Genomic DNA, 45,318 nt, shown 5'->3' with positions numbered 1-45,318 from the left:
TCCGAAGCGCTGAGCCATTTGGCATCAACTACTTAGGCACACTGTTGAGTTCTCAAAGAACAGACGCGCATCCCTCATCAACCCTGGCGGGCTTCCGACCGGAGGCTTTCCGTTTCTCAAGCGTATCAGATGTTTTCGGTCAGTTTGTCCGGATCGTTTCCGATCTGGGCGCTTTTCCGATCTGATGCGTTTTCAAGCTTACCAGACGATTTCGGCTTGTTTGACCGGCCATTCCTGGCCTGTTCACTCACCGGATCTGGTCCCCGCACAACCGTGCAGGCACCGAAGTGCTTGACGATCATACAGGGGTTTGGCCGCCTGTGGGACCAGCCACCGGAGTGATCCTCGGTGTCCGTTCCTCCCTGCCGGGCGACTCGGAGAACATTACGCACAGCGGTCCCTAGCGTCAAATCCGGGACGCGGAGCGGCCAGAAACCCGTGCTGACCTGCACCGATGCGTGGTTCGAGTCTGCTGAGCCCGCCCGAAGCGCTCGCGCGGCGCTCGGTCCTGGCCCACTGTGCACGACGTACCGCTCCGATGCCACCGGAACGACGAGGGGGCAACCACCGACAGACGGCGGTCGCCCCCTCCCCTCGGGTCGGCGTGACGTCAGGCGACGACGCGTCCGGCGGCCAGGGTGCGCTTGCCGCGTCGGACCAGCACCCACTGACCGTGCAGGACGTCCTCAGCAGAGAGCGTCTCGGACTCGTCCGTCACCTTGCGGTTGTTGACGTACCCACCACCCTCGCTGATGGCCCGCCGCGCGGCACCCTTCGAGGGGACGACGCCGGTGGCGGCGAGCACGTCGACGATCGGGTCGCCGATCCGCACCTCGGCGGTCGGCAACTCAGCGGTGGCCGCGGCCAGGGTCGGCGCGTCAAGAACGCTGAGGTCTCCCCCGCCGAAGAGTGCGCGGGAGGCGGTGATGACCTTGTCGGTGGCGTCGGTGCCGTGCACCAGACTCGTGACGTCGTAGGCCAGCGCTCGTTGGGCTTCACGGGCGGCGGGCCGCTCCGCGGTGAGGCGTTCCAGCTCCGCGATCTCTTCGCGGGTCCGGAAGGTGAAGACCTTGAGGTAGCCGATCACCTCGGCGTCATCGACGTTGAGCCAGAACTGGTAGAAGGCGTACGGGCTCATCATCTCCGGGTCGAGCCAGATCGCTCCGCCCTCGGACTTGCCGAACTTGGTGCCGTCCGCCTTGGTGATCAGCGGAGTGGTCATCGCGTGCACTGTGACTCGCTCAGCCTTGCGGATCAGCTCGACCCCGGACAGCAAGTTGCCCCACTGGTCGTTGCCACCGGTCTGGATGGTGCAGCCGTAACGGCGGTGCAGCTCCAGGTAGTCCATCCCCTGCAGGATCTGGTAGCTGAACTCGGTGAAGGAGATGCCCTCCTCACTCGCCAGGCGTCGTGCCACTGTGTCCTTGGCGAGCATGGTGCCCAGGCGGTAGTGCTTGCCGACCTCGCGCAGGAAGTCGATGGCGGACAGCTGCCCCGTCCAGTCGAGGTTGTTGACCATCCGGGCGGGGTTGTCCCCGTCGAAGTCGAGGAAGCGTGCGATCTGCGCCTGGAGTCGCTGGACCCACTCGGCCACGGTGTCCTTGGTGTTGAGAACGCGCTCGCCGGACATGCGCGGGTCACCGATGAGACCGGTGGCACCGCCGACCAACGCCAGCGGGTGGTGTCCGGCCAGTTGCAGGTGACGCATCACGATCAGCTGTACCAGGTGGCCGTGGTGCAGGCTCGGCGCGGTCGGATCGAAGCCGATGTAGAACGTCTGTGGACCGGAGTCGAGGGCCTCGCGCAGGGCCTGCGCGTCGGTGGTCTGGGCGACGAGCCCGCGCCAGGCGAGTTCGTCCAGGATGTGCGTCACGTGGTGCTCCTTGAAGAATGTGCCGTGCGGGCCTGCCACACAGTCTGCCGGGATGCGGGGCCTCGGGCGGAGTCGACGCGCCCGGGCCGTGGACTCATGCCGACGTCGTCCCGCGCCGCGGGCTGTTCCTCGACGTCGGCCGTCGATACGCAGGTCGATAGGCGGAGACGGTGGGCTCACCGGTGAGCCAGAGCCGCCACGGAAAGCGTTCGGCGTCGCCACCATCGCCGCTCACTCCGACCCGGGGGCCGGTGGCGTGCACGGGGCGGGGCGCACCCGGGAGTCGACGCAGCACCCGTGTCCCGTCGGGTTCGGTCAGGTCGACGCCGTTGTCCGTGAGATCGACGCCCACGGCCACGGTCAGGCGGGCGGGGCCGCGAGCGATCTGACGGTCCGAGTCGACCACCCCGGCTGCGGCACGGCGGGCGCGCGCCAGATCGATGCCGTGGACGACCTCCCCCGCGCGCAGGAGCACCGCGGATGCTTGCCCGGCAGGGCCGGTGACGATGTTCATGCAGTGGTGCAGACCGAGGTGGCGGTAGACATACAGGCGGCCGGGCTCGCCGAACATCACGGCATTGCGTGCGGTGCGGCCGCGGAAGGCGTGGGAGCCGGGATCGTCCTCACCGTCGTAGGCCTCAAGCTCGGTGATCCGGAGGGTGACCTCGCCTTCGGCCGAGCGCGTAGTGAGCAGGGCACCGAGGAGGTCGGCGGCGACCTCGAGGGAAGGACGCTCGTACCAGCTGCGGACGGGGACGGGAAGGGCGGCGAGCTGCTCCGGGAGGAGAGAGCCTGCGGAAGCGGCGGCCAGCCCGTGCCCGGTGGGGGCGGCGGGATCGGGTGCCTGACTCACGAGTGCCATCCTGCCGCATGGGAGCGTGCGGGTCGTGGGGCGTCCACGGGTGGGGTCGCGATCGCGGAACCTGGCGCTCAGAGGCGCAGCTGACCGTGACCGTCCAGGTGGACGTCGGCGCGGGCGGCGGTGTCCTGCGCCGCGTAGAGGGCACGTTCCTCGGCCATCCACCGCAGCCAGTGTGAGCGGGCGTCGGCCCCATCGCGGGCCAGACCTCGGGCCAGCCGTTCGTCGTCGGTGGTCTCGACCCAGATCAACAGGGTGGACCAGCGGGCGGGGCGACGGGACCCAGAGCCGCACCCCTCGACGATGAGGACGTCGGCGACCGGGACCGGGTGCGGTTCGGCGAGTGACGCGGTGTGCCAGTCATAACGGCGGTACTCGGCGGGGTGACCGTCAGCGAGTGGGAGCAGGATCTCGTCGTGCAGGCGGGTGACGCCGGCGGAGAGGCCGGACCATCCGGGGTACAGGTCATCCATGTGCACGACCTGGGCGTGCAGCTCGGTGGCGAGGGCCGCGGCGAGAGTGGTCTTGCCGGAGCCGGCCGGGCCGTCGATCAGCACGAGGCGGGTGCGGCCGAGGGTGGGGCCGACGGCGCGGACCCGGGCGGCGATGTCAGCCACCACGGTGCGGGACGAGGCGGTGGGTTCCGTGGCGTCGGACGGCGTGCCGACGGGGATGGGCACCGGGCCAGGTGGGGCGTCGGTGTCAGGTGGGGACACGACCACGCCCGGGTCGTCCGGGTCCACGGGGGACGCCGGACGGCCCGGGCGTGGGGTTGTCATCCCGGTCAGCGGGTCCAGGTCCGGAGCTCGGCGGAGCGGCTCCGGGCGCGGGTGAGCTGTTCGGCAACGCGGGCGGGGGCAGTGCCGCCGCGGGCGTCGCGGGAGGCGACCGAACCTTCGACGGTCAGCACCTCGCGCACCTCGGGGGTGAGATGCTCGGAGATGGCGGCCAGCTCGTCGTCGGTCAGCTCCCACAGTTCGATGGCCGGGGTGTGCTGTTCGCAGGCCCGGACGCAGGAACCGGCGACCTCGTGGGCGACCCGGAAGGGCACGCCCTGCCGGACCAGCCACTCGGCGATGTCGGTGGCCAGGGAGAAGCCCTGCGGTGCCAGCGATGCCATCCGCTCGGTCTCGAAGGTGAGGGTGGCGACCATCCCGGCGAAGGCGGGCAGCAGCACGGACAGGGTGTCGACCTGGTCGAAGACCGGCTCCTTGTCCTCCTGGAGGTCCCGGTTGTACGCCAGCGGCAGGCCCTTGAGGGTGGTGAGCAGCCCGGCGAGATCGCCGACCATCCGACCGGCCTTGCCCCGCGCCAGCTCCGCCACGTCAGGGTTCTTCTTCTGCGGCATGATGCTCGACCCGGTGGAGTAGGCGTCGTCCAGACGGGCGAATCCGAACTCGTGGGTGGACCAGAGCACGACCTCCTCGGCGAACCGGGACAGGTCGATGCCGAGCATGGCGCTGACGAAGGCGAACTCCGCGACCACATCCCGGGCGGCGGTGCCGTCGATGGAGTTCTCCACCGAGGAGTCGAAGCCCAGGTCGGCGGCGACCGCCTCCGGGTCGAGCCCCAGAGAGGAACCGGCTAGAGCACCGGAGCCGTAGGGCGACACCGCGGCACGCCGGTCCCAGTCGGTGAAGCGCTCGACGTCGCGCAGCAGCGGCCAGGCGTGCGCCAGCAGGTGGTGGGCCAACAGCACGGGCTGGGCGTGCTGGAGGTGAGTGCGACCGGGCAGGATCGCCTCCCCCGCCGTCTCGGCCTGTGCGATGAGCGCGTCCACCACGTCCAGGGTCAGACCGGCCAGGTGCCGAGCCTCCTGGCGCAGGTACATCCGAACCAGGGTGGCGATCTGATCGTTGCGGGAGCGACCGGCGCGCAGTCGACCACCCAGATCCGCCCCGGCACGCTCGATCAGACCTCGCTCGAGGGCGGTGTGCACGTCCTCGTCGTCCGGGGCCGGGGTGAACGCACCGGAGCGCACGTCGGCGAGCAGCTGGTCCAGGGCGTCGAGCATGCCGGAGAGCTGGTCGTCGGAGAGCAGACCGGCGGCGTGCAGCACCCGAGCGTGCGCCTGGGAGCCCGCGATGTCCTGCGGGGCCAGTCGCCAGTCGAAGTGCGTCGACCGGGACAGCTCCGCGAGGGCATCAGCGGGGCCGCCGGCGAACCGGCCGCCCCACAGCGCGACGTGCTCAGACATCGATCCCGCCCTGCTCGCCCAGGTCCTCGCCGTTGCCGAACTTCACGTCGCGGGCCGCGGCCAGCTTGGAGGACAGGCCGTAGATCTCGATGAAGCCACGGGCGGCGGACTGGTCGAAGGAGTCGCCGGTGTCGTAGGTGGCCAGGTTGAAGTCGTACAGACCGGAGTCGGAGCGGCGACCGGTGACCGTGGCCCGCCCGCCGTGCAGCTCCATCCGGATCTCGCCGTTGACGTAGCGCTGGGTGTCGTCGATGAAGGTGTCCAGCGACTTTTTCAGCGGGGAGAACCACTGGCCGTCGTAGACCAGCTCGGTCCAGCGCTGCTCGACCTGGCGCTTGAACCGGGCCTGCTCGCGCTCGACGGTGACGTTCTCCAGCTCCTGGTGTGCGGCGATCAGCGCGATGGCACCGGGGGCCTCGTAGACCTCGCGGGACTTGATGCCGACCAGGCGGTCCTCGACGATGTCGATCCGCCCGATGCCCTGGGCCCCGGCACGGCGGTTCATCTCCTGGATGGCCTGCAGCGGGGTGACCGGCACCCCGTCCAGTGCGACCGGCACACCCTGCTCGAAGGTGATGACGACCTCATCGGCAACCGGCGGGAAGGTGGGATCGTCGGTGTAGGTGTAGACGTCCTTGGTCGGACCGTTCCAGATGTCCTCCAGGAAGCCGGTCTCGACCGCGCGGCCCCAGACGTTCTGGTCGATGGAGAACGGGTTGTGCTTGGTGGTGGCGATCGGCAGCTGCTTGCGCTCGGCGAACTCGATGGCCTTGTCACGGGTGAGCGCCAGGTCGCGGACCGGGGCCAGGCACTTCAGGTCGGGCGCGATGGAGGTGATGCCGACCTCGAACCGGACCTGGTCGTTGCCCTTGCCGGTGCAGCCGTGGGCGACGGTGGTGGCACCGAACTGCCGGGCGGCGCGGACCAGGTGCTTGACGATCACCGGGCGGGACAGCGCGGAGACCAGCGGGTAGCGGTCGAGGTACATGCCGTTGGCACGCAGCGCGGGCATGCAGTACTCGGCGGCGAACTCGTCCCGGGCGTCGGCGACATAGGCCTCGACGGCACCGCAGTCCAGCGCGCGACGGCGAATGGTCTCCAGGTCCTCGCCACCCTGGCCGACGTCGACCGCCACGGCGATCACCTCGGCACCGGTGGCCTCGGCGATCCAGCCGATGCCCACGGAGGTGTCCAGTCCGCCGGAGTAGGCGAGGACGACGCGCTCAGTCATGGTGTGTTCCTTCGATCTCGAGGTCAGGGTTCAAGCAAGGGGTGAAGCGGGCGAGGCCAGCTCCAGGAATCGCGCGGCCAGGGTGCTGCCCTCGGTGCCCTCGCGGGCGATCACCAGGATGGTGTCGTCCCCGGCGATCGAGCCGAGGACACCGGGCAGGACTGAGTGGTCGATGGCCGAGGCCAGGAACTGCGCTCCGCCGGGCGGGGTGCGCAGCACGACCAGGTTCTGATTGGCCTCGGCAGTGACCAGCAGTTCGCTGCACAGTCGGGCCAGTCGGGCGGCCAGCGCCTCGGCGTCGGCCACCGGGGCGGGGGTGCGGTCGCCGCCCTCGGCCGGGATGGCGTAGGCCAGGGCACCGAGCGGGGTGCGGATCTTGACCGCGCGCAGCTCGACCAGATCCCGGGACAGGGTGGCCTGGGTGACGGTGACGCCCTCGGCGGCCAGCAGGTCGGCGAGTTCGGACTGCGAGTGCACCGGCTGACGGGACAGCAGGCCGGTGATCAGTGCATGCCGGGCCGCCTTGGTGCTGGGCACCCGGCCAGTAGTGGTGGCGGGCTCGGTCATGCCCGCTCCAACAGCCAGACCAGCAGCGCCTTCTGCGCGTGCAGCCGGTTCTCCGCCTCGTCCCAGACCACGGACTGCGGGCCGTCGATCACGTCGGCGGCGATCTCCTTGCCACGGTAGGCGGGCAGGCAGTGCAGGATCAGCGCGTCCGAAGCGGCGTGCGCGATCAACTCGGAGGTCACGGCGAACGTGTCGAACTGATCCACCCGGGCCAGCGACTCGTTCTCCTGCCCCATCGAAACCCAGGTGTCGGTAGCGATGGCATCGGCCCCGGTGACCGCGGTGATCGGGTCGGTGTCGACCTGGACCGAGCCACCAGTGGTCGCCGCGATCTGCTCGGCGCGGGCGACGACGGTCGGGTCGGGCAGGTAGCCCTCCGGGCCGGCGATCCGGACGTGCATCCCAGCGGTGGCACCACCGAGCAGATACGAGTGCGCCATGTTGTTCGCAGCGTCGCCGACGTACGTCAGAGTCTGGCCGGGCAGGGCGGCCACTCCCCCGCGGTGTTGGGCGACCGTCATCAGGTCGGCCAGGATCTGGCAGGGGTGGAACAGGTCGGTCAGGGCGTTGACCACGGGCACCGAGGCCGCGGCAGCCATCCGCTCGACATTCTCCTGGGCGAAGGTACGCCAGACGATGGCGGCCGCCTGCCGGTCCAGCACCCGGGCGGTGTCCTCGATGGGCTCGCCGCGGCCCAGCTGCGAGGACCCGGAGTCCATCACCAGGGGGTAGCCGCCGAGTTCGGCGATGCCGACCGAGAACGAGACCCGGGTCCGGGTGGACGGCTTGTCGAAGAGCACGGCGACGGCCCGGGGACCGGCCAACGGGGTGCGGGCGAAGCGATCGGCGCGCAGATCGAGGCCGAGCTGCAGCACCTCGGCCTGCTCGGTCTGGCTCAGGTCGTCGTCCCGCAGGAAGTGCCGGGTCATGCGTGGGCCCCCAGGTTCTCGGGCAGAGCCGCCAGGAAGGCGGTGAAGGTGGCGGCCTGCTCGGAGGTGAGCAGGTAGGGCGGGGCCAGCCGGATGGCGGTCGGGGTGCACGGGTTCACGATGAAGCCCGCCGACAGCGCACGGGTGGCCACCTCGGCGGCCACCGGGGCGGTGAACTCGACCGCAATCAACAGCCCGGCACCGCGGACCTCACCGATCATCGGGTGGGCAGCGGCCAACTCCGGACGCCACGCCGCACCCAGACCCTCGACATGGGCAAGCAGGCCGTCCCGCTCGATGACGCCAATGGTGGCCAGCGCCGCCGCAGAGGCGACCGGGTTGCCGCCGAAGGTGGTGCCGTGTTGCCCGCGTCCGAGCAGGGTCGCGGCCCGCTCGCCGTAGGCCACAGCAGCGCCGATCGGGATACCGCCGCCGAGTGCCTTGGCCAGGGTCACGACGTCGGGGGTGATCCCCCCGCCGATCTCCGGGCGGTGGTGGGCCAGCCAGGCACCGGTGCGGCCCATGCCGGACTGCACCTCGTCCAGGATCAGCAGCGCACCGGCGTCGGCGGTCAGCTCCCGGGCCTTGGCCAGGTAGCCGGGGGGCATCGCGCGGACCCCGACCTCGCCCTGGATCGGCTCGATCACCAGGGCGGCGACGGTCTCCGGATCGGCGAAGGCGGCCTCCAATGCGGCGGTGTCCCCGAAGGGCAGGAACTCCACCCCACCGGGCAGCGGCTCGAAGGGCTCCCGGTAGGCGGCCTTGGAGGTGAGCGCCAACGCACCCATCGTCCGGCCGTGGAAGGAGCCCTCCAGCGCCAGGATCCGGGTGCGTCGACCGGAGTCGTTGTTGCGCCGGGCCATCTTGAAGGCGGCCTCGTTCGCCTCGGCGCCGGAGTTGGCCAGGAACACCCGCGACCCCTCCGGGGCGCCGGTGACCTCGATCAACCGCTCAGCCAGGGCGATCTGCGTCGGGCTGCCGAAGAAGTTGGAGATGTGACCGATGGTGCCCAACTGCGCGGAGACCGCGGCGGTCAGGGTGGGATGCGCGTGACCAAGGGCGTTGACCGCGATCCCGCCGAGCAGGTCCAGGTAGCGCTGACCGTCGGCGTCCCAGACGTAGCAACCCTCACCGCGCACCAGGACGCGCTGCGGGGGGCCGAAGGTGTCCATCACCGCGTGCCCGTAGCGCTCGGTCCACTGGGCGACCGAGCCGGTGCCGGTCAGGTCGAGCTCGGACATCAGTGCACCTCCGGGTGGACCAGCGGGATCGGGGCGGTGAAGGGCGAGGGCACCGGCTCGTCGTCGGGCAGGACCATGGTGCCGATCCCCTCGCTGGTGAAGACCTCGACCAGCACCGAGTGCGCGGCACGGCCGTCGATGACATGCGCCCGACCGACACCGCCGGTCACCGCGCGCCAGCAGGCCTCCATCTTGGGGCGCATGCCAGAGGCGAGGCTGGGCAGCAGTTCGGCCAGGGCGGAGGCGCGGATCCGGCGGACCAGCGACCCCTGATCCGGCCAGTTGGTGTAGAGCCCCTCGACGTCGGTGAGCACGATCAGCTTGCGCGCCTGCAGGGCGACCGCGAGGGCCGCGGCGGCGGTGTCGGCGTTGACGTTGAGCACCTGAGTCGGGTCGTCCAGATCCGGAGCCACCGTGGAGACCACCGGGATGCGTCCGGCATCCAGCAGGTCCAGAACGGCACCCGGGTTGACCTGCACCACGTCGCCGACCATGCCGACATCGACGGGCTCACCATCAACCACTGCGGTCCGGCGACGGGCCTGCAACAGTCCGCCGTCCTCGCCGGACAGGCCGACCGCGTAGGGGCCGTGCGCGTTCAGCAGACCGACCAGCTCACGGGAGACCTGACCGGTGAGCACCATCCGGACGACGTCCATCGCCTCGGGGGTGGTCACGCGCAGGCCGCCGCGGAACTCGCTGACGATGCCCAACTTGTCCAGCATGGCGTTGATCTGCGGTCCACCGCCGTGCACCACCACCGGGCGCAACCCGACCTGGCGCAGGAAGACCATGTCCTCGGCGAAGGCACGCTTGAGCCGGTCGTCGACCATCGCGTTGCCGCCGTACTTGACCACCACCAGCGAGCCGGCAAAGCGTTGCAGCCAGGGCAGTGCCTCCAGCAGCACCTCCGCCTTCTGGTCCGGGCGCAGGTCGGTGTGGATGTCGAAGTCGTCGCTCATGTGGAGTACGCGCTGTTCTCGTGGACGTAATCGTGGGTGAGATCGTTGGTCCAGATCGTGGCGGTGGCGTCACCGGCATGCAGCTGGACGTCGACGCGGACCTCCCGGGCGGCGGCCAGGTCGACGCCCTCGCGCGGGTCGCCCACTCCCCCGGCCCGGCACACCTGGACGCCGTTGATGGCGACATCGATCAGCGCCGGGTCGTACGGGGCGACCTCCTCCGGGACGGTGCCCGCGGCGGCGAGCACCCGGCCCCAGTTCGGGTCGTTGCCGAAGACCGCGGCCTTGAACAGATTGGAGCGGCTGATCGCCCGGGCCACCGCGACGGCGGCATCCTCAGTGGTGGCACCGGAGACCGTGACCGCGATGTCGTGGCTGGCACCCTCGGCATCGGCGACCAACTGACGCGCCAGGTCGGCGGTGACGATGTGCAGTGCCTCGGCGAAGGCATCGAGGTCCGGGGTGACGCCGGAGGCACCGGAGACCAGCAGCAACACCGTGTCATTGGTGGACATGCAGCCGTCGGAGTCGACCCGGTCGAAGGTGGTGCGGGTGGCACCGCGCAGCAGGACGTCGGCCTGCTCGGCGGTCAGCACTGCGTCGGTGGTCAGCACCACCAGCATGGTGGCCAGCCCCGGGGCGAGCATGCCCGCGCCCTTGGCCATGCCACCCACCGACCAGCCATCGCCGTGGGCGACCGACTCTTTGGACACGGTGTCCGTGGTCATGATCGCGGTGGCGGCGTCAGGGCCGCCGTCTGCGGAGAGCGCCTCGGCGGCGGCGGAGACACCGGGCAGCAGCGTGTCCATCGGGAGGCGCTCACCGATCAGGCCGGTGGAAGCAACCAGCACATCCCCGGGCGAGGTGCCCAGCACCGCGCCGACGTGCTCGGCGGTGGCGTGGGTGTCACCAAAGCCCTCCGGACCGGTGCAGGCGTTCGCACCCCCGGAATTGAGAACCACGGCGTGAGCGACGCCGTCGGAGATCGCCTGGCGGGACCAGACCACCGGTGCGGCGACGATCCGGTTGCTGGTGAACACCCCGGCGGCCACCTGGAGCGGGCCGTCGTTCACCACCAGGGCGACGTCGGGCTTGCCGGAGGGCTTGAGCCCGGCGATCACGCCGGCGGCACGGAATCCTGCGGGGACGGTGACGCTCACGGGGCCACCCCTTCCACGGTGAGGCCCAGGGTCTCGGGCAGGCCGAGGGCGAGGTTGAGGGACTGGACAGCCGCACCGGCGGTGCCCTTGACCAGGTTGTCCAGTGCGCAGACCGCCACCACGCGACCGGCTTTGCGGTCCACGGTGACCTGCACCAGGGCGGTGTTGGCACCGGTGGTCCACCCGGAGGCGGGCCACTGCCCGGCGGGCAACAGCTGCACGAAGGGCTCGTCGGCGTAGGCGCTGGTCCAGGCGGCGCGGACGTCGTCCTCGGTGGCACCGGCAGCCAGCGGCGCGGTGATGGTGGCCAGGATGCCGCGAGACATCGGCACCAGCACGGGCGTGAAGGACAGTCGGGCCTCCGGGAGGCCGAGATTCTGCAGGATCTCCGGGATGTGCCGGTGCGTGCCGCCCACCGCATAGGGCACCGCGGACCCGGCGGCCTCCGCGGCGAGCAGATGCGGCTTCAGGCTGCGGCCTGCTCCGGAGTAGCCCACCGAGAGCACCGCCACCAGGTCCGGTTCGATCACACCGGCGGCAACACCGGGCTGGATACCGAGGGTGACAGCGGTGACGTTGCAGCCCGGGACCGCGATCCGACGGGTGCCCGCGAGCGCCGCCCGCTGCTGGGTGGCAGTGGACTCCCCCGCGTGCAGCAGCTCCGGCATGCCGTAGGGCCAGGTGCCGGCGTGGGCGGTGCCGTAGTACTCCTGCCACGCGTCGGCGGAGGCGAGCCGGTGGTCGGCACCAAGGTCGACGACGACAGTCTGCGGCGGGAGAGCTGCGGCGATCTCACCGCTGGCCCCGTGCGGCAGGCCGAGGATGACCACGTCGTGCCCGGCGAGCTCATCCGCAGTCGTGGGGGCCAACACCCGGTCGGCGAGTCCGCGCAGATGCGGGGCGTGCTCGCCCAGCGTGGTCCCGGCGTTGGAGTGGGCGGTGAGCGCACCGATCCTGGCTTCGGGGTGACCGAGAAGCAGACGGAGCGCCTCGCCACCGGCGTAGCCACTGGCACCTGCGACGGCGACGGAGAACGACATGTGCATGACAATACATCCGACTGCACGTCGATTCATCCATGGCTCGCCGTCAGACGATGGGGAGTCGGTCACCTTCCGGGGTGGGATCGGTGGCCAACCGGGCGTGAGTCTCCACGTCGAAGCGCTCGGCACCGTAGCGGAGCTTGGCGCGCTCGATGCCCTCGGGCAGAAATCCGGCCGCGGTGGCGACCCGGCACGAGCCTGAATTGTTCATGCGGTGACCGAGCTCGAGGCGGAAGACCCCGTCGGCCAGCGCCAACTCTGCCACCGTGCGCAGACCAGCCGCCGCTGCGCCCCGACCACGGGCCGCCGGGGCGAGCCAGTACGAGACCCAGCCGGTGTCGTGCCGACGCTCGATGGCGGTGATCGCGATGTCACCGACCACGCGACCGTCCAGCACCACGGCGTAGTGCAGCCGGCCCTCGGCGGGCTGCAAGAAGCGCTCGATGTAGGCGGCGATATCCCCGCCCGGTTCAAGGCCGCCCAGTTGCCGGATCAGCTCGGGGTCAGCCTCTAAGGCCGCCACCACATCGTCCGCGTCGGCGGCGTACCAGCGCCGCAGCTGTAGTGCACTCATGGATTCCAGGATCGCATCGTGGTCACGGGTTGTCTCCGCTTTTTCCACGCTGACCGGCAGATCTGGGAATCGTCTGACGATCCCCCGCGTTGTCGGCGGACATGCACGCGATCATCGCCACCGCTGCCGGTGGCCCCGACGTCCTGGACTTCATCGAGGTCGACGACCCGGCCCCGGGCCCCCGGGACCTGCTGGTCCGCACGGTTGCCGCCGGGGTCAACTTCATCGACACCTACCGGCGGGCCGGGGTCTACCCGATGACCTACCCGCACGTGGTGGGCTCCGAGGGCGCGGGCGAGGTGGTGGCGGTCGGATCGCAGGTCGAGGGTTTCGGCGTGGGCGATCTGGTGGCCTGGGCCGATGCACCGTCGTCCTACGCGGAGCTGGTGGTGGTGCCCGCCCGGGTCGCACTGCCGGTGCCCGCCGGGGTGGACCCGCTGGTGGCGGCCGCGCTGCCGTTGCAGGGCATGACCGCGCACTACCTGGTGTCCTCCACCTTCCCGGTATCGCAGGGCCAGGACGTGCTGGTCCATGCGGCTGCCGGTGGGGTCGGGCTGCTGCTGACCCAGTTGGCCGTGTCCCGGGGTGCCCGGGTGATCGGCACTGTCGGCACGCCGGAGAAGGAGGGGCTGGCCCGGGCGGCCGGTGCCACCGACGTCATCCGCTACACCGAGCTGAACGACCTGACCGAGGAGCTGCCGGCCATCGTGCGCGGACTCACCGGCGGGCGCGGCGTGCACACCGTGTTCGACGGGGTGGGCAAGTCGACCTTTGACGCGTCGCTGGGCTCGCTGCGCCCCCGCGGTGGTCTCGCCCTGTTCGGCGGGGCATCCGGGCAGGTGCCACCGGTGGACCCGCAGCTGCTCAACCGCGCGGGGTCGGTATTCCTCACCCGTCCGACGCTGGCGCACTACACCGCGAGCGCCGAGGAGACCCGCTGGCGGGCCGGTGAGCTGTTCGACGCGGTCGCCGACGGCACGCTGGACGTGCGGATCGGCGCGCAGTTCCCCCTGGAAGAGGCCGCCGAGGCGCACCGTGCGCTGGAGGGCCGCGAGACCACAGGAAAGGTGGTCCTGGTCGCATGAGCACGCTGACCGTGGAGATCTGGTCCGACATCGCCTGCCCCTGGTGCTACATCGGCAAGCGCCGGTTCGCTGCCGCGCTGGAGCAGTTCGACCGCAAGGACGAGGTTGAGGTGATCTGGCGCTCCTACGAGCTGGACCCAACCGCCGAGCATTCCCACGAGCACCCGGGGATGACCGAGGCGCAGCTGTTGGCCGACCGCAAGGGCATGCCCGAGGCGCAGGTGCGACAGATGTTCGCCCAGGTGACCGAGGTGGCCGCCAGTGAGGGTCTGCACTACGACTTCGACCGGGTGGTTCCGGCGAACACCTTCGACGCACACCGGCTGGTGCACATCGCCGGAGAGCACGGCGCGGCGCTGGTCGAGCGGTTGATGAGCGCGCACTTCGAGCACGGGCGGGTGGTGGACGACCGGGACGAGCTGGTGTCCATCGCCGTCGAGGCCGGGCTGGATGCGGACACGGTCCGAGCGGCGCTGGAGTCGGATGAGGGTGCCGGTGCGGTCCGGGCGGATGAGGCCGAGGCGCAGGCGCTGGGGGTCAGTGGGGTGCCGTTCTTTGTCGCCGACCGCAAGCTCGCGGTCTCCGGGGCACAGCCGGTCGAGGTCTTCGCACAGCTGCTGGCCCAGGCGATGCCCGCCCCGAAGCCCGCGTTCGTCACCGTCCCGGGTGCCGCAGATGCTGAGGCCTGCGGGCCGGACGGGTGCTGAGCGGCGACGACACGCATCCGGGCCACTGAAGCCCGCACACGACGACGGCCCGGGACCCCGCTCAGGGACCCCGGGCCGTCGTGATGGGGTCAGCGGACCCGGATGGTGACCGGCGCGCTGGTGCTGCCGGCGACGGTGCCCGGGTCGGAGGGCACGAAGGTCGCGGTGTATTGGTGTGTACCCACCGCGGTGGAGCGCGGCACGGTGGTCAGGGCGATCCCGAGCACCACCCGGCTGCGGGCGATCACCGTGTCACCATCCCGGAACTCGACGGTGCCGCTGGGGAACCACTGGCCGTCGACGTGCACGGTGGAGATCAACACCGCCGGGAGCAGCGCGCCCTTCGGCATCGAGCTGCGGGTGGTGGCCAGCGAGGTGCTGGACTCCTTCAACACCGGACCGGCCGGCTCGGTGATCGACACCGGGACGCTGGCCGTGGTGCCGCTGGGTGCAGCGACCAGGGTCACGGTGTGCGATCCGGCGGTGGTGCCCGCAGGGACAGTCACCGTCGCTGCGCCAGCCCCGCCGGTCAGCGTGGCCGAGCCGATCGAGGCACCGTCCAGCTGGACGTCCAGGGTGGTGTTCTCCGGCGCGCCCAGGCTGGTCAGGTTCAACCCGGCCACGTCGACGGTCAGCTGCTGTCCGGCCTCGGTCTCCGGCAGCACCGGAACCTCCACCGCCCGCTCCCGGAAGTCCGGGGCCAGACCGGGGTTGGCCTGCAGGTAGGCGATCCATGCCTCGCGGTCGACCAGACCGGAGTCGGCGGTGTCGCTGCCCTCACTGAACACCCGGAAGTTGTCGCCGCCCTGCGCCAGGAAGGAGAACGTCCCCACCCGGTACTCGGCGTCGGCGTCCAGCGGTTCACCGTCGACGGTCACCGAGGTGATGTGCTCCCCCGCCGCCGCATCCGCGTCATAGGTGTAGGAGATGTTGTCCGAGAGCCCCAGTTGCAGGTACGGCCGCGACGGCACGGTGCCATCGGCGTTGGTCTGCCACTGCTGCTCCAGCATGGTCTCCACCTGTGCCCCGGTCAGGGTGGTGGTCCAGAGGTTGTTCACGAACGGCAGCACCGCGTTGGCCTCGGCGTAGGTAATCGTGCCGTCCGGGGCGTAGAGCAGCTCGGCGCGCAGGCCGCCCGGGTTCACCACGCCGATCTGGGCACCGCCACGGTCGGCGTCGGAGAGGCTGTCCAGCAGGGCGTCGGCGACCAGGTTGCCCAGCGTCGACTCCTTGGAGCGGTCGTCGCGCGTGCCCCCGCCGTAGACACCACCGGTGTAGGAGCCACCGGTGAAGGCGGTGGTGATGTCCCCGGTGACGGAGCCAACCGGCTGGCGGCCGATCTCGTCCGCGGCGGCGATGGCGGCGTCCACGATCTGCTGCACCTCGGCCACCCGGGGGTAGGTCGCGGCGAGATGGTCGTCGAAGGCATCCCGGGTCTGACCGGCGGCCGGTGCCAGGCGGGCGACATTGCTGCCCGCCAGCGCGGAGACCCCACCGGTGGCGGGGTCGTAGGTCAGCGAGACCTTGCCGAGGTTCTCCCCGTAGGAGCCGGTCTGGACGATCGGACGGGTGTTCGCCCCGGCGGTGCCCTCAGCGGGCCCGTACCAGGCGTACTGCTTGTGGGTGTGCCCGGTGAAGATCACGTCGACCGCCGGATCGGTGGCCGTCACGATGTCGGCGAAGGCACCGCCCGCGGCGATCTCCTCCTCCAGGGTGGCACCGTCCGGCGTGCCCGCTCCGGCGCCCTCGTGGTACTCCGCAACGATGACGTCGGCCTCACCATTGGCCGGATCACCGTCGGTCAGCTGTGCCGCCACCAGGTTCACCGCCTCCACCGGGTCACCGAAGTCCAGATCGGCGATGCCGCCCGGGGTGACCAGGGTCGGGGTCTCCTGGGTGACCGCGCCGATCACCCCGACGGTGATGCCGCCGGTCTCGATCAGGGTGTACTCGTCCAGCGCCGGGTCCTGGGTGCCCGTGGCGTAGACATTCGCGCCCAGGTACGGGAAGTCGGCCGCCGGGATCACCCGGTCAGTCAGGTCCGCGAAGCCCCGGTCGAACTCGTGGTTGCCCACCGCGGAGGCGGACAGGTCCAGCGCGTTCAGCACGTCGATGGTCGGCTGGTCCTCGGCGGACGAGGAGGCGAAGAGCGAGGCACCGATGTTGTCACCGGCGGAGAGGAGCACCGGGTTCTCGGCCGCGGCTCGCTCGGACTCCACGGTGCCCGCGAAGGCCACTGTGTTGGCGTCGATCCGACCGTGGAAGTCGTTGATGTTCAGCAGCGTCAGGTCCACCGGGCCGGTCGGCTCGGCATCCCCCGCGGACAGCCCGACGATCACCGGGTCATGGTCGGAGGAACGGTAGGCGTTCGGCGCGTAGAACAACGTGCCGTGGTAGTTGTACCGGCTGTACTCCAGCGCGATGGACTCGCCGGAGTTGATGTTCCAGATGTCCGCACCGGTGGCCCGGTCCAGCGCCGCCTGGTTCAGCAGCACGTGGTCCAGCGAGCCGGACAGCCCGGAGAAGGAGTAGCTGTACTCCCCCGGGGCCAGCGCGCTGCCCGCGTCGGCGTAGCCCGCGGAGTAGAGCACCTGCAGCGGGTCCTCGGCGGTGTAGGAGTTGAAGTCGCCGACCAGCGCCACCGCCTCGGCATCGCCCTGCACGGTGGGGATCCAGTCACGCAGCGCCTCGGCCTGCCGGACCCGGGACTCCACCGAGGCACCCTGACCATCACCGGTGTCGGCATCGCCCGGCCAGGGACCGGCGGAGCCCTTCGACTTGAAGTGGTTCACCGCGACGAACAGCTGCTCACCACCGCCGACCGGGGCGAAGACCTGACCGATCGGCTCTCGCGCGTTGCTGAACGCCTGGCCGTCCCCGGACTGGTCACCCAGCGCGCGAGCCTCGCCGACAGTCTCGACGGTGGCGGTGCGGTAGATCAGTGCGTTGGTGATCACGTCCTGGGTGCTGGGGTCGGGCAGCTCGGCGGAGCGGGGCACGTAGGCCCAGGTGTCCGTCCCGCCGTTCAGCGCCTCCACCAGGGCGGCGACCGCGGCGTCGTCGGCGGAGTTCTCAATCTCCATCAGGCCGACCACATCGGCGTCCAGGGCGTTGATCGCGGCGACGATCTTGTCCTGCTGGCGCTGGAGGTCATCGGCGTCCCAGGCACCACGCGGCGCGCAGCCGTCCCGCACCGTCACACCGTTGCCGGTGCGGTCGGTGTAGGCGGTGCACCCGGCGGTCTCGGCCCCCAGGGTGGTGAAGTAGTTCAACACGTTGAAGCTGGCCACCGCGAGGTCACCGCCCACCGGGTCCGGGGCGACGGTGCGGGTGTCGCCGAAGCGGACGTCCGCGGCACCGGCACTGGTGGGGTTCAGCTTCCAGAGGTTGTTCCGGTAGTCCACGATCACCGGGGAGTCGACGACTGCCGGGGCACCGACCCGGACCGGATCGGTCAGCGAGACATACGGCGGGGTCAGCGACTGGTTGCTGGCGCTGAGGAAGTTGGTGGTCGCCCCGTCATCCAGCGTGACCGCGCGCGCGGCATTGTCCGCGGCGATCGCGTCGGCCTCGGTGGAACCGGGTGCGGCGACCTCAGTGGGCTGGATCAGCGGGGTGGTGCCGGTGGCCAACCCGACCTCGCCGTACTGGTTGGTGCTGTAGGTGTTGCTCACGGTCAGGTCACCGGTGGGCAGGTAGAGCATCGACTCCAGTGCTTCGCGGGCAGCGTCGTCCGCGGGCCACGGTGTGCTGACCGGGGTGATCGGAGCGGCAGCGGTGGCGTCCAGCTGCTCCACCCCGGCCGCGGCATTCACAGTGATCTCGGTCAGCCCCTGGTACTCCGACACTGCGCCGGTGACCCGGAGGTAGTCGCCGATCTCCACCGCGGAGACCGTGTTCGGCGAGTACACAAACACGGCGTCCGAGGCGGTTCGGGGCTGGCCGCCGCCGGTGCCGGGGGTCTGGATGACATAGCCGCGGAACCCCCCGGTGGGGTACGCCGCGGTGACCAGCCCGGAGGTGGTCACGGTCTGGCCGTTCAGCGGGGAGGTGTCGCCGGTGCCCTGCACGTCGGCGATCGTGGCGGTGTCAGTTGTCGTGCTGGTCACGGCGGCGGCACTGCCGACCGGGATCAACACCAAGGCGGAGAGGGTGGCGAGCGCCGCCCCCGTTCTGCGGTTGCGGGCCGCTGCTCTCACCGAGGTCTCCATTCGTGGGTCACAGAGCCGTGTCACGGAGGTCACACAGCCGTCGACCAGTATTGGCGGAATGTCCGAATCGGCCAAGGGATCGGCGGGTAACGACCTGGTGAACACCTCCCACGTGTGGCGACGATCGTCACCCGTCCGGGTGGTACGGCCCGGGGCAGACAGCACGACGGGGGCCGCACCGGTGTGGTGCGGCCCCCGTCGTCGTTGCGGGTCAGCCCCGGAGCGTCGCCCCGAAGCGTCGACCAGCCTCGGCCACCACGGCCTCGCGCACCCCGGCAGTCTCCTCCGCGGTCAGCGTCCGATCGGCGGCCCGCAGTCGCAGCGCGAAGGCCAGCGACCGGGTGCCCTCGCCCAGCTGCTCCCCGGAGTACACGTCGAACAGGCGGGCGCTTTCCAACACCGGACCCGCCGGGCTGGCATCGGCACCGGCTCGCACCGCGGCCAGCACCTCCGCCACCGGCACATTGGCGTCGACCACCAGCGCGACGTCCTCCTTGGCCACCGGGTAGGTCGAGACCTCAGTGGCGGTGACCGGAGCCGTCGGCGCGGCGGCCAGCAACACGTCCAGGTCCAACTCGAAGGCGACCGGCCTGCCGGGCAGTCCCAGCGTTCCCGCCACCTTCGGGTGCAGCTCACCGGCCCAGCCCGCGACGACACCGGAGGTGGTGGTCACCCGGACACACCGGCCGGGATGGAAGGGCGACCGGTCGGTGTCAGCAGTCAGGGTCAGGTCGACCCCGAGCACCTCGGCGATGTCCTGCACAGCCGCCACCGCATCCGAGGCGTCCGCCACCCGGACATCGGGCTCACGCCAGCCCAGCGCCACACCGGCGACCCGGCGGGGCTGAGCGGGCACCGCGGCGTACAGCGAATCCAGCACGTCGTCGGTCGGTCGCTCACCGAGCGCCGGAACCGGGGCGGACGGGGTACCGGTCGCAGGCAGGGTCACGCTGCCGACCTCGAACACCGCCACACCACCGGTGGCCGACGAGCCACGGGCGATGTTGCGCTTGGCAGTCTCCAGCAGCGTCACCAGCAGCGAGGTGCGCAGGTAGGGCTGCTCCTCGGACAGCGGGTTGGCCAACCGGAGCAGGGTGCGCCGCTCGTCGTCGGCGGGCAGCCCGAGGGCGTCCAGCTGCGCGGTCCCGATGAACGGGTAGGACAGCGTCTCCACCCATCCTCGGTCGGCCAACACCGTGGACACCGCACGGCGACGCAGCTGATCGGTGGTCAAGCCACCGCCGGCCGGAGCGGTGGGCAGCACGGTCGGGATCTGGTCGTACCCGTGCAGACGGGCGACCTCCTCCACCAGGTCCACCGGCTCGGTCAGGTCCGGACGCCAGGTCGGCGCGGTCACCGCCACGGTCGCCTCGGTCCCGACACCGGCGACTTCCCCCACCGTGCAGCCGATCTCCCGCAGCAGCGAGGTCACCCGCGCGGCATCCAGGTCCAGGCCGATGAGCCGTCCGGGCAGCGCCAACGGCAGGTGCAGCACCGGTGCCGGGGCGACCCGGTTCACGTCGGTGCGGGAAGCCTCCGCGACACCCCCGCCGTGCTCGACCAGCAGTTGGACCACCCGGTCCACCGCCACCGGTGCCAGCTGCGGGTCGACACCGCGTTCAAACCGCTTGGCGGCCTCGGAGGACAGCTTGTGCCGCCGCGCGGTGCGAGCTACTGACACCGGGTCGAAGTGCGCCCCCTCGATCAGCAGATCAGTGGTCGCGTCCGACACCTCGCTGTCCTGCCCGCCCATCACCCCGGCCAACCCCAGCACCCGGGCACCGTCGGTGATCAGCAGGTCCTCGGCGTGCAGGGCGCGGTCCTGACCGTCCAGGGTGGTCAACCGCTCACCGGGGGTCGCGCGCCGCACCGTGATCGGCGCGGTCAACGTCGCCAGGTCGTAGGCGTGCAGCGGCTGGCCCAGGTCGAGCATGACGTAGTTGGTGACGTCCACCGCCAGACCGATCGGACGCATCCCGGCCTCGGTCAACCGGCGCTGCATCCACGCCGGGGACGGCTGGTTCGCCGCCACCCCGCGCACGATCCGCGCCACGAACCGGTCTGCACCGGGCACGCCATGGATCGGCGCGTCATCACGCAGCTCGACCGGGAAGCCACCCTCGGCGGGCAGCTCCTCGACCGGTGTCAGGCCCGGGTCGGTGAAGGTCGCACCGGTGGCATGGGCGTACTCGCGCGCCACTCCGCGCAGGGAGAAGCAGTAACCCCGGTCCGGGGTGACGTTGATCTCCAGGACCTCCTCACCGAGGCCGAGCAGCTCGCGGGCGTCGGTCCCCGGTGCGGCGTCGATCCCGATCCGGGACAGCACGATGATGCCGTCATGGTCCTCGCCCAGGCCCAGCTCACGGGCCGAGCACATCATCCCGTCCGAGATGTGTCCGTAGGTCTTGCGGGAGGCGATCGGGAACGGACCGGGCAGCACCGCACCCGGCAGCGCGACGACCACCCGGTCACCGACGTCAAAGTTCTGCGCACCGCAGACGATGCCGCGGCTGCCGTCCACATTGTGCTCGGGACCGACGTCGACCCGGCACCAGTTGATGACCTTGCCGTTCTTCTGCGGCTCGGGCTCACGGGAGACGACCTCACCGACCACCAGCGGGCCGGTGACCTGGGCGGAGTGGATCTCCTCCTCCTCCAGACCCACCCGGACCAGATCGGCCGCCAGGGATTCCGCGGTGATGTCCGCGGGGAGCTCGACATGCTCGCCGAGCCAGGACAGGGGAATGCGAGGCATCAGATCACCGCCCGGAACTGGGTGGAGAAGCGGACGTCGCCCTCCACCATGTCGTGCATATCCGCGATCGAGTGCCGGAACATCAGCGTGCGCTCGATGCCCATCCCGAAGGCGAAACCGGAGTACTCATCGGGGTCGATCCCCGCGGCGCGCAGCACATTGGGGTGGACCATGCCGCAGCCACCCCACTCGATCCAGCCGGGGCCGCCCTTCTTCTGTGGGAACCACAGGTCCATCTCGGCGCTGGGCTCGGTGAAGGGGAAGAACGACGGGCGCAGCCGGGTGCGCGCCTCCGGACCGAAGATCGCCTGGGCGAAGTGGTCCAGGGTGCCCTTCAGGTGTGCCATGGTCAGGCCCTTGTCGACCGCCAGGCCCTCGACCTGATGGAAAACCGGGGTGTGCGTGGCGTCCAACTCGTCGGTGCGGAACACCCGCCCCGGGCACGCGACGTACACCGGCACGCCCCGCTGCAACAGCGCGCGTGCCTGCACCGGCGAGGTGTGGGTGCGCAGCACCAGGTGCGGGTCCTCGGCCGGGGCGTCGTCACCGACCCCCTGCACGAAGAAGGTGTCCTGCATCTGCCGTGCCGGGTGGTCCGGACCGAAGTTCAGCGCGTCGAAGTTGAACCACTCGGCCTCGACCTCGGGGCCCTCGGCGATCTCCCAGCCCATCGCGACAAAGACATCGGCGATCCGCTCCTGCAGGCTGGACAGCGGGTGCCGGGCACCCAGCGGGTCCCGGTCAACCGGCGCGGTCAGATCCACGGTCTCGGCGACCAGGATCCGGGCGTCGCGCTCGGCCTCCAGTGCGGCCTGTCGGGCGGCGATCGCCTGGTTCACCCGACCACGGGCCTGACCCAGGGCCTTGCCGGCCGTGGCCTTGTCGGCGGGCGGCAACCCACCGATGGCGCGGTTGGCCAACGCCAGCGGGCTGCGCTCACCGGTGTGCGCGGTCCGCACGGCCTTGAGGGCATCGAGGTCGACGGCGGCGGCCACAGCAGCCAGCGCGTCATCGACGGCGGAGTCGACGCCGTCAGCGTCGAGCGGGGACAGAGGTGTCTCGGACATCCGGACCTTCCATGCGGGGTCTCGGCGACATCAGAACGGCGCTGACGTGCCGGTGGAGGAGTCTAGTCGCGCCCGCTCCCCGGTCCGTGGACTGTCCGTGCGTCAGCCGTGGATCCCGGGAACGGGCCCGGGAAATCGGCGCGCGGTGACGGTCATGACGCCCATCGTGTCACAACTCCCAGCGGTCCAACACGGTATACAGCGGGCCACCGGCTCGGCCCCTCCCCGGCTCCGAGCGGGCCAGCACGAGAGTGTCGACCGGCCACACCGGACCGGCGTACACCGACAGTGCGTGCACCAGTCGATCAGCGGGCGAGGGCCCCCGATGTCGTGGACCCGGTGCCACCCGGCCGAGCGTGACATGCGGCCGCGACCGCACCCGGTGATCGCCGGGGATACCGCAGTCCTCCCCCACCCCCCGGGCCGCCGTGGACAGCCGGTGGACCGCCTCCAGGTCGCCACCGACCCCGGCCCACAGCGTCCGCTGGGCGAAGACACCGGCACCGCGCAGCCACAGGTCGAAGGGCGGGCCGGTCAGTGTCCCGAGCCCCTCCGCCACGTGCTCGGCCCGACCGTCGCCGACCTCGCCGTAGAACGCCAGGGTGATGTGCCAGCACTCGGCGGCAGTCCACCGGATGCCGTCGGGGCCACGACCCGGCGAGGACTGCGGGTCCACCCCCACCGAGGTGCGCAGGGTTGCGGCCAGGTGGGCGCGGACCTCCTCCGTGGGCCAGAGCGCGGCGAACAGGCGCATCTCAGCGGTGCGCCCGGGAGGAGGCGTACAGGCAGACGGCAGCGGCGGTCGCCAGATTCAACGACTCGGCCTTACCCCGCAGCGGCACCCGCACCACCGCGTCAGCAGCCGCGCGATCCGCCTCCGGCAGACCCCAGGCCTCATTGCCGAACAGCCACGTGGTGGGCCGCCGCAGATCCACCGGAGCGTCACCCTCGGCGCGGGCGGCCGCATCCTGCAGGTCGTCCAGGTCCAGGTCGCCCGCACCATCCGCGGCCACAACCTGCGACCCGCTCGCCCGCAGCGCCGCCACCGCCTCATCAACCTCCCACCCGTGCACCACGGGCAGGTGGAACAGCGAGCCCGCGGTCGAGCGCACCACCTTGGGGTTGGTCACCTCCACCGAGTCCCCCGCGACGATGACCGCATCGGCCCCGGCGGCATCGGCCACCCGGATCACGGTGCCCAGGTTGCCCGGATCGCGGACGCGGGCCAGCAGCGCGATCAATTGCGGACGGGTGTCCAGCACGGTGGCGAGCGACGCCGCGGGCAGGGGGCCCACCTGGCCCTCCGGCGGGGTCGCCACCGCGAGCACCCCCTGAGCATCCGAGGACATCGCCGCGAGCACCTCGGGGGTGCCGATGTGCAGGAACAGGTCCGCGGCGGCCGCCACGATCTCCGGGTAGCGCCCGGCAGACTCGGGTGTGAGGTAGACGTCCCGCACCGACTCCGGCGACCAGCGCACCAGCTCGCGCACCGCCTGCGGCCCCTCGACCAAGTACTGGCCGGTGCGTCGGCGGGACGCCCGCTGCGCCAGGGAGTGCACGGCGCGCACCCGGTCTGCCTGCGGGTTGGTCAGGGTCGCGGTGGTCGGATCGATGTCGCGGCGGGGCACCCGCCCAGTATCGCGCACCGACGGACCGGGCCCCGGACAGACGACGACCCCCGCCGGACCGAAGTCCGACAGGGGTCGTCGTGGGAGGTGCGGCAGCTCAGGCAGCGGCACGCGGCGCGTTGACGTCCGCGGGCAGCGCCTTCTTGGCGACCTCGACCAGCGCGTTGAACGCGGGGGCGTCGTTGACGGCCAGCTCGGCGAGGACGCGACGGTCCACCTCGACACCGGCCAGCTTGAGGCCCTGGATCAGACGGTTGTAGGTCAGACCCTGCTCGCGGGAGGCAGCGTTGATGCGCTGGATCCACAGCTTGCGGAAGTCGCCCTTGCGGACCTTGCGGTCGCGGTAGGCGTAGACCAGGGAGTGAGTGACCTGCTCCTTGGCCTTGCGGTACAGGCGGGACCGCTGGCCGCGGTAGCCGCTTGCGCGCTCCAGAGTCGACCGGCGCTTCTTCTGGGCATTGACTGCCCGCTTCACGCGTGCCACGTGATGCTCCTTGCTTGTCTAGGGCTCGGGTGTGCCGCGGCCAGCTGGCCGCATGGCATCAGCGACCGAGCAGCTTCTTGATCTTGGGGGCGTCAGCCGCGGAAACGACCTGGTCGGAGGCGAGGCGACGGGTGCGTCGGCTCGACTTGTGCTCGAGCAGGTGGCGGGCGTTGGCCTGCTCACGCATGATCTTGCCGCTACCCGTCACCCGGAAGCGCTTCTTGGCACCGGAGTGCGTCTTGTTCTTCGGCATGGCTGCCGCTCTCTCCTTGTCTCGTGTCACATACCCGGGGGCGTGTGACGCGTCCTGGCGGGCCCGGTGGGACTCGCAGGTGTGCTGGTGGGTCCGGGTCAGCTCGTGGCCGACCGGCCGCGGGGGGCCGGACGGGCCGCGGGCTTGGGCGCGGGCCGCGGGGTGGGCGTGGGCTTCGGCGCTGCCTCGGCCTCGGCGGACTCAGTTGCCGGAGCCGCCGCCGGGGTTGCCGCAGGCTTGGCAGCCGACTTTGCCGTGGCCGACTTAGCGACCGGCTTGGCAGCAGCAGGCTTGGCGGCAGCGGGCTTCGCAGCGCCAGCAGGCTTAGCAGCCGTAGCAGGCTTCTCCGCAGCGGCCGGCGTGGCAGCAGCGGGCTTGGCGGCAGCGGCCGACTTCGCAGCGGGCGCGGCCGGAGCCGGCGTGGTGGCCTCGACGGCGGGCTGCTCGACCGGAGCGGACTCCTGGGCCGGGGCTGCCTGGGCCGACGCTGCCTGCTGGGCACCCTCGACGTCGAAGTCGGTGACCTCGGCCGGAGCCTCGGACTCGCTGCGCCGCGTACGACGCTGCTCGCTCTTCTGCTCCGACTTCTTCTTCACCGGGCCGAGCACCATGGTCATGTTGCGGCCGTCCTGCTTCGGCATGCTCTCGACGAAGCCCAGCTCGGCGACGTCATCCGCCAACCGCTGCAGCAGGCGCACACCCATCTCCGGGCGGGACTGCTCACGACCACGGAACATGATCATGACCTTGACCTTGTCGCCGGCGCTGAGGAACCGCTCGACGTGGCCCTTCTTGGTGCCGTAGTCGTGCGGGTCGATCTTGAGCCGGAAGCGGATCTCCTTGAGAACCGTGTTGCTCTGGTTGCGCCGGGCTTCACGGGCCTTCATGTCGGCCTCGTACTTGAACTTCCCGTAGTCCATGATCTTGCAGACCGGCGGACGGGCAGTCGGCGCCACCTCGACCAGGTCGAGGTCGGCGTCCTGAGCCAGGCGCAGTGCGTCCTCCACGCGGACGATGCCGACCTGCTCGCCATTCGGGCCGACCAGGCGGACCTCGGCGACGCGGATCCGATCGTTGATGCGGGGCTCGCTGATGTGGTGCTCCTCGGTGTCTCGACGGTGGGACCACCAGGAACGGGAAAGGCCCCCGATCCTGAGCACAGGTGGGGGCCGACACGGTCGCGGAGGTACACGAATGCACACACCGCACGGAACACCCGGGGGCGATCCGCTGACCGAGACCTGGACTCTATTGTGGCCGGAACCAGCGATCGAGACTCAGGTGGGAGGGACTCCACTTGTGCACCCGAGCCATGCGCGAGGCACAACCCAGGCCAGTCGTAGAGAACTGTACCAGACCCATTCCGGGAGCCCTCGGGTATCTGACACGCCGTCAGATGCCTACTTGAACAGTTCCAGAAAACGTGTCAGGGTTCTGGCCATGGAGCTCGACCAGCAGGTTCACCACCCGGCCGGCACCGCCGATCCGGGCGACACGCTGCGCGAGCGCGGGCTGCGGGTCACCGCACCCCGGGTGGCGGTGTTAGAGGCGGTGGGCGCCCATCCGCACGCTGATGCCGACACCATCCTCAAGCAGGCCCGCACCACCCTGCCCACGGTGTCGGTCCAGGCGGTCTACGACGTGTTGCATGCCCTGACTGCCGCCGGGATCCTGCGCCGGATCGAGCCCGCCGGACACCCCGCCCGGTATGAGCGGCGGGTCGGGGACAACCATCATCACGTGGTCTGCCGGTCCTGTGGCGCGGTCGGCGACGTCGACTGCGCGGTGGGTGAGGCCCCCTGTCTCACACCCAGTTCGAGTTCCGGATTCCAGATCGACACCGCCGAGGTCACGTACTGGGGCATCTGTCCCCGGTGCGCCACCGATCCCGTGCCCGCCACCGCCTAACCCCGTCCGCTTCAGCCCCGGGGTTCCTCCCCGATCAGCCACCGCGGTACCCGCGCCACCCTGAGCGTGGCCTCCTCACTCCCCTGTGCCGACCGAGCACTCTGCCCGGCCGGTGCCCGGCATGCCCGCGCCCAGACCCGGGCGCCCCACTGGAAGGAAAGCCCATGACGCAGGAGACTCCCCCGACCACCACCGCCAGCTTTGGTGCACCGGTCGCCTCCGACGCCCACTCGCTGACTGCCGGCCCCGACGGCGTCACCGCCCTGCACGACCACTACCTGGTGGAGAAGCTCGCCCAGTTCAACCGCGAGCGCATCCCGGAGCGCGTGGTGCACGCCAAGGGCACCGGTGCCTTCGGCGAGTTCGTGGTCACCGAGGACGTGTCCGCCTACACCAAGGCCGCCGTGTTCCAGCCCGGGACCACGACGGACCTGCTGCTGCGTTTCTCCACCGTTGCCGGTGAGCAGGGCAGCCCGGACACCTGGCGCGACGTGCACGGCTTCGCGCTGAAGTTCTACACCTCCGAGGGCAACCTCGACATCGTCGGGAACAACACCCCGGTGTTCTTCATCCGCGACGGCATGAAGTTCCCGGACTTCATCCACTCCCAGAAGCGTCTGCCCGGCTCCGGTCTGCGTGATGCCGATATGCAGTGGGACTTCTGGACACTGTCGCCGGAGTCCGCGCACCAAGTGACCTACCTGATGGGCGATCGCGGTCTGCCCACCACCACGCGGACCCTGAACGGCTACGGCTCGCACACGTACCAGTGGATCAACGCCGCCGGTGAGCGCTTCTGGGTGAAGTACCACTTCATCTCCCGCCAGGGCCTGGAGCACTTCACCCCGGAGGAGGCCGAGCGGATCGCCGGTGAGGACGCCGACTACCAGCGCCGCGACCTGTACGAGGCCATCGAGCGTGGCGACTTCCCGACCTGGGACGTCTACGTCCAGGTGATGCCCTACGCCGAGGCGAAGACCTATCGGTTCAACCCCTTCGACCTGACCAAGGTCTGGCCGAAGGGCGACTACCCGCGGATCAAGGTCGGGCACTTCACCCTGAACCGGAACCCGCGCAACTTCTTTGCCGAGATCGAGCAGGCGGCGTTCTCCCCCGCCACCCTGGTGCCGGGCACGGCGATCTCCCCGGACAAGATGCTGATGGCCCGGGTGTTCTCCTACCCGGACGCCCAGCGCTACCGGGTGGGCACCAACTACGCGCAGATCCCGGTGAACGCACCCCAGTGCCCGGTGCACTCCTACACCGCGGACGGCGCGCAGCGGCACGACTTCAACGCCCCGGAGGTGCCGGTGTACGCGCCGAACAGCTTCGGTGGACCGGTGGCCTCCGCGGTCGCCGCCGGGGAGGGCTCCTGGGAGTCCGACGGCGAGCTGGTCCGTGCCGCCGCCACCCTGCACGCCGAGGACGATGACTTCGGCCAGGCCGGCACGCTGTACCGCGACGTCTACGACGAGGGTGCCAAGGTCCGGTTCCAGGAGACGCTGGTCGGCCAGTACCGCGCGCTGACCGTGGACCGGGTCAAGGAGCGGTTCCTCTGGTACTGGACCCAGGTCGACGCCGGTCTGGGTGCCACCCTGCGCGAGCTGATCGCCACCGGTGACTCCGGTGCACCGATCGACCAGCCGAGCGACACCGACGTCTGAGTCCAGCACGTCCGGACCGCCCGTCCCCATCGCGGGGGCGGGCGGTTCGTCGTTCAGCCGTGTGAGGATGCACCCCATGACCGAGACCCCGGATGCCACCGCCGCCGTCCGTGACATCGCCGATGTCGCCGCCGTCGAGGTGATCACCACCGCCGCCGTGCACCTGATGAGCGCCGCCGCCGTGAAGTGCGGCCTGTCCCCGGACACCGACCAGGTGACCGGGGCCGAGCTGATGGACCTGGACGAGGCACGCAAGCTGATCACCGCGCTGGCCGCCCTGGTCACCGCCTCCGCGCCGGACATCGGCAACCAGCACGCGCGCTCGCTCCGGGACGGGCTGCGGTCGCTTCAGTTGGCCTTCCGTGAGGCCTCCCCGTTCCCGGATGCGCCCGGTGAGGGCCCCGGGGAGAAGTTCACCGGCGCGGTGAGCTGAGTCCGCGCCGCCGCAGCGCCGTCATCGCCAGCAACCCGAATCCGGCGAGCACCACACCCGCCCCACCGGCGAAGGCGAAGCCGGCCTGTGCGCCGAGCGCATCGATCACCGCGCCGCAGACCGGGGCACCCACCGCACCACCCAGAGTGTTCGCGGTGCCGCTCCAGCCCATCACCTCGCCGCGCCGGTGCTCGGGGACCATCCGCACCAGCGAGGCGTTGATCGAGGACAGCGTCGCCGCGCACGGAATGCCGGAGATCACGATGGCCACCGCGAGCTGTCCTGGCGTCTGGGCGAGGGCCGCCGGAATCGTGCACAGCCCGAAGACCGCCACCAGCGTCAACGGGTGCAGTTCCAGCGGACTGGCTCCGTAGACGAGTCCGCCCACCGCCGAGCCGAGGCACCACAGCGCCACCACCCATCCCACCGATCCCGGCTGCCCCCAGTCCTCCAGGGCCGCGACGATGCTGACATCGGTGCCGTTCAGCAGGACCGCGGCCACGGAGGCGGAGGCCAGGATCACCACCAGTCCGGGGCTGAGCCAGCTGCGGCCCGCGGTCCCGGGGACCGGCGCATCGGCACTGACCTCGGTGGTGGGCACCGCGATCCCCCGGCGACGGGCGAGCTCCACCGAGGTGGTCGGCGGGTTCGCCCAGAACAGCGCCACCCCGGACAGCACGGTGCTCGCCCCGATCACCGTCAACGCGGTCGTGGTCGACAGGGAGGTCGCCAGGAACGCCGCCAGCACCGGCCCGACCATGAAGGTGACCTCGGTGCACACCGAGTCGAAGGCGAAGGCCGTGCGCTGTTGGTCCTGCGGCACCAGCACCGACAACGACTGGCGCACCACGGAGAACACCGGCACCAGGAACACCCCGGCCACCACCGCGGCGACGATCAACCACACGTAGTCGAGCCGTGGGGCGATCACCCAGACCACCGAGGAGACCAGCACCGACGGGATCACCGCGCGCCGCAGACCGATCCGGTCCACCCGCCGTCCACGCCAGGGCGCACCGATCGCCATACCCACCGTCATCGCCGCGGCGACCACCCCCGCCTGCGCATACCCACGGCCCAGACCGAGCACCACGTGCAGGGTCAGGGTCACCCCGGTCATGGCGTGCGGGATGCGTGCCACGAAGGCGATCAGAGTGAGGGGCAGAACACCGGGCAGCCGCAGCATGCGGCCATAGGAACCGAGGGACACGAGAGGTCATTCTCCCCGGTTGTCAGGCTGCTCCGGACCAGCCGCATTCCGCTGGGGGTCGAGAGGGCCGCCCCGTACGCTGGGCCGATGACCACCACCGGAGCCGCGGAGCCCTCGGGCCCGCACGCATCCGATCCTGGACACCTTGCTCCGAGCGTGACTCCCAGCCACCGTCGGCCCCGGGCGCTCACCGCGGCGCTGATCGTCCTGCTGGTCGCCGTGTCCGCGCTGGCCGCCTACCTCTGGGTGCGTGGCGACCGGTGGGCCGACTATGCCGAGCATGTGGAGTCCGACGCCCGAACCATCGGTGGGGACCTCGCGCAGTTGCGCACCGACCACGCCGGCACGGTGGCCGAGTTGCAGACCGTCCAGGAGCAGCTGACCGCCTCCCAGCAGCGGGTCACCGAGCTGGCAGCGGAGAAGGCCGAGGTCGGTGACGACCGGGAGGCCCAACGCCAACTGGTCGACTACCAGGAGCGGATCTCCGCGGCGGCCGGGACGGTGGCGACCTCACTGAACGAGTGCATCACCCGTCAGCAGGAGCTGCTCGGTTACCTGGACAACCCTGAGGCCTACGACCCGGCCGATGTCACCCGGTTCCGCGGTGAGGTCGACGCCCTGTGCGCCAGTGCCTCGGCCGCCAACACCTCCCTGCAGCAGGAGCTGGCCAGGGGCACCACCGGGACCGGCGGATGAGGCGACCGGCCCACGCCCTGCTGATGCTCGGGGTGCTCATCTTGTCCGGCTGTGCCTCCTTCACGCTGCCCGGCGATCCGCCCGCCGACCTGGTGCCCTCCACGGTCCCGGTCCCGACCCCCTCGTCGAGCGGAAACCTGTCCCCGGACGGATTCGACGCGGCGCAGCGGATGTCGGTGCGAATCCGGAATGTCGGCTGTGGCTCGGTCAGCACCGGGTCAGGTTTCGCGATCGATGAGCACACGCTGATCACCAACCGGCATGTGGTGGCCGACTCCGCCGAGTTGCAGCTGTCGACCTACGACGGGCGGGATGTCACCGTCGCCACCTCCGCCTCGGCGGCGCTGGCTGACCTCGCCCTGGTCCGCACCGACGACGCCCTGCCGTCGGCCACCCGGCTCGGCGACAGTGACCCAGCACCGGGCGATCCGATCACGGTGGTGGGCTACCCGGAGGGCGGGCAGCTCACGGTGACCAGCGGTCGGGTGATCGGCACCACCCCCGACCCGCTGCACAGCAACCTCGGCGAGGTGCTGCTGACCGACGCCCAGGTCGAGCCTGGCTCCTCCGGCTCGGCGGTGCTGGACAGCTCCGGCGCGGTGGTCGGGGTGGTCTACGCCAAGAACCAGGCGGGACAGAGCTTCGTGGTGCCGGTCAGCACGCTGCGCGGCATCCTCGCCGACGACGCCGCGCTGATCCCGGCCGTCGGCTGCACCAGCTGAGCTGCGATCGCTCTGGTCTTCCGGGGCCACCGCATGCGACCGTGAGGGCTTCCCGCATCGACCCCGCCTGGAGGCATCCCATGAGCGACCACGACACCGCCCCGACCGATGACGACATCGACCTGTCTGCGCTGACGTCCGCCGCCAGCGATACGTTCTCGGTCCGACGGGTGTTCGGACCCGCCTACGAGGAGGACGGCGCGGTGATCATCCCGGTGGCGGTGGTCACCGGGGCACACGGACGGGCCGGAGCCGGTGGGCGTGGGCGGGTCAGCGACGGGCACCCGGGCTGTCATCACCATCACGCGGGTGCATCCGACGACGCGGGCGAGGCGGTCGGTGAGGAGTCCCCGCACACGTCAACCGGCGACCTCGCCCAGGGTGGCGCGCAGGCCCGGGACACCACTGAGGGCCGGGCACGGTCCGGCAAGCCGTGGGGCCACGGCCGTGGGAGTCGCTCCGATCACGGTCACCGAGGCGGACAGGCGCGTGGTCACGGTCAGGCCGGGGCCGGTGGCTTCGGCACTCACACCCGCCCGGTCGGGGTGTACGTGATCCGCGATGGCGAGGTGTCATGGCAGCCCGCCTTCGACCTGAACCGGGTGATCCTGGGTGGACAGATCGTCGGCGCGCTGATCGGGACCGCGCTGGCGATCACCCTGCCGCTCGCCTGGGCGCTGCGCCGCCGGGGGTGAAGCCACGCGGCGCAGTCCGGCCGGGTGAGGCTGAGCAGGGGTGAGCGGGCTCCGGGCGTGGTGCCGCGCCCAGGCCGTGAGGTCAGCGCAGCCGGACCTGCACCGAGTCGACCCGCCGGGTGACCGTCTCGCTCCCGGCGAGCGCCGCACCGACCGCTCGCAGCAGGGCATCGACGGTGCCCCGGTCCAGACCCGGGGTCAGGGATAACTCCACGGCGACCTCGGCGCGCTCCCCCGGCGCGACGTCGACGGACCGCACCGCGGGCTCTGCGGGGGCGGGGCCTCCCCTCTCCCCGGCCAACCCCCGGTCGGAGGTTCCCCGTGCCGAGCGCTGCCACCACCGGCGTCGCGGATGAGCGTCGTCCGCGGCTGCGGGTGGCACCTGGGCCGATCCCTCGTCGCCCACGACCACGACGGCGCTGATCGCGGCCCGCACCGCGGCATGCACCTGCGGGTCCACTGCCCGCTCGTCGCCGGTGCCGGATACGGCAGGAGACCAGTCGACCTGCTGTGCGAGCGCCCAGACCGCGGGCCGTGGCACCAACACGGTCACCGGGCCGCCCGGGTCCAGGACCAGCAGCTCCCAGCCCTCCTCGACCGCGGACAGTGCGGCCCGCGCGATCTCGCTCGGCACCGGACGCGCGTCGTGCCGCCACGCGGCCATCGACTGCACCGAGCTGAACACCGGCAGTGCGGTGCGGCCATCCGGTGCCTGCAACGCCACGATGCCGGCCGATGCCTGGCGGTCCACGGTGTGGGCGCGCCCGGCGACGTCGACGGTCTCGGTGGCCTCCGCCTCGGCCAGCACCGGCACGAGCACCCGGGTACCGGCCAACGCCGTCACCACCGCCGCCACATCCGCCTCGCCCGCCGCATGAGCGGTCAACACCCGCACCAGTGCCGGATCGGCCGTGCCGTCGTCGCCGGCGAAGGCAGATGTCGGCGGCAGCTCCCGCCCGGTCACGGACGGCCCGCGACGTCCAGCGCCTCCGGCAGGGTGAAGGCCCCGGCGTACAGCGCCTTGCCGACGATGGCACCCTCGACACCCTCACCCACCAGTTCCCGCAGCACCCGCAGGTCCTCCAGGGATGAGATGCCACCCGAGGCCACCACGGGCGCATCCGTCCGATGGCAGACCTCACGCAACAGCTCGACGTTCGGGCCGCGCAGGGTGCCGTCCTTGGTGACGTCGGTGACCACATAGCGGGCGCAGCCCGCCTGGTCGAGGCGGGTCAGCACCTCCCAGAGGTCACCGCCCTCACGCGTCCAGCCCCGGGCAGCGAGCGTGGTGCCACGCACATCCAGCCCCACTGCGATGGCCTCGCCGTGCCGGGCGATAGCGGCGGCGGTCCACTCCGGGTCCTCCAGCGCTGCGGTGCCGAGGTTGACCCGTGCCGCGCCGGTGCCGAGCGCGCGTTCCAGGGACTCGTCGTCCCGAATCCCACCGGACAGTTCCACCCGCACGCCACGACCGGTCAGATCCGCGGTCACCTCGGCCAGCAGCGGGGCGTTCGACCCGCGACCGAAGGCAGCATCCAGGTCGACCAAGTGGATCCACTCCGCACCGCCGGCCTGCCAGTCCAACGCGGCGGACAGCGGATCGCCGTAAGAGGTCTCCGATCCGGCCTCGCCCTGGACCAGGCGCACGGCCTGCCCGTCGGCGACGTCGACGGCGGGGAGCAGCTGCAGGCGGTCGGTGGTCATGGAACTCCTCGGGACGGGGTGTGGAACAACGATCAGGACAGGGACGTGACCCAGTTGCGCAGCAACTCGGCCCCGGCGTCCCCGGACTTCTCCGGGTGGAACTGGGTGGCGGACAGGGGGCCGTTCTCCACCGCTGCCACGAACCGGCCACCGTGGTCGGCCCAGGTCACCAGCGGCGGGGCGAATCGGTCGGGGTCGGCGGTCTGTGCCAGCGGGAAGGACCGGGCGGCATAGGAGTGCACGAAGTAGAAGCGCTGGTCCTCGATCCCAGCGAACAGGCGTGACCCTTCTGGGGCGTCAACGGTCGCCCAGCCCATGTGCGGCACCACCTCGGCCTCAAGGCGGTCGACCAGACCGGGCCATTCGCCGAGTCCCGCGGTCAGGGTGCCGTGCTCGTCGCCCTCGGCGAACATCACCTGCATCCCGACGCAGATACCCAGCACCGGGCGCCCCCCGGCCAGCCGACGGTCGATAATCTGGTCGCCGCGCACCCCGCGCAGACCGTCCATGACCGCGGCGAAGGCACCAACCCCGGGCACGACGAGACCCTGCGCCTCGGCAGCCCGGGCCGGGTCGTGGGTCAGCTCGACGGCAGCACCCACCCGCTCCAGGGCGCGCACCGCGGAGCGGACGTTTCCGAATCCGTAGTCCAGGACGACGACATCAGGCTGTGACACGTGGACCAGGCTATCGGTCACCGCCCACGCACCGGACTGCGTCCCGAGGAACGAACGGGTCGGTGCAGGGTCAGGACTGACCGCGCTTGCGCCGACCGGCGGACAGGGCACGCATCGCGGTCCAGCGCGACATCCCGACACTGGTCACCGTGCCGGGCACCTGGTCGGGTGTGCGTGAGCCGAGGATCAGCTCTTCCAGCTCGGTGGGGGCACCGGACAGCACCAGCCCGGCGGCCAGATCGTCCTCGTGTTCGCCACCGTTCCAGCGACTCGCCGCGATCCGACCCCCGCGACGGTCCAGCAGCAGCACCGGCGCCATCGGCAGGAGCCGGGACAGCGCAGCAGCCGCGGCGGTGGCGGCCTGGGCATCCGGAGCCGACCGCAGCACCGCGAGCGCACCCACCGGCGAGGGCACCGCGTCCACCTCCAGCCCGGCCAACAAGCAGGCCGCGGCCAGCGGCTTGGCCTCCGCCACCTGGGTCACCACCAGGGTGATCGTCGGCTCGTCCGGGGTAGCGGTGTCCAGGCCGGACAGGTCGTCCGGGATGTCCTGCGGGGTGGTGTCGTCCAGCCCGGAGAGGTCATCGGGGATGGTGATGCCCCGGTCGTCGTCACCCAGGTCGTCCGCCGGATTCGGGTGCTGGTCGTTCACAGTGCGCCCTTCGTGCTCGGGATGCCGTCCACCCGCGGATCGAGGGCGACGGCGGCGCGCAGCGCACGGGCGAGCGCCTTGAACTGCGCCTCCACGATGTGGTGCGGGTCGCGCCCGGCCAGCACCCGCATGTGGACGGTGAACGCGGCGTGGTGGGCGATGGACTCCAACACGTGCCGGGTCAGCGCACCGGTGAAGTGTCCGCCGATCAGGTGATATTCCTGCCCGGCGGGCTCGCCGGAGTGCACGAGGTACGGCCGTCCGGAGACGTCCACCACGGCCTGGGCCAACGCCTCGTCCAGCGGCACGGTCGCGTCGCCGTACCGGGAGATGCCGTGCTTGTCGCCGAGTGCCTCGCGCAGGGCCTCGCCCAGGCAGATCGCCACGTCCTCCACGGTGTGGTGGGCGTCGATGTGGGTGTCACCGGTGGCCCGGACGGTCAGGTCGATCAGCGAGTGCTTGCCCAGGGCGGTCAGCATGTGGTCGTAGAACGGCACCGTGGTGCTGATCTCGGTCCGGCCGGTGCCGTCGAGATCGACCTCCACCACGACGCTGGACTCGCTGGTCGTCCGCTCGATCCGTGCGGTCCGTGCGCTCACTTCCCCACCACCTCGGTCAGCGCGGCCTTGAATGCCGCGGTCTCCTGCGGGGTGCCAACTGACACCCGCAACCATCCGTCGGGGCCGACCTCCCGGATCAGCACCCCCCGGTCCAGCAGCCCCTGCCAGACCGCATGCCGGTCCGGGAAGGTCCCGAACAGCACGAAGTTCGCATCCGAGTCCGCCACCCGGTGCCCCTGCGCCCGCAGCCAGTCGACCAGGGCATCGCGTTCGGCGCGCAACGACCCGACCTGGGCCATCAGCTCCTCGGAGTGCCGCAGCGCTGCCCGGGCAGTGGCCTGGGTGACCGCGGACAGGTGATACGGCAGCCGGACGATGCGCAGGGCGTCGACCAGCTCGCGGCTCGCGGCCAGATACCCGATCCGCGCGCCCGCCAGACCGAAGGCCTTCGACATGGTGCGGCTGACCGCCAGCTGCGGGTACTCCGCCAGCAGGGTGAGCGCCGAGGGCACTCCATCGCGCCGGAACTCGCCATAGGCCTCGTCGACGACGACCACACAACCACCGGACACCTGCGCCGCGGCGTCCAGCACCTCACGCACGGTGTCCAACGCGAGGGCGGTCCCCGTCGGGTTGTTCGGACTGGTCAACAGCACCACGGACGGCTGCTCCCGCGCCAGGAGCGCCCGGGCCTCGGCCGGGTCGATATCAAAGTCCTCGGTGCGGCGACCGGCCACCCACCGGGTGTGGGTGTCCCGGGCGTACTCCGGGTACATCGAATAGGTCGGTGCGAAGGACACCGCTGTGCGGCCGGGTCCGCCGAAGGCCTGCAACAGGTGCAGCATGACCTCGTTGGAGCCGTTCGCGGCCCAGATCTGTTCGGCGGGCAACCGCACCCCGGACTCCACCGCCAGGTAGTCGGCGAGCTCGCCACGCAGCGCCAGGAACTCCCGGTCCGGGTAGCGGTTGAGGCCGTGGGCCGCCCGCGCCACCGACTCCGCGATCTCCCGCACCACGGCGTCGGAGGGCGGGTAGGGGTTCTCGTTCACATTCAGCAGCACCGGCACGTCAAGCTGCGGGGCACCGTAGGGGGCCTCGCCGGCGAGTTCGGGGCGCACCGGCAGCACCGTGCTGGTGGGCACTGTGGTCACGGGGTCGGGTGCAGCGGTCACCGGGCGATGGTATCCACGCCGCGGCGTCGGCCTCCGCCGTCGTCCACAGGCCGACCGGTTGCGGGGGCCGTCAGCTGTCCACAGCGTGCAGGTGCCGGTGGTGGCCCCCAGGCGTGGCACCCGGGACCGGGGCGATGTCGGCTGCGGCACCTAGGCTTCCCGGCCATGAGCACCACACCCGTCCAGGTCGACTCCCCCGACGCGTTGCGCACCGAGGCTGAGGCGGTGCTGCGTCGACTGGTCGGCCGACCGGACGCGGTACTGCGGGACGACCAGTGGCGGGCCATCGATGCCCTGGTGCGCGATCACCGCCGCGCCCTGGTGGTGCAGCGCACCGGGTGGGGCAAGTCCGCGGTGTACTTCGTGGCGACGGCGCTGCTCCGGGCGCGCGGTGCGGGGCCGACCGTGCTGGTGTCGCCCCTGTTGGCGCTGATGCGCAATCAGGTCGCCTCCGCCGCGAGCGCCGGTGTCCGCGCAGCCACCCTGAACTCCGCGAACGTCACCGAGTGGGACCAGGTGCATGCGGCGGTCGCCGCGGGTGAGGTCGACGTGCTGCTGGTCAGCCCCGAGCGCTTGAACAACCCGACATTCCGGGACGAGGTGTTGCCCGCGCTGGCCGCCGATGCCGGGCTGGTGGTCGTCGACGAGGCACACTGCATCTCCGACTGGGGGCACGACTTCCGACCGGACTACCGGCGACTGCGCACCCTGCTGGCCGAGCTGCCCGCCGGGATCCCCGTGCTGGCGACCACCGCCACCGCCAACGGGCGAGTCACCGCGGACATTGCCGAGCAGCTCGGCATCGGCCGTGACCAGGACGTCCTGGTGCTCCGCGGCCCCCTGGACAGGGCCAGCCTCGATCTGTCGGTGGTGCGACTGCCCGACACCGCCGCCCAGTTGGCCTGGCTCACCGCGAACCTGCCCGCGATGCCCGGTTCCGGAATCGTCTACTGCCTGACCATCGCCGCCGCCGGACAGGTCGCCGAGCATCTGCGCGCCACCGGGGTGGATGTGCGGGTGTACACCGGGCAGACCGACCCGGCCGAACGGGAGGCCGCGGAGGCTGATCTGCTGGACAACCGGGTCAAGGCGCTGGTCGCGACCTCCGCGCTCGGGATGGGCTTCGACAAACCGGACCTGGGATTCGTCGTCCACGTGGGCGCTCCGTCCTCCCCGATCAGCTACTACCAGCAGGTGGGCCGCGCCGGTCGTGCCGCGGAGGCAGTGGGCGGCAGCGCAGCCGCCGTGCTGCTGCCCGGTCGGGAGGACCGCGCGATCTGGGAGTGGTTCGCCGACACCGCTTTCCCGCCGGAGTCGGAGGTGTACGCCGCCCTCGACGCCCTGTCCGGAGCGGACACCCTGTCCACCACCGCATTGGAGACCCGGGTCAGTCTGCGCCGCGGACGGCTGGAACAGATGCTCAAGGTGCTCGATGTGGACGGTGCCGTGCGGCGGGTCAAGGGCGGGTGGCAGGCCACCGGCGCACCGTGGCAGTACGACGCCGAGCGCTACGCCCGGGTCACCGCGACCCGCCGGGCCGAGCAACAGTCGATGCTGGACTACATCGCCACCGAGGGCTGCCGGATGACGCATCTGCGCCAGGCACTGGACGACCCCGATCTGGCCTCGGACACCGACTGGCGCTGTGGCCGCTGCGATCGCTGCACCGGGCGCACGACTGGCAATGCACCCGACGATGAGCAGATTGCCGCTGCGCAGGCCCAACTCCGAGCTGCCGGTGTCACCGTAGAGCCCCGCCGGCAATGGCCCGCCGGGATGGCCAGCCTGGGCATCGAGCTGTCCGGACGGATCGCGGCGGAGGACCGTGCCGAACCCGGACGGGCGGTCGCTCGGCTGGACTCGGTGGGGTGGGGTGGGCTGCTGCGGGACCTGTTCGCGCCCGCCGCCACCATCCCCGAGACCCTGCCCCCGGCGCTGCGTGGGCCGGCGCTGGCCACCCTCGACGCATGGGAGTGGGCGACCCCACCGGCCGGTGTAGTGCTGATCGAGTCCACGACCCGCTCCGCGCTGGTCCGGCATCTGGCCGAGGGCGTCGCCCGACATCTCGGGCTGCCCGTGGTCGGCAGCATCGCGCCCGCCCCGGGAACCGAGCCCGGACGCCATGACGTGAACTCGGCGCACCGCCTGGCCGCCGTGGTGCGGCGGTTGCAGCTGGAGCTGTCCCCCGCGGCAGCCGCCGGGTTGCCCGGGCGCGCCGTGCTGCTGGTCGACGACCGGATGGACAGCGGCTGGACCCTCACCGTCGCGGCACGCTTGCTGCGTCAGGCCGGGGCCGCTGCCGTGCTGCCCTTCGTGCTCGGCGTGGGCTGACCCTGCCGGACAGGATCGACCCGCGACGCGCTGCACAGCGCGCGGTTCAGTCACGGCTCACGGCTCACGGCTCACGGCTCACGGCTCACGGCTCACGGCTCACGGCTCACGGCTCACGGCTCACGGCTCACGGCTCACGGCTCACGGCCATGATCCCCGGCCCCAGGGCGTGGTAGCGCTCAGAACCGCGCGGTCACGGCCTCGCCGTGCGCAGGCAGCCCTTCGGCCTCGGCCAGCGCGACGATCTTCCCGGACACCGCACGCAGCGCATCCGCGTCGTACTCGATGACCTGCACCGCCCGCACAAAGGAGTGCACCCCCAGCCCGGAAGAGAAGTGCGCGCACCCCCCGGTCGGCAACACGTGGTTCGACCCGGCGATGTAGTCGCCCAGGGACACCGGCGAATACGGCCCGACAAAGATCGCCCCCGCGCTGGTCACCCGCTCGGCCACTGCCGCGGCGTCCGCGGTCTGGATCTCCAGGTGTTCGGCCCCGTAGGCGTTCACCACCGACAGCCCGGCTTCGATGTCATCGACCAGCACAATCGCCGACTGCCGACCACCGAGGGCCTGCGCCACTCGTTGGGCATGCTGGGTGACCTGCACCCGGTCGACCAGCTTGGCCTGCACGGCCATCGCCAGCTCCACCGACGGAGTCACCAGAACCGACGCGGCCAGCGGGTCGTGCTCGGCCTGCGAGACCAGATCTGCCGCCACGTGCACCGGGTCGGCGGTGCCGTCGGCGAGGATCGCGATCTCCGTCGGACCGGCCTCCGCGTCGATGCCGACCACACCGCGCACCAGCCGCTTGGCAGCGGCGACATAGACGTTGCCCGGGCCGGTGATCACATCTACCGGCTCACAGAGCACGCTGCCATCCGACTCGTCGGCGCCATAGGCCAGCAGTCCCACCGCCTGGGCACCACCGACTGCGTACACCTCGTCAATGCCGAGCAGGGCACAGCTGGCCAGCACCACCGGGTCGGGCAGCCCACCGTTGTCCTTCTGCGGAGGGGAGGCCACCGCCAAGGCCCCGACACCCGCCTCCTGCGCGGCGACAACGTTCATGATCACTGACGACGGATACACCGCCAGGCCACCGGGCACGTACAACCCGACCCGACGCACCGGGATCCAGCGCTGACGCACCTGGGCACCGGGCGCGACCTGCACCGTGAAGTCGGCGGGGCGCTGGGCGGCGTGCACGGTCCGCACCCGGCGGATCGTCTCCTCCAGCGCGGATCGGACCTCCGGGTCGAGCACGCTGACCGCCTCGGCGATGGCCGCCGCCGGCACCCGCAGGTGCTCGGGCCGGACACCATCGAAGCGCTCGGCCAGCTCGCGCAGAGCATCGGCCCCACGATGGCGCACGTCGGCGAGGATCGGAGCCACCGCCTCGGTGGCGGCCTCCACATCCACCTCGGGACGGGGCAGCTCATCGAGGAGCTCACGACGGGTCAGGGTGCGACCGCGCAGGTCGATCCGGGAGATCACCCGGCCGATTCTAGGCGCTGCCGCTGCCGGTGGCCCGGGACGTCCGCCGTGCGGTCACCGGGCGACGCAAGGACCAAGGAGCTGCTGAGACCACCTGGCAGGATGTCCCCGTGGACACCGTGCCGATCTCCGATGACGTCATCCGCCTGGGCCAGTTCCTCAAGTTGGCGAACCTGGCCGAGTCGGGTGCCGATGCCCGCACCCTGATCGAGAACGGCGACGTCCAGGTCAACGGTGAGGTGGAGCAGCGCCGCGGCCGTCAGCTGCACCGCGGCGACCGGGTCGAGGTCGACTCCCCCGCCGGTTCGCTCGCCGCCGAGGTCGGCTGACCGCACGACACAGGCGCGGCCACCGGCTCACGCTCGCGAGTTCGTGGGTTCGGCACCCAGACACGCACCCCCGCTGCCGACTTCGGGACGGGAGCAACGAACTCGGCACCAGAACGCCACAGCTCGGCTCTACCACGTGGCTCGGCATCAGAACGCCCTCGCTCGGCAGGCTCGGCACCAGGACGCCTGGCCCGATGCCGACAGTCGGGAGACGGCAGCAGGCGGGCAGAAGCGCCCACGCGACGCGACGCCCGTCGGATCACCAACAGGGGTCGCGTCGTGCCTGGGTCTACAGCGGTGCCGCCGCGCTGGACACCAGGCAGCTCGGCCCCAGCAGCGCCTTGAGGTCGCCGTACAGCGCCGGTGACCGTTCCACTCGCAGCCCGGGGTCGAGTCGCATGACGGTCGCCCGGCCGGGGCGGGTGAGGCGGAGGTGCACCTCGCTGACGCCGGGGTGGGTGGTGAGCACCTCGCGCAGTCGGTCGACGACGGGCACGGTGGCGCGGGACTCGGGCAGGGTCACCACCACCGGGGCGTCCGCGACGGCGGAGACATCCGGCAGGGAGACCTCCATCGCCTGCAACTGCATGGTGTCGTCCCGACGGCGGACCCGACCGCGGACCACGATCACGGCGTCCTCGGAGAGCACGGTGGAGTAGGCCAGGTAGGTCTCACCGAAGAACATGATCTCCACCGAGCCGGCCATGTCCTCCAGGGTGACCGCAGCCCACGGGTTGCCCTGCTTGGACATCTTGCGCTGCAGGGAGGTGATCAGCCCGGCGACCAGCACCGTCGATCCGTCGGGGCGGTCCTCGTCGGCCATCAAGGTGGCGATGGGGACGTCCGCAGCGGCGCTGAGCACGTGTTCCAGCCCGGACAGCGGGTGGTCCGAGACGTAGAGCCCGAGCATTTCCCGCTCGAAGGCCAGGCGCTGCTTCTTGTCCCAGTCCGGAACGTCCGGCACCTGCACCGCGAAGCTCGGGTCGTCGTCGGAGCCCCCGAGGTCCGCGAAGAGGTCGAACTGCCCCTCGGCCTCCTTGCGCTTGACACCGATCACGGAGTCGACGGCCTGCTCGTGCACCAGCAGCAGGGCGCGGCGGGCGTGGCCGAGAGAGTCGAAGGCTCCGGACTTGATCAGCGACTCGATGGTCCGCTTATTGCAGACCACGGCGGGCACCTTGTCCAAGAAGTCGGTGAACGAGGTGAAGTCACCCTTCTCCTGCCGGGCCTTGACGATCTCGGCCACGACGTTCGCCCCGACGTTGCGCACGGCGGTCAGGCCGAAGCGGATGTCGTCGCCGACGGCGGTGAACAGGGCATCGGAGGAGTTGACGTCCGGCGGGAGCACCGTGATGCCCATCCGACGACACTCGTTCAGGTACAGCGCCGACTTGTCCTTGTCGTCGCGGACGCTGGTGAGCAGACCAGCCATGTACTCGGTCGGGTAGTTCGCCTTGAGGTAGGCGGTCCAGTACGCGACCACGCCGTAGCCCGCGGAGTGGGCCTTGTTGAAGGCGTACCCGGCGAAGGGCACCAGGGTGTCCCACACCGCCTGGATCGCGGGATCGGAGTAACCCCGCTCGCGCATGCCTGCCTGGAAGGGGATGAACTCCTTCTCCAGGATCTCCTTCTTCTTCTTACCCATCGCGCGGCGGAGCAGGTCCGCCTGGCCGAGCGAGTAGCCGGCGAGCACCTGGGCGGCCTTCTGCACCTGCTCCTGGTACACGATCAGGCCGTAGGTGCCGTCGAGGACGTCAGCCAGCGGCTCGGCGAGCTCCGGGTGGATCGGGGTGATCTCCTGCAGCCCGGTCTTGCGCAGCGCGTAGTTGGTGTGCGAGTTCATGCCCATCGGGCCGGGGCGGTACAGGGCGATGACCGCGGAGATGTCCTCGAAGTTGTCCGGGCGCATCTGGCGCAGCAGGGCCCGCATCGGGCCACCATCGAGCTGGAACACGCCCAGGGTGTTGCCGGAACCGAGCAGCTGATACGTCGCCGGGTCGTCGAGCGGGATGTCTTCCAGCTCGATGCCGTCCTTGCCGTTGGCGATGATGTTGCGCAGTGCGTCGTCGAGGATCGTCAGGTTGCGCAGCCCGAGGAAGTCCATCTTGATCAGGCCGAGGCCCTCGGACGTCGGGTAGTCGAACTGGGTGATGATCGCGCCGTCCTGCGGGCGCTTCATGATCGGGATGATGTCGAGCAACGGCTCGCTGGACATGATCACGCCCGCCGCGTGGACGCCCCACTGGCGCTTGAGGTTCTCCAGCCCGCGGGCGGTTTCCAGCACGCGCTGGGCCTCCGGGTCGGCCTGCACCACTTGGCGGAACTCCTCCGCCTCCGGGTAGCGCGGGTCGTCCGGGTTGTAGATGCCGGACAGCGTGATGTCCTTGCCCATCACGGCCGGGGGCATCGCCTTGGTCAGCTTCTCCCCCATCGCGAACGGGAAGCCGAGCACCCGGGACGAGTCCTTGAGCGCCTGCTTGGCCTTGATGGTGCCGTAGGTGACGATCTGGGCCACCCGGTCGTCGCCGTACTTCTCGGTGACGTAGCGGATGACCTCACCGCGCCGACGCTCATCGAAGTCGACGTCGACATCCGGCCAGGAGACGCGCTCCGGGTTGAGGAACCGCTCGAAGATCAGACCGTGCCGCAGCGGGTCGAGCTCGGTGATGCCCATCGCGTACGAGGCCATCGATCCGGCCGCCGAACCACGCCCCGGTCCGACCCGGATGCCCTGGTTCTTGGCCCACTCGATGAAGTCGGCGACCACCAGGAAGTAGCCGGAGAACCCGAGCTGCACGATCACGCCGGTCTCATAGTCGGCCTGCTGGCGCACGTCGTCCGGGATGCCACCCGGGTAGCGCTTGTGCAGGCCCCGCTCGACCTCCTTGATGAACCAGGAGTTCTCGTCCTCGCCGTCCGGCACCGGGAAGCGCGGCATGTAGTTCGCGTCGGTGGGGAACTCGACCTCGCACCGTTCGGCGATCAGCAGGGTGTTGTCGCAGGCCTCGGGCAACTCGGACCAGGTCCGGCGCATCTCCTCGGCGGTCTTGACGTAGTAGCCGTCCCCGCTGAACGCGAAGCGCGAGCCGCCATTGTCGTAGGTCGGCTCGTCCAAGGTGGAGCCGGACTGCACGGCCAGCAGCACCTCGTGGGCGTGCGCGTCCTCCTTGCGGGTGTAGTGCAGGTCGTTGGTGGCGACCAGCGGAGCACCGATCTGCTCGGCGATCGACAGCAGGCCCTTGATCGTGCGCTTCTCGATGTCGAGCCCATGGTCCATCAGCTCGATGTAGAAGTTCTCCTTGCCGAAGATGTCCTGCAGCTCCCCGGCGGCCCGCACCGCCTCGGCCTCATGACCCAGACGCAGCCGGGTCTGGACCTCGCTGGACGGGCAACCGGAGGTGGCGATCAATCCCTCGGAGTAGCGGGATATCAGCTCGCGGTCCATCCGCGGCCACTTGCCCATCTGTCCCTCAATGGAGGCCAGCGAACCGAGCCGGAACAAGTTGTGCATGCCCTCGGTGGTCCGGGACAGCAACGTCATGTGGGTGTAGGCACCACGAGCGGACACATCGTCCGAGGCCTGATGCGCCTCGCCCCAGCGCACCCGGTTCTGGTCGAAGCGACTGGTGCCCGGAGTGACATAGGCCTCAACGCCGATGATCGGCTTGATCCCGCGCTTGCGCGCCTGGGAGTAGAAGTCGTGCGCGCCGAACAGGTAGCCGTGGTCGGTGATGGCCACGGCGGTCTGACCGACTCGCTGCGCCTCGTCCAGCAGCTCACCGATCCGGGCGGCACCGTCAAGCATCGAGTACTCGGTGTGGACGTGAAGGTGGACGAATCCGTTGTCTGCGCCGCCAGCCGATGCCATGCCGACCATCCTAAGGTCGACCTCCGACGCTCCAGGCAGGACGTCGGGTGGGGAAGCTCACTCAGCGGTAGGCGTCCCGGAGCGTCTCCAGTGCGGCGGCCAGATCGGCCGGGTAAGCGCTGGTCAGCTCCAGGTACTGACCGGTCGCCGGGTGGTCGAAGCCGAGCCGCATCGCATGCAACCACTGCCGGGACAGCCCGACTTTCTCGGCGAGCGTGGGGTCCGCGCCGTAGGTCAGATCGCCGACCAGCGGGTGTCGCAACGCGGAGAAGTGCACCCGGATCTGGTGGGTGCGCCCCGTCTCCAGATGCACCTCGCACAGGGAGGCGGCGGGCAGCATCTCCAGCACCCCGTAATGCGTCACCGAGGGCTTGCCAT

At 70.8% G+C, this 45,318-nt stretch carries 41 protein-coding genes (1 of these 41 cut by a window edge); 11 read left to right on the top strand and 30 right to left on the bottom strand.

Annotated features, from left to right (window positions below):
- A partial coding sequence (locus tag AB0N78_RS08220) for a hypothetical protein (RefSeq protein ID WP_363388189.1) occupies positions 1–185 on the top strand: 185 nt, incomplete at its 5' end.
- Between the two features lie 425 nt (positions 186–610).
- On the opposite strand, the gene tyrS is transcribed toward AB0N78_RS08220, so the two are convergent.
- The 12 genes from tyrS to AB0N78_RS08160 form a co-directional block, all read right to left on the bottom strand.
- A complete protein-coding gene (gene tyrS / locus AB0N78_RS08215) occupies positions 611–1,873 on the bottom strand; it encodes a tyrosine--tRNA ligase (RefSeq protein WP_363388186.1) in 1,263 nt (420 codons plus the stop codon).
- Positions 1,874–1,967: 94 nt separating this feature from the next.
- On the bottom strand, positions 1,968–2,684 hold the full coding sequence (locus AB0N78_RS08210; protein ID WP_363388275.1) for a DNA-3-methyladenine glycosylase: 717 nt from the start codon (positions 2,682–2,684) through the stop codon (positions 1,968–1,970).
- A 119-nt stretch (positions 2,685–2,803) separates the two neighbouring features.
- The gene (locus AB0N78_RS08205) at positions 2,804–3,412 is read right to left on the bottom strand and encodes an AAA family ATPase (protein WP_363388183.1); all 609 of its coding nucleotides are present in this window, start codon (positions 3,410–3,412) and stop codon (positions 2,804–2,806) included.
- Between the two features lie 104 nt (positions 3,413–3,516).
- On the bottom strand, positions 3,517–4,929 hold the full coding sequence (argH, locus tag AB0N78_RS08200; protein ID WP_363388180.1) for an argininosuccinate lyase: 1,413 nt from the start codon (positions 4,927–4,929) through the stop codon (positions 3,517–3,519).
- Complete coding sequence (locus tag AB0N78_RS08195; RefSeq protein WP_363388177.1) at positions 4,922–6,160, bottom strand: argininosuccinate synthase; 1,239 nt, start codon at positions 6,158–6,160, stop codon at positions 4,922–4,924. The genes argH and AB0N78_RS08195 overlap by 8 nt, the downstream gene beginning before the upstream one ends.
- Before the next feature lie 30 nt (positions 6,161–6,190).
- Complete coding sequence (locus tag AB0N78_RS08190) at positions 6,191–6,727, bottom strand: arginine repressor (RefSeq protein WP_363388174.1); 537 nt, start codon at positions 6,725–6,727, stop codon at positions 6,191–6,193.
- On the bottom strand, positions 6,724–7,656 hold the full coding sequence (argF, locus tag AB0N78_RS08185) for an ornithine carbamoyltransferase (RefSeq protein WP_363388171.1): 933 nt from the start codon (positions 7,654–7,656) through the stop codon (positions 6,724–6,726). The genes AB0N78_RS08190 and argF overlap by 4 nt, the downstream gene beginning before the upstream one ends.
- On the bottom strand, positions 7,653–8,897 hold the full coding sequence (locus AB0N78_RS08180; protein WP_363388168.1) for an acetylornithine transaminase: 1,245 nt from the start codon (positions 8,895–8,897) through the stop codon (positions 7,653–7,655). Before AB0N78_RS08180 ends, argF begins: the two co-directional genes overlap by 4 nt.
- Positions 8,897–9,859 (bottom strand): acetylglutamate kinase, encoded by a 963-nt coding sequence (gene argB / locus AB0N78_RS08175; RefSeq protein WP_363388165.1) that lies wholly within the window; start codon positions 9,857–9,859, stop codon positions 8,897–8,899. Before argB ends, AB0N78_RS08180 begins: the two co-directional genes overlap by 1 nt.
- Positions 9,856–11,019 (bottom strand): bifunctional glutamate N-acetyltransferase/amino-acid acetyltransferase ArgJ, encoded by a 1,164-nt coding sequence (gene argJ / locus AB0N78_RS08170; protein ID WP_363388163.1) that lies wholly within the window; start codon positions 11,017–11,019, stop codon positions 9,856–9,858. Before argJ ends, argB begins: the two co-directional genes overlap by 4 nt.
- Positions 11,016–12,065 (bottom strand): N-acetyl-gamma-glutamyl-phosphate reductase, encoded by a 1,050-nt coding sequence (argC, locus tag AB0N78_RS08165; protein WP_363388160.1) that lies wholly within the window; start codon positions 12,063–12,065, stop codon positions 11,016–11,018. The genes argJ and argC overlap by 4 nt, the downstream gene beginning before the upstream one ends.
- Before the next feature lie 43 nt (positions 12,066–12,108).
- The gene (locus AB0N78_RS08160; protein ID WP_363388158.1) at positions 12,109–12,636 is read right to left on the bottom strand and encodes a GNAT family N-acetyltransferase; all 528 of its coding nucleotides are present in this window, start codon (positions 12,634–12,636) and stop codon (positions 12,109–12,111) included.
- 101 nt (positions 12,637–12,737) lie between these two features.
- On the opposite strand from AB0N78_RS08160, the gene AB0N78_RS08155 reads away from it, so the two are divergent.
- A complete protein-coding gene (locus AB0N78_RS08155; RefSeq protein WP_363388155.1) occupies positions 12,738–13,721 on the top strand; it encodes a quinone oxidoreductase in 984 nt (327 codons plus the stop codon).
- The gene (locus AB0N78_RS08150) at positions 13,718–14,428 is read left to right on the top strand and encodes a DsbA family oxidoreductase (protein ID WP_363388152.1); all 711 of its coding nucleotides are present in this window, start codon (positions 13,718–13,720) and stop codon (positions 14,426–14,428) included. The genes AB0N78_RS08155 and AB0N78_RS08150 overlap by 4 nt, the downstream gene beginning before the upstream one ends.
- An 89-nt stretch (positions 14,429–14,517) precedes the next feature.
- On the opposite strand, the gene AB0N78_RS08145 is transcribed toward AB0N78_RS08150, so the two are convergent.
- The 8 genes from AB0N78_RS08145 to infC all read right to left on the bottom strand — a co-directional run bounded on the left by AB0N78_RS08145 (position 14,518) and on the right by infC (position 25,986).
- The gene (locus AB0N78_RS08145; RefSeq protein WP_363388149.1) at positions 14,518–18,627 is read right to left on the bottom strand and encodes an ExeM/NucH family extracellular endonuclease; all 4,110 of its coding nucleotides are present in this window, start codon (positions 18,625–18,627) and stop codon (positions 14,518–14,520) included.
- Between the two features lie 223 nt (positions 18,628–18,850).
- Positions 18,851–21,394 carry a phenylalanine--tRNA ligase subunit beta gene (gene pheT / locus AB0N78_RS08140; protein WP_363388146.1) on the bottom strand — a complete coding sequence of 848 codons (2,544 nt, stop codon included), beginning with the start codon at positions 21,392–21,394 and terminating at the stop codon, positions 18,851–18,853.
- On the bottom strand, positions 21,394–22,461 hold the full coding sequence (pheS, locus tag AB0N78_RS08135) for a phenylalanine--tRNA ligase subunit alpha (RefSeq protein ID WP_363388143.1): 1,068 nt from the start codon (positions 22,459–22,461) through the stop codon (positions 21,394–21,396). Before pheS ends, pheT begins: the two co-directional genes overlap by 1 nt.
- 169 nt (positions 22,462–22,630) lie before the next feature.
- Positions 22,631–23,215 carry an RNA 2',3'-cyclic phosphodiesterase gene (gene thpR, locus AB0N78_RS08130; RefSeq protein WP_363388140.1) on the bottom strand — a complete coding sequence of 195 codons (585 nt, stop codon included), beginning with the start codon at positions 23,213–23,215 and terminating at the stop codon, positions 22,631–22,633.
- Between the two features lies 1 nt (position 23,216).
- A complete protein-coding gene (locus tag AB0N78_RS08125; RefSeq protein ID WP_363388137.1) occupies positions 23,217–24,089 on the bottom strand; it encodes an RNA methyltransferase in 873 nt (290 codons plus the stop codon).
- Positions 24,090–24,186: 97 nt separating this feature from the next.
- On the bottom strand, positions 24,187–24,573 hold the full coding sequence (rplT, locus tag AB0N78_RS08120) for a 50S ribosomal protein L20 (RefSeq protein ID WP_363388135.1): 387 nt from the start codon (positions 24,571–24,573) through the stop codon (positions 24,187–24,189).
- Between the two features lie 58 nt (positions 24,574–24,631).
- The gene (rpmI, locus tag AB0N78_RS08115) at positions 24,632–24,826 is read right to left on the bottom strand and encodes a 50S ribosomal protein L35 (RefSeq protein WP_363388132.1); all 195 of its coding nucleotides are present in this window, start codon (positions 24,824–24,826) and stop codon (positions 24,632–24,634) included.
- Positions 24,827–24,924: 98 nt separating this feature from the next.
- Positions 24,925–25,986: a translation initiation factor IF-3 gene (gene infC / locus AB0N78_RS08110; protein WP_363388129.1), complete on the bottom strand. Its 1,062-nt coding sequence runs from the start codon at positions 25,984–25,986 to the stop codon at positions 24,925–24,927.
- A 280-nt stretch (positions 25,987–26,266) separates the two neighbouring features.
- Between infC and AB0N78_RS08105 the strand changes: the two genes are divergently transcribed.
- The 3 genes from AB0N78_RS08105 (at position 26,267) to AB0N78_RS08095 (ending at position 28,831) form a co-directional block, all read left to right on the top strand.
- Positions 26,267–26,734, top strand: a complete 468-nt coding sequence (locus AB0N78_RS08105; RefSeq protein WP_363388126.1) for a Fur family transcriptional regulator — start codon at positions 26,267–26,269, stop codon at positions 26,732–26,734.
- 164 nt (positions 26,735–26,898) lie between these two features.
- Positions 26,899–28,398, top strand: coding sequence for a catalase (locus tag AB0N78_RS08100; RefSeq protein WP_363388123.1), 1,500 nt, complete (start codon positions 26,899–26,901; stop codon positions 28,396–28,398).
- 67 nt (positions 28,399–28,465) lie between these two features.
- Entirely contained in the window at positions 28,466–28,831 is a 366-nt protein-coding gene (locus AB0N78_RS08095) for a DUF1844 domain-containing protein (protein ID WP_363388121.1), read from the top strand.
- On the opposite strand, the gene AB0N78_RS08090 is transcribed toward AB0N78_RS08095, so the two are convergent.
- Positions 28,812–30,041: an MFS transporter gene (locus AB0N78_RS08090; protein WP_363388118.1), complete on the bottom strand. Its 1,230-nt coding sequence runs from the start codon at positions 30,039–30,041 to the stop codon at positions 28,812–28,814. The genes AB0N78_RS08095 and AB0N78_RS08090 overlap by 20 nt on opposite strands.
- 87 nt (positions 30,042–30,128) lie before the next feature.
- Here AB0N78_RS08090 and AB0N78_RS08085 point away from each other — a divergent pair, with 87 nt between their 5' ends.
- From AB0N78_RS08085 to AB0N78_RS08075, 3 genes are all read left to right on the top strand, one after another.
- Complete coding sequence (locus tag AB0N78_RS08085) at positions 30,129–30,737, top strand: hypothetical protein (protein ID WP_363388115.1); 609 nt, start codon at positions 30,129–30,131, stop codon at positions 30,735–30,737.
- Complete coding sequence (locus tag AB0N78_RS08080) at positions 30,734–31,459, top strand: serine protease (protein ID WP_363388112.1); 726 nt, start codon at positions 30,734–30,736, stop codon at positions 31,457–31,459. The genes AB0N78_RS08085 and AB0N78_RS08080 overlap by 4 nt, the downstream gene beginning before the upstream one ends.
- A gap of 80 nt (positions 31,460–31,539) precedes the next feature.
- Positions 31,540–32,154 (top strand): hypothetical protein, encoded by a 615-nt coding sequence (locus AB0N78_RS08075; protein ID WP_363388109.1) that lies wholly within the window; start codon positions 31,540–31,542, stop codon positions 32,152–32,154.
- An 82-nt stretch (positions 32,155–32,236) separates the two neighbouring features.
- On the opposite strand, the gene AB0N78_RS08070 is transcribed toward AB0N78_RS08075, so the two are convergent.
- The 6 genes from AB0N78_RS08070 to AB0N78_RS08045 form a co-directional block, all read right to left on the bottom strand.
- Positions 32,237–33,118, bottom strand: coding sequence for an SseB family protein (locus AB0N78_RS08070; protein WP_363388106.1), 882 nt, complete (start codon positions 33,116–33,118; stop codon positions 32,237–32,239).
- Entirely contained in the window at positions 33,115–33,858 is a 744-nt protein-coding gene (priA, locus tag AB0N78_RS08065) for a bifunctional 1-(5-phosphoribosyl)-5-((5-phosphoribosylamino)methylideneamino)imidazole-4-carboxamide isomerase/phosphoribosylanthranilate isomerase PriA (protein WP_363388103.1), read from the bottom strand. The genes AB0N78_RS08070 and priA overlap by 4 nt, the downstream gene beginning before the upstream one ends.
- Positions 33,859–33,890: 32 nt before the next feature.
- Positions 33,891–34,535, bottom strand: a complete 645-nt coding sequence (gene hisH / locus AB0N78_RS08060; RefSeq protein WP_363388100.1) for an imidazole glycerol phosphate synthase subunit HisH — start codon at positions 34,533–34,535, stop codon at positions 33,891–33,893.
- 70 nt (positions 34,536–34,605) lie between these two features.
- Positions 34,606–35,187 (bottom strand): hypothetical protein, encoded by a 582-nt coding sequence (locus AB0N78_RS08055; RefSeq protein ID WP_363388097.1) that lies wholly within the window; start codon positions 35,185–35,187, stop codon positions 34,606–34,608.
- Entirely contained in the window at positions 35,184–35,786 is a 603-nt protein-coding gene (gene hisB, locus AB0N78_RS08050; RefSeq protein WP_363388094.1) for an imidazoleglycerol-phosphate dehydratase HisB, read from the bottom strand. The genes AB0N78_RS08055 and hisB overlap by 4 nt, the downstream gene beginning before the upstream one ends.
- The gene (locus tag AB0N78_RS08045) at positions 35,783–36,919 is read right to left on the bottom strand and encodes a histidinol-phosphate transaminase (RefSeq protein ID WP_363388091.1); all 1,137 of its coding nucleotides are present in this window, start codon (positions 36,917–36,919) and stop codon (positions 35,783–35,785) included. The genes hisB and AB0N78_RS08045 overlap by 4 nt, the downstream gene beginning before the upstream one ends.
- A 165-nt stretch (positions 36,920–37,084) precedes the next feature.
- Here AB0N78_RS08045 and AB0N78_RS08040 point away from each other — a divergent pair, with 165 nt between their 5' ends.
- Positions 37,085–39,250: a RecQ family ATP-dependent DNA helicase gene (locus AB0N78_RS08040; RefSeq protein WP_363388088.1), complete on the top strand. Its 2,166-nt coding sequence runs from the start codon at positions 37,085–37,087 to the stop codon at positions 39,248–39,250.
- A 179-nt stretch (positions 39,251–39,429) separates the two neighbouring features.
- On the opposite strand, the gene hisD is transcribed toward AB0N78_RS08040, so the two are convergent.
- Positions 39,430–40,743: a histidinol dehydrogenase gene (hisD, locus tag AB0N78_RS08035; RefSeq protein ID WP_363388085.1), complete on the bottom strand. Its 1,314-nt coding sequence runs from the start codon at positions 40,741–40,743 to the stop codon at positions 39,430–39,432.
- A gap of 110 nt (positions 40,744–40,853) precedes the next feature.
- On the opposite strand from hisD, the gene AB0N78_RS08030 reads away from it, so the two are divergent.
- A complete protein-coding gene (locus AB0N78_RS08030; protein ID WP_363388082.1) occupies positions 40,854–41,072 on the top strand; it encodes an RNA-binding S4 domain-containing protein in 219 nt (72 codons plus the stop codon).
- A 289-nt stretch (positions 41,073–41,361) separates the two neighbouring features.
- On the opposite strand, the gene dnaE is transcribed toward AB0N78_RS08030, so the two are convergent.
- Both dnaE and AB0N78_RS08020 read right to left on the bottom strand, forming a co-directional pair.
- Positions 41,362–44,940, bottom strand: coding sequence for a DNA polymerase III subunit alpha (gene dnaE, locus AB0N78_RS08025; RefSeq protein ID WP_363388079.1), 3,579 nt, complete (start codon positions 44,938–44,940; stop codon positions 41,362–41,364).
- A gap of 61 nt (positions 44,941–45,001) precedes the next feature.
- Positions 45,002–45,318: the final stretch of an RluA family pseudouridine synthase gene (locus tag AB0N78_RS08020; protein WP_363388076.1), read on the bottom strand. It continues 619 nt past the right edge of the window; the window shows 317 of its 936 coding nt (coding positions 620–936); its start codon lies beyond the right edge, outside the window; its stop codon occupies positions 45,002–45,004.

The sequence above is a fragment of the Cellulomonas sp. NPDC089187 genome, from assembly GCF_040685135.1.
Taxonomy (GTDB): domain Bacteria; phylum Actinomycetota; class Actinomycetes; order Actinomycetales; family Cellulomonadaceae; genus Cellulomonas.
The sequence above is the reverse complement of the archived record's forward strand: the minus strand, read 5'-3'. Positions and strand labels throughout refer to the sequence as shown.

What these genes read in the sequence shown, in the direction of transcription:
- argF (WP_363388171.1), bottom strand. Translation starts at nt 7,656, where the DNA reads ATGACCCGGCACTTCCTGCGGGACGACGACCTGAGCCAGACCGAGCAG.
- AB0N78_RS08160 (WP_363388158.1), bottom strand. Translation starts at nt 12,636, where the DNA reads ATGAGTGCACTACAGCTGCGGCGCTGGTACGCCGCCGACGCGGACGAT.
- AB0N78_RS08195 (WP_363388177.1), bottom strand. Translation starts at nt 6,160, where the DNA reads ATGACTGAGCGCGTCGTCCTCGCCTACTCCGGCGGACTGGACACCTCC.
- argC (WP_363388160.1), bottom strand. Translation starts at nt 12,065, where the DNA reads ATGCACATGTCGTTCTCCGTCGCCGTCGCAGGTGCCAGTGGCTACGCC.
- AB0N78_RS08150 (WP_363388152.1), top strand. Translation starts at nt 13,718, where the DNA reads ATGAGCACGCTGACCGTGGAGATCTGGTCCGACATCGCCTGCCCCTGG.
- AB0N78_RS08075 (WP_363388109.1), top strand. Translation starts at nt 31,540, where the DNA reads ATGAGCGACCACGACACCGCCCCGACCGATGACGACATCGACCTGTCT.
- thpR (WP_363388140.1), bottom strand. Translation starts at nt 23,215, where the DNA reads ATGCGCCTGTTCGCCGCGCTCTGGCCCACGGAGGAGGTCCGCGCCCAC.
- argB (WP_363388165.1), bottom strand. Translation starts at nt 9,859, where the DNA reads ATGAGCGACGACTTCGACATCCACACCGACCTGCGCCCGGACCAGAAG.
- dnaE (WP_363388079.1), bottom strand. Translation starts at nt 44,940, where the DNA reads ATGGCATCGGCTGGCGGCGCAGACAACGGATTCGTCCACCTTCACGTC.
- pheT (WP_363388146.1), bottom strand. Translation starts at nt 21,394, where the DNA reads ATGCCTCGCATTCCCCTGTCCTGGCTCGGCGAGCATGTCGAGCTCCCC.
- AB0N78_RS08040 (WP_363388088.1), top strand. Translation starts at nt 37,085, where the DNA reads ATGAGCACCACACCCGTCCAGGTCGACTCCCCCGACGCGTTGCGCACC.
- AB0N78_RS08155 (WP_363388155.1), top strand. Translation starts at nt 12,738, where the DNA reads ATGCACGCGATCATCGCCACCGCTGCCGGTGGCCCCGACGTCCTGGAC.
- AB0N78_RS08180 (WP_363388168.1), bottom strand. Translation starts at nt 8,897, where the DNA reads ATGTCCGAGCTCGACCTGACCGGCACCGGCTCGGTCGCCCAGTGGACC.
- AB0N78_RS08100 (WP_363388123.1), top strand. Translation starts at nt 26,899, where the DNA reads ATGACGCAGGAGACTCCCCCGACCACCACCGCCAGCTTTGGTGCACCG.
- AB0N78_RS08105 (WP_363388126.1), top strand. Translation starts at nt 26,267, where the DNA reads ATGGAGCTCGACCAGCAGGTTCACCACCCGGCCGGCACCGCCGATCCG.
- rpmI (WP_363388132.1), bottom strand. Translation starts at nt 24,826, where the DNA reads ATGCCGAAGAACAAGACGCACTCCGGTGCCAAGAAGCGCTTCCGGGTG.
- pheS (WP_363388143.1), bottom strand. Translation starts at nt 22,461, where the DNA reads ATGTCCGAGACACCTCTGTCCCCGCTCGACGCTGACGGCGTCGACTCC.
- argH (WP_363388180.1), bottom strand. Translation starts at nt 4,929, where the DNA reads ATGTCTGAGCACGTCGCGCTGTGGGGCGGCCGGTTCGCCGGCGGCCCC.
- AB0N78_RS08080 (WP_363388112.1), top strand. Translation starts at nt 30,734, where the DNA reads ATGAGGCGACCGGCCCACGCCCTGCTGATGCTCGGGGTGCTCATCTTG.
- AB0N78_RS08085 (WP_363388115.1), top strand. Translation starts at nt 30,129, where the DNA reads ATGACCACCACCGGAGCCGCGGAGCCCTCGGGCCCGCACGCATCCGAT.
- priA (WP_363388103.1), bottom strand. Translation starts at nt 33,858, where the DNA reads ATGACCACCGACCGCCTGCAGCTGCTCCCCGCCGTCGACGTCGCCGAC.
- AB0N78_RS08190 (WP_363388174.1), bottom strand. Translation starts at nt 6,727, where the DNA reads ATGACCGAGCCCGCCACCACTACTGGCCGGGTGCCCAGCACCAAGGCG.
- AB0N78_RS08095 (WP_363388121.1), top strand. Translation starts at nt 28,466, where the DNA reads ATGCACCCCATGACCGAGACCCCGGATGCCACCGCCGCCGTCCGTGAC.